This window comes from Deinococcus hopiensis KR-140 (assembly GCF_900176165.1).
GTDB lineage: Bacteria > Deinococcota > Deinococci > Deinococcales > Deinococcaceae > Deinococcus > Deinococcus hopiensis.
Window position 1 is genome coordinate 113,607 of sequence record NZ_FWWU01000008.1, and the last position, 52,308, is coordinate 165,914.

A 52,308-nucleotide genomic window follows, 5' to 3' on the forward strand; every position below is an offset into this window, starting at 1 on the left:
TCGAGCAGCTCCTGGACGAAGCGGGATTTGACCTCTACCCCTGAAGCCAGGCAAGACACGCTTCCAGCGCCCTTCAAGGGCGCTTTGTCGTCTCCAGACAGCGCCCGCCTCAGCTCAGTCCAGGGCCCAGGGTCGCGCGCGACTCCAGATTCACGCCTGCATCCCCCCAAGGTGCGGGAGGAGCACCACCTCCGCATCCCCCTCGCACACCCGCACGCCCACACGGTCCCCAGCCAGAACCTCCCAAGGCAGCGAAGACAACGGCAAGTCTTCCTCGCCCGTGTCTGGCAGAAGGACCCGGACACTTCCGCCTTGCACATCCAGGACGGTGACCACTTCGGTATCCCCATCCAACATGCGCCGCCGCCGAGCGCGCCGCTCAGTCCGATCAAGGCTCGATAAACTCCACGTCCAACCAGTACTCAATGTCCGCGCTCACCGCGTACTCCGGCTCGTCGGGGAACAGTTCCTGCCAGACCTCCCAGGCCGCCGCACGGGCGTCCTCATGGGAGCCCAGATAGGCCGCAAGCGCTTGACGGTCCTCCGGCTCCAGGCCTTCCCCTTCCAGTCCCCGGTCGTCCCGGTACGCAGCATCCAACAACTCAGCCATCTCGGTCGGGGTCAGGTCAGCAGGACGCATCCTCCCAAGCTACTCTCTCACCCTCTTGATGCACACACCCTACGCGGCACAATAAAGGTCTGATATCCCCGTCGCTCCGCCTCCGCTGGCTCCCTCCCGGACAAAACACCGTCCTCATTTCCTCCCCACCCGTGACGGAACTCCTGCACCTGCATGTCGCGAAACACGGCCAGCTCCACATCACCCTACGCGCAGACATCCTCTACCTTTCCCCCGCATCGCAGGCGATGAGGTCACGCAGGCGGACCGCACCGAAGCCCGGCGCCTCGGTTATTCCGGCCCCCTGCCCATCCGCGCGCCTCAGTCGCCCGCACCACCAGAGCAGGGCTCTGCTGAGTCGCTTCTCTGGCAAGGGTGAGGGCCTCCTTGGGGGTGTGGCCGGACTTCCCCGAGAGACCTACACTCGGGTGGATCATTGGGTTGGGGGTGTTGTTGATGGGGCCTCCTGACGCTCTGGCGTAGCGTGGCCGATGAGATGAAGCGAGACCGCGTGTTTGCGCCGCTCTAGGAGCTGTGGCCCGGTCAGCCAGCGGTACATCACTCAAATGGGGCATGGAGGCGGGGGTTTGCGCTGTTCAGGACCAGCGTGGTCAACTCTTCGCCGGAGGTGTGCCGCTGCGCCGCAGGGTGCCTTGAATCCGTGACCTGGTGGATTCACCCGACGACCATTTTTGCTAGGCGTAGACATCCTTCTCAGCGCTGCGCAGACTGTTCTCGATGGCGCACCAGCAGGCTCCTACATCAAACCTCATCCCAATGACTGTGATGCATGACGGCGCACGCCTATTTGTCGCGTCCTACCTGGTCCAGAAGACTGAACTGGACCGGGTATGGCGCTGCGGCTTCCATGCCCTGCTCTGGCTGAACGGTGGACAAGCCGCCCTTCAGTGTGACGGCGAGCACTTTGACGTGCATCCTCCCTCGCTTATCTGTCTCTCGCCAGGACAGGTATACCGTTGGAGCGCTGCTGACAAGGCGGCACGCGCGACGCTCATCGGCTTCGAGGCTGACCTCTTCACTGCAGGTCGTGCCCAGAGTGGCCTGCTGGACGTGCAACTCCTCCACGATCTTCCGCTTTTTCAGCCCGAGGGTGGCGCTATTCTGGCCGCGGACAAGAACGCTGGCAACCTCGACTCCTTGTTCATCATGTGCCGGCAACGGTACCAGCAACTTAGTGAGCGACAGGGCAGCAAGTCGTGGCGGGTGCTCCCTTCTGAACACGAGAGCGTATTGCTCGCGTATCTGCACGTCATCCTGGTGGAGGCGGCGAGCCTCGCCCCAGTGCAAGAGCAGCCCCGGCCCGCTCCAAGCACCGACTTGCGCCTGTCCCGACTATTTCGGCTACACGCCGGGCAGCGCGTTGTGGAGCGACTTCCTGTCGCTTACTATGCTGAGTTGCTGCATGTCACGCCGGACCACCTGACGCGCGCTGTGCGGCGCTCTACTGGGCAGACGCCCAGCGTCTGGCTACAGAAACAGCTCCTCATCGAGGCGCGTCGGCGGCTTATCCTCACGGATCAACCTGTCGAGCGGGTGGCCGAAGCGCTGAACTTCGGCTCGGCCTCGCAGTTCAGCCAGTGGGTCCGGGTGCACACGGGGCAGAGCCCGAGGCAACTCCGGCAGCAGGGCCGCGGAAAATCAACAGTTCTGAGCGGAAATTGATCTCCCGCCTGGAAGGCGTGGAATTTAAATTCATAGGCATAAGCAGCTTCGGTCCATTCCCCCGGAGCCCCTCTGAAGGAGGATTCTTATGCCTAAAGCAGTCCAACTCCACCAGTATGGCGGCCTTGAAGTTCTGAACGTCGAAGAGGTGCTGCAGCCCACTCCAGCGGCAGGTCAGGTTCTCGTGCGCGTCAAAGCCGCCGGGATCAACCCTGGCGAAGCCTCCATCCGCAAAGGTGTATTCAAGGACACCTGGCCGTCCAGCTTTCCCTCTGGTCAGGGGAGCGACTTTGCCGGTGTGGTCGAAGCGGTCGGTGAGGGCGTGTCCAGCACCCAACCTGGTGCAGAAGTCATCGGCTTCACCCACAACCGGGCCAGCCAAGCTCAATTCGTGGTGGTACCCCAAGCGCAGGTAATCCCCAAGCCCACCAACATCCCGTGGGAAGTGGCAGGTGCACTGTTTGTGGCCGGAACGACGGCCTACGCTGCTGTACGGGCTGTGGATGTGAAAGAAGGGGACACCGTGGTGGTCTCCGGGGCCAGCGGTGGTGTAGGAACACTGGCGGTCCAGCTCGCCAAGCTTAAGGGAGCGCGCGTACTGGGGATTGCCAGCCCAGCGCGGGCCGAGTGGCTCGCGGCCCACGGCGTCGAACTGGTGCCTTACGGAGAAGATCTGAAGGAGCGCCTGCAAACCGCAGCAAACGGTGCATTGGACGCGTTCATTGATACCCACGGCCAGGGGTACGTCAAGCTCGCTGTGGAGCTGGGCATCTCAAGGGAGCGCATCAATACCATCATCGACTTCGCTGCGGCAGAGCAGTACGGCATCAAGGCCGAGGGCAACGCCGTGGGAGGCCGTGCGGACGTGCTTGCTGAACTGGTGGGGCTGATTGCAGACGGGCAACTGGACGTGCCTATCGCCCACACTTACCCGCTCGATAAGGTGCAGGAGGCTTACCGCGAACTCGCAACGGGTCACACGCTCGGCAAGATCGTGCTGATCCCCGGGGAGGGGTGAAGATGACGAGTTCTCCCAGAGCCATCCCAGCAGACGACTTCACCCGCCAGTTGACGGTGGCCCGTCCCGAAACCGATGAAACGCTCTTACACCTTGCAGTCCTGGGCGGCACCTCTACCGTTCTGGTGAGCGGGGCTCAAACCGCAGGACGCTACACGCTCATCGACATGCCCATTCCGCCGGGCGGCGGTCCGCCCCTGCACCGCCACGATTACGAGGAGATGTTCACGTTGCTTGAGGGGGAGGTTGAACTGGCGTTCCGGGACCAGGTCCTGACTGCTCGCGCTGGTGAGACGATTAACATCCCAGCCAACGCACCACACAGGTTTAAGAACGTGTCCGCGCAGCCCGCACGGCTGCTGTGCCTGTGCACTCCAGCGGGTCAGGAGGAGTACTTCGCTGAGATCGGAGTCGTCGTGCCGACGCGCACCTCGCCCGCACCAGGGCAGAGTCCTGAGCAGCAGGCTGAATCCCGCCAGAAGGCAATGGCGTTGGCGGCCAAGTACCGCTCCGAATTCCTGCTGTCGTAACGGCTCAATGGCCGACAAGCTCACGCTGAGCGCCTCCACAGCCCCCATCAGTGACTGCACGGGACCCGGAACAGGCTTGGTCTTCGCGCTTGGGCACCTGCCCGCCAACAAGCAATAGGGGCTCCTTCAGAGGCCATTCATCACTCCACAATGATCTTGGCAACCATGTTGGTATGCGGCAAGCAGTAATACTCGAAGGTACCCTTTTTCGTAAAGGTGTAGGTCCACGCTTCTCCCTGGGCAATCATGGTCGGCGTCCCCTTCGCTTCGTTCGAGGAGTCGAAGGCTCGAGCTTTCGGATCGCCGCCTGGTAGACCAGCTGTCACGCTGTGTCCAACCGCATCTCGGTTGACCCAGGCGACCTTGGTTCCCGCCTTCACGTGCAGTTCCTTTTGATCAAAGCCAAAGTTAACGATGTTCACCACTTTGATGGGTGAGCCCTGAGGAAGATGGTCGTAAATATGGTTATGTGCGGGGCTGTCGTCGGCATACTTTTCTGTAGGCGCCTTGGCCGTTTCAGCCGCTGCTCCATGACTGTGCGCGTGCTCGCCGACGTTCTGCAGAGGCGTTCCAGCCGCACTCAGCGCCGGACCACCCTTGATCATGACGTGAATGCCCCCGGGATAGATGCCGTTGTTGGTGACGTCCTTGACGATGTGGTCATGGAAGGGAAAGTCCCCATCGCGTCCCTTGACCAGAACGTCAACGCGTTCCCCAGGTCCAATCAGCAGCGTGTCTTGCTGTACCGGCTCAGGCAGTGAGAAGCCGTCTTTGTCGAGAATCAGAAAACTGTTGCCGTGCATATGCAGGCTGTGCACCTCCTCGCCGAAGTTGGCAATCCGAATCAGATCCGTCTGACCATCCGGAATGGTGATGTCTGGAATCAGAGGGAACGACTTGCCATTCACCAGGAAGTAGTTGGGCTCGCTCTTATGCACGGGGGCAGTGGGGTTCTGGCGGCTGTCCCACTCGTCGAGGATCATGGCGTGCTCGTCCGTCCACAACTTCTCCTTCGGATTCCTGGGCTCGACCACGATGGCGCCATACATGCCCATGTCGGCGTGCAAGTACGTCTGAAAGTGACAGTGGTACCCGAAGGTCCCCGCTTCCGTGGCCACGAACTCGTATGTGGTCTCCTGCCCAGGCAGTACCTCGGTCAGGCCGTCCATCTCCTGAGAAAGACGGTCAATGCCGTGCAGGTGGAGGGTATGAGGCTGGTCATGCGTATTCTTGAAGTGGATAACGACGTGGTCACCCTGTTGTACAACCAAGGCGGGTCCGGGGACTGTGGGCTGCTGACCTGGGAGGCCAAAGGCCCACTGCTCGACTTTCACACCAGGCGCGATCTCTGCCTGTATCTTGTGGACTTCGATGGTGAATTCACGCCGTTCGCCGGTGGCCCGCTGCACAGGCAGGGTGTGGTTGTCCGCCAGTTTGAAGCGCGACACGATGGAATTCGACTCCGTCAGGCCCTGGCTCCCTGCAGTTCCCTGGGTGCTCGCGTGAGCAGAAACGAGAAGTCCAGTGGTCAGGGCAGCAGTGACGGCAGCAACAGTGAAGGTGGCGATTTTGACGCGTTGGTTGATGGTTTGAAGATTCATAAACTCCCTCCAGGGTGGGAGCACTGAAGCGCTCCGAAGACACCTGGAGTTTCGAGCGGGACAGTTACCAAAGCGTTACCACGAACGCTTCAGGCCGCCACTTGGTCCCCGCTGGACGTGCGTACTGGTGAAATGACAGCGTCGAGGAGCGCCTTTTCAGGTCCTGACTCCAGAAGGGTAATGCCCTGGTAATGCCCTAAATCCAGGATGGCCACATGGCGGAATCGCCGTAGAAGTGATGGCAGTCCATCCTCTCTTCATGCAGCAGGCCCACGTCAGGGTGAAACAGGACCCCTTGAGGCCTCATATTTCACCGTCTCCACCCACAGAGTAGGAAAGCTATGAATATCAACATCATCGGCGCAGGCATCGGCGGCCTCGCTTTAGCTCGCGCCCTGCACCTGCGGGGGCTGCGCCCCCGCGTTTTCGAAGCAAACCCACACATGGTCTCCCTGGGCGGTGGGCTCCTCATCCCGCCCAACTCCGCTCGTATTCTGGACCACCTCGGGCTCAGCAATGTGCTCCAGGAGGGCGTCGCCCTCCAGGACATGCAGATCCTGGATGCGAGCGGGAGACTGCTCTACCACCGTGATCAACGGGAAGGACAACAACGGTACGGCCGCCCCCTTATTGGCCTGGCCAGAACCGCTTTACACCGGGCCCTTGCCGAAAGTCTTCCTGCAGGGACCATCCTGCCAGGGCACCGCCTGGAACGCATCCACATCACTTTGATGGCGTCTCATGAGGTTGCGTCCGACCTGCTCATCGGCGCAGATGGCCGCGCGTCAAAAGCTCGGCAACTGATGTGGTCTGGAACGCAACTCGTGCCGAACCAGCAGACCGCCTACCGCGGGGTTGCTCGGACGCGGCCACTCCGGGAATGGAGTGAAACGTTTGGGGAATACTGGGGGAGTGGGCGCCGCTTTACCTTCTTCCGAATTGGGGAAGAGTTGACGTACTGGCACGCTTCTATTCAGCAGAAGCCCGGCATGGTCTTCGAGCGTAAGAAGACGGAGTTGCTCCGCCTGTACCGCGATTTTCCAGTACAAGTGTACGGACTTGCTGGCCAATACGGATGAAGCGCAGATCAGTGCTGTGGAACCGGGTGACCTCTCCACTCCCAACCTGGTGGAAGGGGCGGGTGGCACTTCTGGGGGACGCTGCGCACGCCACCAGTCCAAATCGAGGACAAGGCGCAGCGCAAGCGCTGGAAGATGCAGAGGCCCTCGCAGAAGCGCTGATGGCCCATCCCAACTGGGAAGAGGCGCTCTCCGTGGATCAATGCTCGAGGGAAATCCAAGCCAATGCCGCGGTGGTGCAATCGAGACGAATCGGGGAAGTGGGTCGGGCGGGGGGAGCCTTACGGTTCCTCCTTAACGCCACGCTGAGCATCAATCTCAACTTGGCACGCAGCCGGACCGAGTCCTTCTACGGTGAAACAATGGCTTAAACATGCGTAGGTACAGGCATGCCAAGAGCCACACGACCAACGGTGGAAGGTGTGGTTCGTCACTTGCCCTCATGTCCATCAGACCTTTGCCGTTGATGGCTTGAATCAGAAAGGAAAAAATGTTCCGGCATATTGTTGTTCTTGCTGACCGTCATCCCGCCAGTGTTCACGCGGCGCGGCATGCGTATGAATTGACCCGCGCGCTGGGTGGGCGCGTGACGCTTTTACACGTCCTTGAAGGCAATACGTCTCGTGACCGGGAGGCTGCCGAGCAACATGTAAAAGCGCTTTCTGTTGGAGCTCGCCGTCCCCCTCACGAGGTAATCCTTCCTCTCGGCAATCACGATGTTCGGCATAAAATCGCTACATTTGCCGCTCAACATCAAGTGGATCTGATCGTCATTGGACTCAGCGGTGATGGCAGCCTGCTTGACGAAGCGTTAGGGCGACTTGGGGTCAGCCTGACGCAAGTGAGTGGGGTTCCCGTTCACCTTGCAGGGTGTGCTGGCGGTTTCGGCGCGCCACGCTCGTCTCGTTGGAATCAGGTGGCAGAGACGGCTTCTGTCCGACAGAAAACGCTCTAGTGAGGCACTTGCCATAGGTGAGGGGTTTCCCGAGCTCGGGGATGCAGAGGAGAGCCCCAACCAGGACAGTTTTCTACTCTCTCATCATTCAGGAGTCTGAAAGCCTCCACGCGTGGCGCGTGACCCATGAGTGCTCGGAAATAAGGGCACAGAGATCGTGTTGCTGTAAGGGCACATTAAGAAGCCTTTACGTAGATTAAAGCGAGTTGGCTCCTGGTCACACGCGTTCACTCACCCTGTTGAGGCTTCCATGCTTGCCCTAAATCTTCACTCCCTCGGCCGTACGGAAGTCCTCCTCGACGGTCAGCCCATCTCCTGGCGTGCTGAGAGCGCCCGCGACCTTGTGTTGTTCCTCCTGAGCTGTCCTGAAGGTCAGTCCAGAGATGAAATTATCGACGCCCTCTGGCATGAAGATCCCTCTGCCGCGACTGGCAACCGTTTCCGCGTGACCCTTCACCGCGCGCGCACCGCCTTGGGCTCTCCCAGCACCATTGTGGAAGAGCACGGAATGTACCGCCTGTCGGATGACGTCCTGCGCTCCAGCGACGTCTTCAAACTGTACGCGGCGTTGAGGGATGCCGAACATGCCGACGGTGACGCCCGTTACTCCGCACTCAGTCGTGCGGTGGACGCCTATGCTGGCGACTTCCTTCCTCACATTCGGACAGACTGGGCACACCGTGCGCGGGAAGAACACCGGTCAGCCTATACCCGTGCCCGCATTGAACGCTCCCTCTTAAACTGCGAACACCTGCACTGTGACCTCGCAGTTCAGGATTTGGTGGCGGCACTGCGCTCCGACCCATTCCTGGGGGAGAACTACCACCAGAAATTGATGACCTGCCTTTCTATGGTAGAAGGCAAGTATGCAGCCACTGAGCATTACCGGCGCTTCGTGCGGTTTCTGCAAGATGACCTGAGTGATACCCCTATGCCTGAAACGGTGGCATTGGCCCAACAGGTGAAAGCTGGCGAGCGGTTGTGCACCCGGAAGCCCGGGGATCCTCCACGAGGGGACACACCCCTGACCCACAACTGCCCCCTTACCAGCGATGGCCACTGTCCAGGCCAGTACGCTGCGCTGCTTCAGCTCGCCTGAACCCACTCACCGCTCCAATACAGTAAAGACAAAAGGGGGCAGAACCAAACTGGTTCTGCCCCCTTTGCTACTCCTGCTGAGTGGCTCGTGGGAGGAGCGTGACGCATCAGACGCCTGACGCTCTCTGTCCCCTGAAGACGCAGTGACGTGCTTGATGGAGACGGCCCACAATCGTACGAGGCGGCGGGGTTGGGGGGCGCGCCCTTCCAGCCTGTTTCTCTTACCTAGAGCATTTGTCTGAATTGGGCTGCGTACGCGAGGAAGGGCACCCCTCACAGATCCATCCTCCCCATGCGCATTCAAGCCCGTTCTGTTCGATCAAAAAGAAGCCATCTTTCTGACAAATGCTCTAAGGCCTCTTAGATCAGAGAAAGCCCATCGAGTAACCCCCGGGTAAAAAGATACCCAGCGCACCCTGGAGAAGACCCTCGAAAAACCACCACCCCACCCCGCCATTTCTTACCCGTCCACACGCCTCACGCCCATGCTGCTTAAGCGCTTGCACCTCCTCGTCCTTCTGTAGCGCGAGACAATTTCCACCCCCTCCTTGCACCCCTCAAATATTTTTCGAGGCCCCTTCCTGGCCCTCCCAGCATCTCACCAAACCCTCACCTACTGAACCGGCCCCCACACCCTAAACCATGCCGGCCCTCTCGCCATCGCCCCTCCGAACGGCCCACCCTGCCCTCGCAGCCCTGTACCACCACCTGCGCAAGTCACTCCACGCGGTGCGCCACCACCATACTGACGCCCTCACTGACCACTGCCTCCACCACCCAGGCAGCGTCCTCGCTTACGACCTCAGCACCCGCTCCCTCAGCGCGTCCGTCCAGGGCAACCTGATCGGTATCCGCTCACGAGAAGGCCGTGCGGACACCCCTGCTCAACCCAGCGGTTAAGAGTGTCTTCCCCACCCCCACAACCCTCGCCAACTCTGGACCACTCAGCGTGCCAGTTGGCCGCTTGTGAAATTGCACGGACCGTTTATCAGCCTCGCGGCGCAGGTCCGCGGGGTTGTTACGCCCTTCCCGACAATCTGACGAACTTCCACGCTGATACTGCCCCGATCAGCTTGTAGATATCCCCGTTCTTGCCCAGTCGGACGTGCTGGGCAACCCTTGCCCGCTGGATCACGTCCTCCACCAAACTGGCCTGCACGTCCGACTGGGCCGCGGGCGCCAAGATACACCTGTGTGATTCGAACTCGGCGTGTACCTCTTCCAGCAGCTGCAGCTCGTCCTTGTTGGCCCCGTGCGCCCCACGCATCCGCGTCAACGTTGCCAGACGGTCAGGGAGGGCGTCACGGGGCACCGCCTTTGAGGTGCAAGAATTCACCGTGCCGTACTCGAGCGAAATTTTCGAACTTGTCAAAACGCTGCAAGAGGAGCACGGTGATGCCCCTGTCTCTTCCCTTGAAATCATGCGAGAGATGCAGCAGAGATACCCTGGCGGTACCCATAACCGCTTTCGCAAATGCCTGACGGTGTTGATACGGAACAAGATGCTTGAGCGCGTGGAGTAGGGATGGTATCGCCTGCCGCCCTCCTAAGCGGGCATCACAGCGCGCCGCCTTCCCCATGGTGCCTGAAAGCCTGTGACGGAGGTGTCAGGGGTCCCACTGTCAACTGATATGGCTGATGCTGTACGCACCCGAAATCGTAAAACTCATGCGTGACCTCGAAGGGCAGCACCCGGAACGGATTGTCGAGGTCGGCGACATTGTGGAAGTGATGCAGCGTCGCTACCCCAAAGGCACCCGCAGCCGCTTCCGTTACGCCATGGTCACCATGGCGCGCCGGGGTATGGTTGAGCGGGTCGGCAAGGGCCTGTACCGCATTCGGTAAGTTGACGAGCAACAAGAACGAAAGGTTGCATCCCTATGCTAGGAGCGTGCAGCAACCGTCCAACAAATACGGCACTGAGATCCTGACCCTGTTTCAGGAATTGCAGAGCCGACGTCCCGACGCCACCGTACTGCTTGGGGATGTGCTGGACCTGATGCGTCGACGTCATCCCGAAATAACGGAAGCCACTGTCCGGAGAGCCGTCGCTCAGCTAAAACAACAAGGCCTGATTGAACATCGTGGCCCCAGCCTTTACCGCTTGCTCTACCGCTTGTCCCCTCAATAAACCGGGGCTCACAGGGCATGACCTGCCGACTTCAGCGCGCCTTCCAGGTCTCCCAGCACCACGGCCTGCGGTTCGGTTTGGGCGAGCGTGGCGCGGTCCCTATTCGGCACGCCATACACCATGCGCGTCTCCGCTTCCACGTCGATCAACCGTTCGGCTGCCTCTACGTGGTCGTCTTCGCTGCTGTACTCCGCGTCCTCATCACCCGCTGCATGTAACCGGTGGGCTCCCTCGTCCTGAGTATTGAGTGCCTCGTCATGGTTGCTCAGCAGTTGACCCACAACCGTCTGAAGCTGGGAACGGCGTCGATGATGCGGGGGAGCTGTCACAGCAGAATGGTGCGGTTCCTGATGAATGGGGACCTCCAGAAATGAAGTGAGCCCTATCCGGAGTCGCGCCGGACATCAGCGGCTCGCAGGGCCAGAAGGACGCCCTGGTCGCGAGGGCCAGGGCGGAAAGCGTTCAGGTAAGGGGACGTCAAGCAGAGGTTCTTAAGGCGTACCCCACTCCACGAACAGTACGGATGCAGCTTCGCCCAGCAACCTCGCGCAGCTTGCTCCGCAAGTTGCCAAAATGAACATCCACAACGTTGGAGTTGCTGGAACGTTCTCCCTTCCAGATGTCACGGATGATTTCCTCCCGGGAGTACACCGGGCCCGGGTGCCGTGAGAGCAACAGCAACAACTCAAACTCCTTGGGGGAAAGGAGTACTTCCTTGCCGTCATAGAGGACCTGACGCCGTTCTGGATGGATCTGCAGGGCTCCAAAGGAAAGAAAGTCGTCCTTCTTCTGCCGAAGTTGGACTTTGACTCGGGCGAGCAGTTCTTCCGGGTGGAACGGCTTGGTGACGTAATCGTTCGCTCCAGCCTCCAGCAGCTCTACCTTGCGGTCCACCGCATCGATGGCCGTCAGGACGATGATGGGGACATCCATGGTTTTGCGTAGGCGGCGTGCCACTTCCACACCGTCGAAGTCGGGGAGACCCAAATCGTGAGGGTGAGCCGGTTTTGCACAGATGGAGATAAGCCTCGAAGATAGGGGGCACGATCATGACGAATCGCAGAATCCATACCGCCAAGTTCAAGCGAGATGCAAGCCAACTCGCCCGAACCAGCGGCAACCTCTCGGGCACGGCCCGCGACCTGGGCATCCATGTCTCCCTGCTGCGCAAGTGGATGAACGCCGAGCAGGAGAAGGGCGAGTCGGCTTTTCCTGGTCAGGGGAAACAGGTTCTGACCCCAGAACAGCAGGAGATCCAACGGCTTGGCAAAGAGAACGAAATCCTGCGTCAGGAGCGTGAGATCCTGAAAAAAGCGGCGGCCTTCTTCGCCAAAGAGACCACGCGCTGAGGTATCAGTTCATCCAGGCTCACCGCGAGCAGTACCGCCTGGACGCCTTGGTGCCGGGTCCTGGAGGTCTCCGTGCGCGGGTACCACAGTTGGCGAAGAAGGCCGATCTCGAACCACAAGCAGCAGGATGCGCTGCTTCAGCAGCGCAGCAAAGGACGCGACGTGGCACCACGCATTCATGCCGAATTGCGAGCCGAGGGCGTGGGAGTATCTCGGAAGCGGGTCTCGCGTCTGATGCGTGTCAATGGTCTCCGGGCCAAGGGAAAGCGCCGCTGGGTGCGAACCACCGACAGCTCCCACACCCTCCCGGTCTGCCCAAATCTGCTGGACCGTCCGTTTGAGGTCCAGCAACCCAAGCAGGTCTGGGCGTCCGACCTGACGTAGCTGCCGACGAAAGAAGGCTGGCTCGACCTGGCTGTCACGCTCGACCTGCACTCCCGAGCGGTGGTCGGCGACGCAATGGACGCTCAGATGCCCGCTCCCCTGCCGCTGACAGCTCTTCAGATGGCTGCCAGGCGCCGTCTTCCCCCACCGGGTCTGCTGCATCACAGCGACCGGGGCAGTCAATACGCCAGCCGAATCTTTCAGGAGGAACTGGCCCGCTTGCGGGCCAGGGGCAGTATGAGCCGCAAGGGGGATTGCTGGGATCATGCCGTCGTAGAGAGCTTTTTCAGCTCCCTGAAACGAGAGCTGTTCGAGGAGGCCATCTTTGAGACTCGGGCAGTCGCCAGGCAAGCCGTGTTCGAGTTCATTGAGGTCTTCTACAACCGTCAGCGCCGCCTCTCTACCCTCGGGTACTTGACGCCCTGGGAGTTCGAACGCCAAGCTACAGCCGCTTAACTCCAGCTACGCACAATCGGGGCAGGCCCAGACTGGTGACAGAAAGCCCTTGAACAACAGGTTCCTGGAGCAACTGCAACTGTAGTATTAGATAAGGGCAGGATTGCCTGACCCAGGAGCCTGGAATCGGCTTCTACACTGCCGTGTGCCTTCCGCTTGGACGATGCGACCTACGACCTTCGCTGATGCATCTACGGTTGCTCAGCACCGCTACCCTGAAACTGATGTCCATGCTGAGCCCGTCAGGGTTTATGCCACCTGGGTCGCAGAAGCAATGGAACGAGGCACATACCTCGGATGGTTCGTTGAGGAGAGTGGGAGGGTCGCTGCTGGACTTGGTCTCACGCTTCTGGAGTGGGGACCGACGAAAACGGACCCGTCACCTACCCGCGCCCGCGTGGTCAACGTGTTCACTGTCCTGGATTACAGGCAGCGCGGGTTTGCTGCGGCTCTCTTGAAGAGAGCGATTTCAGAAGCAAGAGCGAGAGGGATTGGGACCCTGAGTCTGGGCACGACAGACCAGGCACGCAGCCTGTACACCCGGCTTGGGTTTAGACCCTACGAAGCTGAAATGGTGTGCAAATTGCACGCGTCAACGGGTGAGCCAGCGCCGGCCTCTCTGATCTAACTGGGCTTAGGCAAACGGCAAAGGCGACCCGGAGGCCGCCCTTGATGTTGAGAGCACTTGGGGACCACCCCCGAATTTGAGCTTAGGGTTGGGTCCCAGTGGGGTCCTTGGAGGGGGCGTCGGTGAGGGTACAAGCGACCTTCATTTTGCCCACGTAGCAGAACTCGGGTGCGGTGAAGTGGGCGGTTGCTTCGGGCGGCTTGACTTCGTTTGACCTGAGCATTGGGATGACGAAGCGGGCGCGGGCGGTGCTGGGTTGGTCTTGGGCGATAGGCATCGGGGCACTGGTGGCCAGAACGGAGGAGCCACTGAGGAGGAAGAAGGCGGCGAGCTTGAGAATGTTCTTCATGGTGTTCTCCTTGGGGTGATCAGTGCGAAAGAGGCTTTCGTTCCGCTCGGGGCTGCGCCCTTTGCTTGAGAAAACTGTAGAAAAGCAGTCGTGAACGACCGATGAACGGCGGTGAATCTGCGGGTGCTGCACATCCACGGGCAGGCGACTGGAAGAGCCGCGACGGTAGGTTTTCTCTCGCCCAATTGGGTTTAAGCCAGAGCAGGCTGCGGGGCATGGATCGCTCGGCCATAGGGTTGTACAGAGAGGGGAGGCCAAGGGCGCGCTGCCTGGGCCTCCCCTCGTCTTGTCCTCCGGCTCAGCCGTTGACGCTTTCCTTCAAGGTGCTGGCGACCTTGTAACTGACCTTCCTGCCGGCGGGGATCTGGATCTTCTCGGAGGTGCCAGGGCGCACGCCGGTGCGCGCGGCGGTGGCCTTCACGCTGAAGGTCCCCAGTCCGGGGAGCGTCACGTTCTGCCCCCCCTGCAGGGCCGTGAGCACCCGGTCCAGCATCGCGCTGACAGCCTGCTCACTCTGCTTCTTGGTCAGGCCGGTCTTGTCGGCCACCGTCTCCACAAGTTGAGCCTTGCCGATCTTGCCCCCCGTGCTGGCAGTAGGAGCGGCTGCGACGGCGTTTTTCGGGCTCTTTTTTCGTCATGCCTGCATCCTGCGACGTCCAGCACGCGAAAAACAAGAGCAATTGCAAGAAACTGGGCCATTGGTGGCGTTAGGAAGCGTGTGCGCCCTGCTGCTCCTGCGCTTCCAGATAAGCGTCGATCCTCGCCGCCTGCGGCTCCAGGTACTCGTACAGCGCCCACCGGAAATGCAGGGACTGATGCCCGCCCACCCGCTCCACCATCGCCACGAACTGTTCGCGCTGGGTCTTTTCCTGCCGGAAAGCCGTCTTGACCAGGCCCTCCAGTTTCTGATGCCGGTCCGCGAGGTACGTCCGAGGGTCAGGACTGTAGACGTCTCGCTCCAGATAGCCGTCAATCGCTCGCCGGACGTGATCCGTCAGCGTCCCACCACCAAGGGCGACGATGGCGTCCAGGCGTTGCCGCTCCGCTGCGTCTTGCCGGAAGGAGACCAGGACTGATCCTTCTTCCAGCAGGACCCGTGGGAGCACGCCGGGAGGCCGTTTTCTGCCCGAGGGGGAGCGAGAGTCCGTCGTCATTGCGCCGATTATTGTGCCCCGAGGGGGGGCGGGACAAACGCCCGCATGCTAGGGGGGGTCTGACGGGGGCAACTTACTCCCACTTCCATGTCTGATTAGCTGACAAAGCATAGGATACGATCTAGACTATGTTTGTCCTTAGGGACGCGCCGCATGACAACCGGGGAGTAGCACGAGAGGACCCAAAACGAGCGCAAAAGAAGCGCCCGGACTGGAACTCCGGGCGCTTCGGAAAGGGGGATTGGTACTTGTGGCTCAACAACGCAAGAATACCAAGAAACCCCGCCGGAAGCCACTGACTCCCGCACAAGTTGCTGTGATTCTCACGGCAGCGGGCGGGTTCTTTAGTGGTCTGGCGGCCCTGATTCAAGCCCTGAAGTAACGCCTCTCGCCCCCGGTTGAAAGGCGGTGTCCCTCAAGAAAGGCAGGCGAAGAACATGGGCGTAGGCACGGGCACAGGCAGAGGTGGACGGCGAGAGAATCAGACGGGACGGCCCGTCAAAGTCCCCAGCGGCGAGGGTGAAAAGACCAAAGTCACGGTGGCCGTCGGAGCCGAACTGCTGGAGCTGCTCCGCGCCCAGTATCCGGGTCTGAGCGATCAGGACACCCTGCGCGCTGGGCTCTGGGCCGCCGTCGGCCGTCCGGTCCCCCATGCTTGAGGAACACCTCGTCTCGCCCACGCCTGACGCCCTCACCACCTTCCTCCAACGTCAGATTCACAGCGGCTGCCTCGTCCAGGTGGCCGGGGAGATGGAAGTCCAGTACATGGGCCGCGCGATGAGCATGGCCGAGGCCGGACAGTACCTCGTCCTGCTCAAGGGTGACGGCAGCCTCCAGGTGCATGGGCCCAAGGGCGTGAAGCCTATGAACTGGCAGCCCAAGACGGACAGCGTGCAAGTGACCGTGGAGCGCGGGTACTGCGTGCTGCGGGCGCACCGCCGGAAGCCGGACGAGCTGGTCACGATCACGATGCTGCTCCCCACACTCGCGCAGGCCATCCGGTTGCAGGAGGCTGCCTTCGAGCTTTCCGGCTCTGAAGCGCAGATGCAGGAGACGCTCGCGCGGCATCCTGAACTGATCGAGCCAGGCTTGACGGTCCTAAACCGGGAGCTGGTCACCGCGGCGGGTGGCATTGACCTGTACGCGCGGGATCGGGAGGGACGGTTTGTGGTCGTGGAACTCAAGCGGGGGCGGGCGACGCAGGATGCGGTCTCGCAGCTCGCGCGGTATGTGGACGCGGCGCAGCGGCTGACGGGGGGCGTGGTGCGGGGGATTTTGGCGGCGCCGGAGATGACGGGGCCTGCGCGGTTGGAGTTGGAGCGGCGGGTGCTGGAGTTCGTGCAGGTGACGGCGTTGCCCGCGCTGGAGCAACAGGCGGTGCAACCGGGCTTGTTCGACTGAGGGCTCTACTTTGCCAGCCAGGCGTGCATCTCCCGCCAGCTTCCGCGTCCGTACCCGTCGTCTCCGCCGCCACGCAGCTGTCGCCATTGCCAGGCGCTCTCCTCGCGGCTCATGGTGCACCACTCGCCGCTGACGCGCTGGATGTGGTACAGCAGGCGCTCTTGCGTGCTGCGTTCCTCGCTAGGCAGGGGTCGGCCGGGGCGAAATTCGTCGGTCACGCCCGGCAAGTTACTCCGGGCAGGGGGGAGCGAACTCCACGTCGAGCCAGTACTCAGCGTCTTCGAGGTCGTGGCCCTCTGCCTCCAGCACGGTCCGCCACGCCTCCCACGCTTCGTCCCTGGCTTCTTTGTGGCAGCCGAGGTAATCAGCGAGGGCCTGACGTTCAGGAGTGCTGTCTGGCACGATCCCCAGGCGACGATCCCTCGTGTAGGCGTCGTGCAGGTGGTCGGCAATCTCCCCAGGCGTTAGGTCGGCGTAACGCATGGCAGCCAGGATACTCAAACGCAAAAAGCCCCCTCCCTGCGCCGCTTTGGTCGGTGGCGGGGAGGGGGCAAACAAGACGTCCGTGTCGTACTGCGGCAACCTAAGACGGGGAAGCGTCATCCGGTACGAGAAGTGTAAGTGAAATTTTCTACACTGTCTTATGCTCCCTGCGCCGGTCCCGCCTGATGAAGCCGAACGTCTGCTGGATCTCGCGCACTACCACATCCTCGACACCGGCCGTGAAGAAGTCTTTGACCGCGTTACCCGCCTCGCGGCCCGACTCCTCCACGTTCCCCTGGCTGCCATCAATTTTGTTGACGTCGACCGCCATTGGAGCAAATCCATGGTGGGCTACGACGCCCCTGAAGTCCCCCGCAATGCCACCTTCTGCGCCTGGACCATCCTGCAAGACACCCCCCTGGTCGTTCCGGACCTGACCCAGGATGTCCGCTTCGCTCACCACCCTGGCGTCGTCCACGAACCGCATGTACGGATGTACGCCGGTGCCCCCCTCAAAACGCCAGCCGGGCAGCGCATCGGCACCCTCTGCGTTTTGGATACCGAGGCCCGAACGCTGGGTGACGAGGACTTGAAGGCGCTCCAAGACCTCGCAGCCACGGCGATGAGTGAACTGGAGTTGCGAAACCACGTGCAGCGGTTGCAACAGCAGGTGAGCGCTCAGGCCGAACACAGCCTGGACCTTCAGCGCAGCCTGGCCCATGCACACACCCTAGAAGCCGTGCATGAACTGATGGACCTTCCCCTTTCACCCGAAGACGCGGCCCGTCAGGCAGCAGGGCTCATCGGGCAAGCGATCCATGCGGATTGGACCGGGCTCGTCATCTTCGAGGATGGTCGGCCCCACACCCAACGGGTCTACGGGGAGTCAGCGCTTCATCCCGTGTTGTTCGATCTCGCGGCGCATCTCAACGCCAGCCATACCAGCGTTACACATAGGATGGAGGGCTTAACTGAGCCGTACTACCTGGACACTTACCGGGAGCATTCCGAAGCCCTCCCCGCGGTCATCGAAGCGGGACTTCAGGCGGCAGCTTGGGTACCCCTGGGACAGTGGCAGGGAAAGACATTCCTGCTGCTCACCCTACGTGTGGGTCAGGAGCGGGAACTCCCCTGGCGTGGAAGTGACCGGACCCTGTTGGAAGCGGCGGGGCGAAGTGTCCGAGCAGCTTTTCACGCGAGGGCAGGCGTAGAGGCCGCGATACACACTGCCCGTCAGGATGCCTTAACTGGAGCATTGAACCGGCGGGCATTCGATGAGGACCTGGAACAGCATCAGGTGTTGGGAAGTGCCTTCACGCTGGCCTTGATGGATCTGGACGGCTTTAAGGCACTCAACGATACGGAAGGGCACGCACAGGGGGACAAGGTGCTGCAGCTGTTCGCGGGGGCCTTAAAAGCGGAATTGCAGGGGCAGGGCGAGGTGTACCGCCTTGGTGGTGACGAGTTCGTGTTGCTGCTGCCTGAGGCGTGGACGGCAGATGACGTGGACGAGGTCTTGGATGTGGCCGTGCCGATCGCGCAGCAGGGTTGTCTTGGCCGGATAGGGGCGAGTGTAGGCGTGGCTCGGAGTGCGGAAGTGGACGAGCGTGTGTCCCTGCCTGAACTGGCCGACGCGCGGATGTATGAGGCCAAGCGGCGACGGAAAGCGCTTAGGGCAGGCCAGGGAAGTTAGGGACGCGTTCGTTCCCTCAACGAAAAAAGCCCTCAGCGCCTCTGTCGAAACCAATGGCAGAGAAGCGCTGCAGGCCTTACGGCTCGGAACGGTTCAGGCGGAGGTGATCCTGCTGGACATCAACATGCCCGTGATGAATGGTTTCGACGTTCTTCGGGAGCTCAAACGCGACCCGCAGTTGATGACGCTCCCGGTGGTGATGCTCTCCACGTCCAGCAACAAGGGTGACGTGGACATGGCGTACACCCTACATGCCAGTTCGTACTTCGAGAAGTCGACAGATTTTGACGGGTTCATCGCGCAGATCGACGCCTTTCTGGCGTACTGGCGCCAGGCCCAGCTCGCTCCCAAGCCCGTTTAGCAAAACCCCTCCTCTTCCAGCTCCAGCACGGTGCTGCCAGGCTTCCCACGCCTCTGCCCCGGCCTCCTCGTAGCAGCCCAGGTCATCCGCGAGGGCCAGGCGTTCCTCCTCGTCCGGGCCAGCGGGGGCGAGGCGGCGGTCCTCCTGGTACGCGGCGTGCACCTGGTCAGCGATCTCCACAGCGGTCAGGTTGGCAGGGTGCATGGCGGCAGGGTAGCGTGGACACAGCGGCAGTCCGCAGAACAGGAAGCCGCATAAGCCGACGACCGCCCCCTGGCTCACGCGCTTGCTGATCCAGGCGCTGGAGCGGGAGTAGACGAAACGCGAAAAGGCCCCACCCGCCGCCAGGCAAGGTGGGGCTTGTGTCCTCTGAGATCAGGGGAGGCTCGGCATGGTGGCAGTCGCACTTTGAGCAGGCCCCTTCATGGTCTTGCCGTCCCACTGGTAGCTCACGTTGTTGCTGGAGGTGGAGTACCCGACCGTACCGTTGGCGTTCTGCTGAATCTGGCAGGCGGTCACGCTGGCGGGCAGGGCCGTCAGGTTCAGGACGTTGGCGTCCTTACACTCGGTAGAGGCGGTCAGGGTGGTTCCGCTGGCCGAGCGGTAGGCTTCGGCTGCCGTGACCGCGTTGCGCAGCATGCTGCTCGCGGCGGTGTTGTTCGCCGCCTTACGGGCGTTCAGCAGGTTGGGGATCAGCACGGCCGCCAGGATTCCGATGATGGCGATAACGATCAGCAGCTCGATGAGGGTAAAGCCCTGGGTGGTGTTCTTCATGGTGTTCTCCTGGGTGGCGCTGCGGGATAAGGGCGAGAAAGATGGTCCCTCAGGCCTTTTTATGGCTTGCAAGGCGGAGGGTCTCCCGTCCTTGCGATGCCCAAGAGAGTAAGAAGGGAATCATGTCGATTTCCTTACTGTGCTACCCCAATTCGGGGGTAGTGAACGATTTCCAGGCGTGACACGAGAAGGCCCCGCCGACTGGCAAGGGTGGGGCCTGAAAAACCCTGCGAAGCAGGGCTGTGTCTCCGACTTGACGTCGACGCAAACTCGCGCTCAACTGATCCTCCAGAGTGCAAAGCGCGGATTGCCAGTTGAATCGGAAGACCATGCCGCGCGAGGAGGGTAGGCGGTCAACAATGACCCCTCAGTCGAGGTTGCGCGACCTGAACTCCCGGGATGTCATCACCTCAAGAGATGTGTGCGGTACTCACGCTGGCACGAGTCACCTGAGCTCGGTAAATACCATAAACACTGCACATTTAGTGCGCACCCTACCATGACTGTATGCACTCCTCCACACCTGTTCAATCACTTCTATTGGTGGAGGACAACTCGGCCGACTTCCTGCTGATTAAGGAAGTCTTGAAAGACATAGATCTCGATCTCCAGTTGGATGTTCTTTCTGACGGGAAGAAAGTGCTGCCGTACCTCGACACTCACGCTTGTCCCAACCTCATGCTGATGGATATGCACATGCCGGGCATGACGGGTCTAGAAGTCCTGCACGCCCTGGCTGGCCGGCACGAAGGGCGGATCATAATGTGGAGCACGGGGTGCTCGGCAGCAGAGGTGCAGCGTGTCCTTGATGCGGGTGCGGACGGCTTCGTTCAGAAGCCAGGTACGTAGGACGCCCTGGTGGCGCTGCTCCGTACCCTCCTCAATGTTGCCGATGCGCCCGTGCTCCGGGATGAAAGCCAGGGCTAAACTCCATGCAGTACTGGGACTCCACTGTACCGAAGGGAGCAGGCACGCCTACGAGTGGATGCGGGAAGCATTCGTAGGGTCCACGTCCTCCAGCATCTTCTTGATCACTCGACTCAGTTCCATCAACGCCTGGGTCTGCTCATCGGTTGTGATCAGGTTGGGTAACTGTGCCTCCAGCTCCTCCACATACGCCAGCACTTTGGCATGGTTCAGCTGGTAAGCCAGAGTCCGAGCCTGCCGGATCGCCAGTGTCAGGAGGTCGTTCTGCGTCATGAGCGGGACGCATATGACCACGCTTTTATAGCCCTTCGGTATGAGCTGTCTATAGATGAACGCAGCGATTTTTCATCCCAGTTTCTGCCCACTGGTGGTGGCTCCCGCCGAAGAAGCCGGTGGCCAACGTATCGCCCATTGGGTTGACCTTCACGTTGCTGAGCCCGCTCGCGCTAATGGTCTGATCCAAAGGTCCTTTGACCGTTTTGTCAGGTGAGATGCGTGTCAGCTGCCCGCTTCATCTATTCTGCAACTGTCAACGTTTTTCTGGAACAAACCACTACCGCTTCTTCACCACAGCCCGGTACAGCGCCTCGAGTCCAGCCACGGAAAGGTCCTCCCCCGCCGAGAGGCAAGGTGGGCTTTTGGTCATCCCTGGAGGTGGCCTCCAAGAGGCAAGGTCTGCCACATCAGCAAAACACCTGTGAGGAGAAGGAGGGCCAGGAGCCATTTGGAGAAGGGACGGGGCACCCCTGAAGCGTAAGGAGCTCTCTCTTACACTTCTGGCACATTCTCCACTCAGAAAGGCCCCATTGCCGAGTAAGGCAAGACCTCTTTAGAGGAAGGTTGTTGGAGGGTTAGTAATAGGTATGTACCGCATCTTGTCCAGTTACGTGTACCTGGCTCTGATTCTTTAGGAAAGCACGGACCTCGGCGCGTCGTGCCTTCCCCGCCTCTGAGATGGCGTAGCATCCCAGGAGTCCTGGCGCACGGGTGATCAGACGTTCCGCGAGAAGGTACACGGGTTCCTTCGACGCAGTCCCCCGATGAACACCCTCAGGCAGGAGCAAGAGCCAGTCTTTGAGACGAATGGGACCATCTGGCATGATGGCGATCATGTAGTCCTTAGCTCGGAGTTCGCCTGGGAGTTTGCGAGTCATGCCAGAAGTTTAAGACCACCTGTTGTCCAGACACTTCACAGCCAGACGACTCAACCGGCTCTTCAGGAAGATCAGTCTCAGCCATAAATAAGACTCCAATCCACCGACTGGCAGGGGTGGGGTTCTATTTCAGGGGCTGTGGACCTGAAGTTGTGCACAGGCTGTGGATAAGGTTATAGGCAAAAAATATACCCTTGATTATGTCTTAACTGAAGGCAGTAAAACAAGCCTCACCCGCTGCGAAGCAAGGTGGGGCCGCCTCATATTGTTCGTCAGCCACGGGGCGCGAGCGAGGTAATCGGCTTCTGGGAAGCGTCGACAAGGGGAGCAGGCACGCTGTCAGGCCCAGGACGCGGCCCGTGGAACTTGGGGAGAGATGTGGCAAGCTAAGTGATGAAGCGTTTTTTTGATCTTCGCCGAAGTGGCTTACGTTGACGTCTCAATCACTTCTGGAGAGGCTCTCCCTATCAGAGCTAACGCAACTTGTCCTCGCTTGTGAAACGCGACTGCAGCGTCTCAAGTTGAAAGAGTTGGAGGAGACAAAGTGGCACCGCGACCAGGATGGACGCTCGCCACATTACGCTGCTTTGCAACGGGCAGAAGCGCTCGCGGACCTCGTTGGTGCGGTCTTTGATGACCGTTTGGCCCTGATGCTCCCTGGCACGCCCTAGAACTTTAAGCCTGGTTCCACCCCACCGAAAAAGGCCCCACCCGCCGCAAGGCAAGGTAGGGCTTTTTTCTTTACGCCGCTGTACGTGGGGCGCCCGGCACTCAAGTCCGGGGAGTGATAGGCGTAATAGGCCTTGTGGAGTTGTCGACGAGCGGTGCCAGGGGAAGAGGATTGGCCAGGGCGGTGGTGACTGCAGAGGCGATGGCGGCCGCGGCTGATGGTACAGCTGCACCTACAGCGCTCGAAATTGCCGCAGCGGACGTGGGTACCGCCTGAACGACAGCGGCAGCGATAGAAGCCGCGGCGGCAGGAACTTGTGTGGCGACCGCAGCTGCAATGGCAGCTGCAGCTGCAGGAGCAGCTTGAGCGACTTTTTGAGCGATCAGGGCAGCGGCTGCAGGGACCTGCTGAGCCACCGAGGCAGCGATCGCCGCTGCGCTCCCAGGAACAGCAAGCGCAACCTGCCCAGCAATGGCCGCTGCTGCTGTAGGGCTCGCCTTGGCCGCTGCAGTTGCAATGGCCGCGGCTTGTGCGGGAACAACCCTCGCGATGGAGCCGGCAATGGCAGCGGCAGCGTCAGGAACAGCGAGAACAGCGACTCGCGTAATTTCTGCCGCGAGTGCAGGACGTATCTGTGCGGCGCTCGCAGCGATTGCCGCAACGAGCGTGGGGTTCCGCTGAAGCAGCGAACGTAACGCGGCCTCAAATCCGGGCGTATTGGCTTGGCTGAGCAGCACCTGAATTTGTGCTCTGACGTTTGTGGGAATCGTGCTGCTCTGCTGCTGGGCAGCGGCTGGGGAGGCAAGGAGCGCTGCGGCCAGGACGAGTTTCAAAACGCTTGAGTGACTGGACATGCGGTACTTCCTCTCTCCCTTTAGGGGAGATGAGGGACATTTACTGTCCCAGACATAAGCATTGTCACGGCAGCATGATTAAAATCACGCCCTGCTCAAGTAGTATTTGACAGCATACACTAAATAAGGCCGCACTTAATCTAGTGGGATTACATTTCAACGGCATTTCTAACTTAAATTCAAATCCCTTTTATTTTAAATGCTAAGCAGGACGAATCTGATGACGTCCTCTCTCGGAAGTCCTACCGCAAAAGGCCCCACCACGCTGACTGGCAAGGGTGCGGCCGTTCTTTTGGCGCAAGTTGTCCGCGCCTCAGGACGGAACTGGAGTTCCGTAGGGGAGAGGCTACGGAACTCCAGTTCCTTTCACTCTACTTTCGCTTCACGACCGCCCGGTACAGGGCCTCTAGCCCAGCCACGGCACCAGCCTTGAGCACCGGTGCGAATGGCCGAACCCAGACGGGCAGCAGCGGCACACCGTACCGGTCGAACACCACGCCCAAGATCAGGACCACCAGGGCGTCGGCGCTCTTGCCTTTGACCAGTGGCGCCCCGTCGCCTACAGCCAGGCTCACGACTCCAGCCACCATCGTCTTGAGGGACAGGGCTTCGGGGAAGCTCAGCCGTCTGTCCCCGAGTGCGGCTTTGATCTGATCAATGCCGCCCAGCACCTGGGGAAGCAGGGGGGTGAGCAGCGCGGCCAGGGCCACGTCATCCAGTGGCGCGGGCGGTAAAGGTGGGGGTGGGGGCACGAGGTCCGGCATGCCCACGGGACGACTGGAGGGCATTGGACCTGTGGGCATGGGTACAGGCCGGCCAACAGGCATGGGGCCTGTAGGGAGCGGCACAGGCCACAGCGTGGCCGTGGGGTGACGGTTCCCGCTTTGTGGCGGGCTTCGAGGATGGCCTTCACGAGGTCAGAACCGGGGGAAGGGGTCATGGGTGCTCCTGAAAAAGGCACGGCCCCCGCGCTGGACAGGGGCCGGGGGTATTGCGGAGTGGTGGGGAATAGGAGGGAATCAAGCAGGCCTTACTTCATGCGCTCCAGCACCAGGTCCCCGTTCTGCCGACGCCAGACCTTCAGGCCCTCATAGGTCCACGGTCCACCGGGCGCGGGATATACGAGGCGCAGCTGCTCGACCAGTTCTTTATTCAGGTCTACCCCGCCGTACTTCGTGGCTTGTCCGTTCCACAGCACTTCCTTCCCGCCCCCGTCAATCAGGAGCACGCGGCCTGCCTGAGTGGATTGGGAGGCCAGGAACATGCTGGCGAGGCCGTAATACCGCTCCCGGTCGGCCAGGCCGTTGTACCCGCCGTTGATCCGTCGCGTGACCTCCCGGAAGTCGCCCTGATCGGCGTAAGCGTTCAGGCCCCGGTCCGTCCAGTAGGCTGCCGCGATCTGCAAAGCTGATGAAAAACCACATGAATGTAAGCCTAAGGTGATCTCCACATCTACTTCATTGAGGGCCGTCACCTTGGTGTTTGGAGAATGAAATGAAAACTATTCTAGCCTTCGTTACCCTTCTTACCCCAGACTATCAATCCGCACGGTCGTACTTTACTGAGGTGTTGGGATTTGAACCCACCGAAGAGCGACCAAATGCGAATGCCTTTGTCAATGCCAGCGGTGCCGGCTTAGCAATCCGTGAAGATCGTGCCCTCAACTCACCAGTCGGCTCTGGAATCACAACTTACTTTATTGTTCCAGATGTGGCGCGATACTATGATGAAGTGTCCGCACGCGGAGCAAAGATTGTAGAGCCTTTACATGACATGCCATTCGGCCGCACCTTTAGCGTGGCCACTCCAGATGGCCATCAACTGGGTTTCTACGAAGCCTGATAACAAAATATTAAAGCCTCCTCGGCCGAATCTTGTGCCAAGGAGGCGAAAGTATAGAACCAAGGTGAAATTACTGCCGCGCTAAGGACAAAAGGCTTGGCGCGGTAGTGAAGAGGTCGGCTTTGGTTGTCCGTAGTGATGTTAAGACCTACAACCCGCATAGGGTTGTGCGTGTCGTAATCGGTACAGGTTCAGACGGAGCCACTTCTCAGGACTCGTCCCCCCGACCGTTGCTGGGGGTGATGACCACGGCACCATGGGCTTCGAGCGGCGCGCCGTCCTTGCCGGTCACCTCCAGGCGGTTCTTGCCCCAGCGTTCGGGGGAGGAACGTTCGAGGTACCAGATGTCGGCCTTGAGGTTGCCCTTTGACCCGGCGAGGCGGATGCGGGCGACGGATTCGATCTCAGCGGTGCGGTTGTCGGCGATCAGGATACGCACCGCCGCCTGATCGTCCACGTTCACCCAGAAAACAGGGACCTGCGGCAGCCCCAGATGGCGGGCGGCCTGCTGGTGGGTCACTTGCCATGGGTGAGTGGTTTCCCGAGATTGGGGATATAGAAAGGAACTTTGACTGGGACAGGTTTTCGCTCTCTCATCATTCAGGGGTCTGAACGCCTACGCCCGTAACAAGTGACCCACCAGGTGTGGTTGCCCTTCAGGATGTAGCCAGTGGACTTCTGCACGACCAGGGCCCCATAGAAGCCGTTGACCTTGATGCTCTCGGCGATCACGTCCACGTTGCCGACGTTTGGATTCCGAGGATGCGGCTTGAGGTCAGAGACGGGGACGAGGACGGCCATCCCGTTCAGGATGCGCACGGCGGATGCAGTCAAGGCAAGTCACCTCCTGCTCAGGGCAAAAGAAAGCTGCCCTCCAAGTGTGGAGAGCAGGAGAGAAACGCCTATCATCGCAGCGTTTTTAGAGTTCGGCCAGATTATTCACAGATTAGGCGAACTGCGAGCGAGCGTTAATAGCCAAGCCTCTGCGCAAGTTCCTATTGAGATGTTGAACGGTCCAGCCGCACCGTGAAGCGCTGTGACTGCCCTCCTCGCAGAACTTCGAGCGTCACCGTCGAACCTATCTCCTTCCTGGCAATCGTTTGCTGAAATTCCTCAAAATGCTGGATTGAACGCCCATCTACAGCAACAATGACGTCCCCACCTCCATTCAATGAGGCCTCCGATGCACCCTGGGGCTTCAAACTGGCCTGTACCCCCGCTTGATCTGCCGGGCTCCCCGAAATCACCTCCTCAACCAGCAGGCCACGGGCGGGCAGATTCATCCGACGACGCTGCTCAGCCGTCACTTGGGTAAGGTCAACAACGCGTACACCCAGCCGCACTGGGCTCGATACAGACGGCGTCACGCCTGCGGTGAACGGCTGCTGCATACCCGCCCGCAATTCAGTGAGACTGGCAGTGGCGGCGTTGATGGGAACGGCAGCCCCTTGAGCACCGCTCGGAAATGCGACGTTCAAACGCGAACCAAACCGACCACTGACCAGGCCCACCACCTCACCAGAAGTGTTGACGAGCGGGCCCCCGCGGATTGTGGCGTTAAGGGCTGTATCTATTGTGAACTCGTCCGAGGCAGCCGCATTGCGAACGGTCACCTCTTGCGCCGTGAACCCACCCGATGGGCTTAACCCTACGGCGATGAGCTTTTGCCCAGAGGTCACCCGGGCACTGTTGCCGAGTTGCGCCGGGCGGAGCGCGCCTGAAGGTCGGCGTTCCAGCCGCAAGAGGGCCACATCGCGCTCTGCATGCAGGCCAACCACGATGGCGGGAACAGCCTCTCCGCTTCTGGTGGTCACCGTCACCCTGGCGTTCCCTTGGACCAATCGAGCGCTGGTGAGTACTTCCCGCTCGCTCAACAGAACCCCAGTTCCAGTACCGAGCCAGGGCAAGAGTGCTCCTGGGAAGGGACTCCAACCCCGGGAGCTTGGACCGGCCGTTCCAGAAGGTTGCGCCGTGGAAATGCTGACGACCGAGTTCAGCACACGGTCGAGGGCAGACTCGGTTCGTGTCGTGGAGGCGGAGGGTGCCTGCGTGGGGAGTGGGGTGGATTGCGCGTGAACTGGCCCCAGCAGGAGTGCAAACAGCAAGGAGGGCAAGACCAGGCGAAGCATAGTCATCACCTTTATCAATGCGTTCAGGCTGCTGGAGTGGAGGAACCAGCCCGTTTAATCTCAATCTTCCGCCTACGGGCTTCTGGAACCTTGGGAAGGTGCAGGTGCAGGAGGCCGCTCTCCAACTTGGCTTCAATCGCGTCGCCTGCGACTTTGACAGGGAGCGTCAGACGGTAAAAGAACTCACCGTCAGGAAGTGCCTTATACCAGTAGCGCGTACTCGCGTCCTCTGGTCCCGAGTACCGACCCCGGATCAAGATGGTGAGGTCCTCCACCTGGACGTCAAGTTCTTCTGGTTTGACGCCGGGTAAGGCGAGATCCACCATCACATGCGTCGAGGTTTCGTACATGTTCAGGAGCAAACGGGAGTGGCCTGGCAGCGAGGGGTCCGGACCCGCATTCGAGAGGTTCAAAGCGGGCCAGGGGGAGCTGATGGTGGGCATGACGTCCGGGCTCCAGGGAGTGAGGCTGTGGCTTCGGTCGGGTACAACGGTCATGATTCACCTCCAGGTGGTGTGCGTGTGGGAGGGCGTTTTGTACGCACTCCTCAAAACACCCATATAAAATATGCGCCTGGTCTTGTCAAGATCTTGCTTCTCGGGATCAATGGTTCGTGAACCAGACCTTGAAGCAACGCCCTGATCCTGTGGAAGCGTAGCCCTCAGAGGGCAGAACTTGAGTTCCGACACAGCGGTCCTGGGACAAACCAGGTGTATTACCCTGCACCCTTACGGCTGATCTGATCCCAGCAGGGCGTGCACCCAGTCCGGCTCGTCAGAAAGTTCAAACACATGGCCGCGCACCTGCTTCAACGTCTGCACTTGGGCCTTAGAGCATTTGTCATAAAGATACGGAGGGATAAGCATGTCGGAACCAGGCGTTGATGTCCTGTGCACGAACCGCCTGTAAAGCGGCTCCAATGGCAGAGATGAGGCCGTCGACTGTTCGACAAGCCTTCGCTCTGACGGCCGCCTTGACCTGAGAGAACATCAGCTCGATAGGATTAAAGTCTGGACTATAAGGCGGAAGGAACAGGATCCGACAACCCTGTGCTTCAATAAGTGTTGGAACAGACGCTCGATGATGAGACGACAGGTTATCCATAACAACGACCTGTCCTGGTTGCAGGATAGGACAAACCAAATGGCGGATGTACCATTCAAACGATGGACCGTTGACAGCACCAGTCAAAACGAATGGGACCGATGGTCCCGTAAGTTGTAGAGCACAAATCAAGGTCTGGTTGCGTCCGTGATTCCTGGGAACATAGCCATGAGCTCGCTCAGTCCTGTGCGCACGCGCGTATCCTCGTGTCATGGCGGTGTGAAAGCCACTTTCATCCAGGAACACCAGCTGTTCCGGATGAGTGAGATACGGAGCTAAGTCATTGAGAAACTGCTGTCGCCTTTCTTCACTTCGCTCGAACGCGACCAAAGTTTTTTTACGGGTGATGTGATGCTTGCGGAACACTCGATCCACAGTTTTGAAGCTGACCTTCAACCCTGTCGCTTCTTCGAGCATGCGAGCATGCTCGATCAATGTCGCGTCGTCATGCGCCTTGAGTTGTTGCAGCAGTTGCTCTTCGTGTAGGGGTGTGACCCGTGGGGGACGGCCAGAAGACCGACCCACCTCGTGCAACGTTCCCAGGCGCTGCTTTTCCAGGTAGGTATCTACGGTTTCGATGCGCATTCGGTACAACCGGGCGACCTCTTTCCGAGTCTGACCGCCTTCGACCGCCGCGACCACCCGTTCCCGCAGATCCAGACTGTACCCTCGCCCCCCAACAGCTTTCATGCTCTCATTATGACAAGTGCTCTAAGGTGCGTCGAAGCGCCTCCAGCGCAAGCGCTGCACGTGGGAATGGATCACGGATGTGCCGGCGCAACACCAGGGAATCCCGCACCCACTCATAGATCAGGGTCTGCGCGTCCGCCTTCGTCCCCGGCTTGTTCTCAAAGCGCGTCAAGAGCGCGATCAGCTGCCGCCATCCGTCTGTCCCCACCATCACGCCGGACATCCGCTCAATCTTCTCCGCGTTCGCCATGACGTGCGTGCCCCCCGTCTCGTCGTACACGGCCACAAAGTCGAACACGAAACGGTGCGTGACGGACTGGCCTTCCAGCTGTCCATCCCGGCGAGGCTGCACCTCCTGCTCGATGTAGAAGCGGCCCGCGTTCTTCCAGCGTCCCTCGCGGACTTTTTCCTTGTGCTGACGGCGCGAGGCCCTCGCGTGCAACTGGTACGCGTAGTCCGCAGTGTTCGCCTGCTCGGCCATGTCCAGTGCCGCCTGGAGGTGCCCCTGGAGGAGCAGCGTCCACACCTGTCTCCCCAGGTGGTAGCTCGCTTGACCCGCCTGCAGCATCCGCGACTCGGTGGGGTCCGCTGACGTGTCCAGCCGCGCGTGATACACCCGGTCCTCTTTCGCCTGCCCCATGACCAGCGCGTGCATGATCTGGTTGATCTCCTGCCGGGCGTCCTGATCCGGCACGTACTCGCGCAGCGTCCAGCTCTTCCTGCCCGTGCGCCCGACGACGAGCAGGGCGCGTCGCTCGCACGGGCAGACGTACGGCTGGTCCGCCCGGCTGGGGTCAATCGGCAACTCGCGGGGCTGGCAGGCCGTGGCCCCTCCCTCACGCACTGTGGTGGCGCAGCCCTTCACGGGGCAGGCTGCCGTGCGGAGGTCCATGGGGCGGGGAGCGCGCACACGCTGGGCGATCTGGAGCCGAGCCTGCCCGAGCAGGGCCTCTGGTGTCTGCCCCATGGTGCTGGCGAGGTCGCGCGCGCGGGCCTCCATCTCAGAGGTCTGGAGGGTTGGCCGGGCCCGCAGATTCGCGGCCTGCACTTCCCATTGCTGGCGGACTTCGTCCTCTTCATCCACCTCCTTCCAGTCCGCCAGGACGCCCTGAACCTGCTCCAATTCCTGCTGGGTACGCGCTTCGGCTCGCGCGTAGTTCAGGCGGACGCCGTGCTGCTCGTCGGTGAGGAGATCAGGGCTCAAGTTCGAACCCCAGGAGGCGGGCGGCGAGGTTCTTCAAGGCATCGAGTCGCCACGCCCGACTTCGAGGCTCGTCATACGCCTCGTGTCCTGTCTGGAGGTCCGCGCGCACGAGTTCGAGCAGCACGGCCTGGTGGATGGGCAGACGGGAGGCGGGAGCACGAACCCGGCGGGGGAGGAGGAGGGGAACGCGCTGGCCGGGGCCTCATGGGGTTCAGGGGCTGGCAGGTACTTCTCTCACAACAGGCCGGGCAGGTCTACGTTGGGGACTGGGGAAACAGGGGGCGAAGAAGCGTCCCCAGGGCCTGGAGGCACGTCTTGCACGATGTTCGTCCTGCTGCTGAGCGTCGCTTTCGATTCCCGGCGCTGGTGTCCAGTGGGTTTGGGCATGGGGTGCCCTCGGGGTGGGGGAAGGGGACGAGTTGACGGTCAGGCAGGAAGACGGTGGCCTGTTTGCAGTGGATGCAGCGTGCTGGCGTGTCGACGGGAAAGCTGGAGGACACGGTGAGGTCCTCGCCACAGTGCGGGCAGGGCAAGGTGAGGGGAAGGTTCACGGCACGCTCCGGCAGGGACCGACGTGCCAGGTGATAGCCGCGTGGGCTTTGCAGGACGTCCTAGCAGCCCTTCACGTGCAGGCGACGCAGGGCGCTGTGCAGCAGGGAGCGCTCTGCGGCCTCGTTCTTCACCCAGCGCTCGCGCTGGAGTTCGACGTACCAGACCTGCAGGTGTTCGGGCAATGGGTACCGAGGGTCAGGATTCCGAACGTTCTGCTCCACCCACGGCAGCAGAGCCTTCGACCGCTGCCGCGTGATGGCCAGCTCCCGGGTGCGGAACACCTGCCCACGTTGGTTGACTGAGATTTTTCAGTTTTGAAAAAGGACGTTCAGGACGGTTCCCCACCTCATATTGAGGGTATGTTCAAGGGAAATGGCCGTGCTGGACGGCTGTATTCTGCCATGCTCACCTCCCGTTGCCGCAAGCAGCATCGGGACAACCTTCAGGTTGTCCTGAGCTGCTTCCTGGAGGCGTTGGGGATCTCCCGTTTCCATGCGTCCACCGCGAGATCACCTGGGGCCATCAGCCGTTTTCTCAACCACCAGCGCTGGAGTTTGCGTCCCCTTCTTCGAGTGCTGCGTCAGCACGCCCTGGATACGTTCCACTCGTACCTGCGTGGACGCCGAGGGCGTCCACCGTTGATCGAGGTCATCGTGGATACGACATCCCTTGCGAAAGAAGGCGTGTTTGCTGAATTGGACGGTTGGATGCATACCTTGAACGGGTCCGTGGCCTGCATGTCGTGCTGCTCTACCTCTGCTGTGAAGATCTCCGCTTCCCCTGGGGGTTCAAGATCCGGCGTGACAAAGCCACATCATCTCCCTCTGACCTGTCCTTACGGCTGGTTCAGCAAGTCCCTCTCACCATCCGCTCGCGAGCCAAACAGCTGCACCTTCTTGCGGATGCCGGGTTTGGCAGTGCAACCTTCATGTCTGGAGTTCCGGAGTTGGGATTGGACTTCATCGTGGGGATGCGAGCGGATCGGCTGACTGTGGGGGGTCAGCATCTCAAAGACATCACCGCACGGCAGCGTCGCGTCTTTCTCCTGGGTCTCTCTGATCTTCCACTGTGGTTGTACTGGATATGGCTTCCCACCAGGCAAGGGGAACGGCAGGAATAACGCTTTCTTGTGTCCTCCAGGCGCAGGACTCCCAGGACAGCAAAACAAACAGGTCGACGCAGGTGGACGATCGAGGTCCTCTTCAAAACCTTGAAGAGCCGCTTTGCTTTCGGCAAATTCGGCTGGAAGACCAAACTGGGCATTCTGCGCTACCTCTGTCTGAGCCTCGGCTGTTTTCTGCTCTGTCACTTTGAGTACTTGGACCAAATCGGGTCAGGCCAAGCGGATTCCGCTTGGCCTGACTGGGGCGCTCTCGCTCGACAGGTCCGCATGAAATATGTCAGCTGGGTGCCGCTTTTCGAGTTGGAAAGGACGCGAGAACGAATTTTGGCTGTTTGGGACGAGAACCAGCGCCAGGCAGCTTAAAGTGAAACACCTCAGCGGACCTACTTCAAGATGCCGCCTGGATCGTACTTCACGATGAAAGCATCAAAGGTACCAAGGCTCCCAACCTTCTGACTGTTCGGCAAGGTGCCACCCGTGTAACCAACAGCGTAGATATTATTATTCAAGTCCACGGAAATACCGAAGCCGTCGTCGAGGCTGCTGGAGCCGAATTGTTTTAACCATTGTTGAGTTCCGCTTTGATTATATCTGGCAATAAACACATCTTCGATCTGATTGCTTACATAGCCAGGAAAATCCCCCTTCGTAAATCCAGTAATATAGGCGTTGTTGTTGGAATCAGTTGCAATCCCCATGCCATAATCAGCATACGCTGTTCCTAACTGCTTTATCCATACAGGACTGCCATTTGAGTCGTACTTAGATATGAAAATATCCTCAAGAAGTCCGGGGTTTGTGCTGCCGGGAAACGCACCATACGTATTCCCAACTGTATGGATATTGCCTGTCGAATCAATAGCGATTCCACTAGCAGATTCGGAGCGATTCGTACCATACTGCTTTACCCACAACTGGCTTCCAGATGAAGTGTATTTTGCCAGGAAAACATCACTAGATCCACTGGATGTATTATTGGGAAAAGTTCCTTCTGTATCGCCGGCCACATATATATTTTCACTTGAATCTATAGCAATATCACGAGCAGTTTCGCTCCCGGCAGCGCCAAACTGCTTCACCCAGACCTGATTCCCACTGGGGTCGTATTTCATGATAAAGGCATTTTCAGAAGTATTTCCATTGCCTGGAAAAACGCCGTTTGTATAACCAGATGTATAGATGTTTCCACCCTGATCCACCGCAACGCCAGACGTCCGTTCAGTCCCAGTTGTTCCATAATACTTAATCCACTGCTGATTACCACTCGAATCAAACTTTGCAATAAAGCACTCTGTACCCTGCCCTATGTTGCCAACGATATATACGTTTCCACCTGAATCGAGGGCAACACCGGTAGGTTCGTCATCACCAGAATGATCAAATACCTGTAAGCCAAACTGCTTTACCCATATCAGATTACCGCTCGGGCTAAACTTAGCAATAAAGGCATCTCGAGAGTACGAACCGAATGTGTTTGCAAAATTGCCATCCGTAAAGCCAGCTACATAGATGAAGCCGTTCGAATCTGTGGCGACACTTGATGCAGCATCAAAATTCATTGTACCGAACTGCCTTATCCCAAAAGGAATGGGAATGTTGACATCTACGGGTACTGTGCTCGATAAAGCGATATTTCCGCGGCCGTCTCTCGCCTCCGCCGTAAAGTTCCGGATGCCGTTATCTGTACCACTAAGGGAAACGGCAGCCGTGTAAGGTACTGTAGTGCTTGTCGTGATGCTTACTCCATCTTTCTTAAAATTAACACCAAACATCGGTGCATAACTCTGCTCAAGCTTGGATGTCAAAGTGATATTCCCAGCAGCCGTTACGCTTGAACTCGAACTGGAAAGCTCCAAACCCTGGGGAACTTTCGTAAGGATCAATCCTCGAGGGAAGTCAGTGACGGGAAGTGCCGTACGGATCGACGGGTACGATGCCGTGGCATACGGTAGGCCATTAACCATATTCGCCCTGGTGCTGCCGGGCAGCTTCCGCAGTTCAACCGCGGTCCTGTTCGTTTGAGCAACCAGCGCGGCGTCCAGTTGAACCTCCGTTTCACTTTGCTGCTCAAGGCTCTCAGTGAAACTCAATACATCGTCCGTTACCACGGCAAACGTGAGGGTCACTGACTTTACCTGACTCGATGGCGCTGTACTGTATGACAGTGCCATCGTGCCAGTCTCCCCCGCCCCAAGGGTTCCTGGTGTGGCCGTATTGACCTTACGAACGGTGAACCCGTAATCCAATACCGTGTTCGTGGATCCGAGTCGTCCAGAAGCACGGCCATCTGAGGTCAGGGTATTTGCGAGGTTCGTAGGAATCGCTTGCAGGCTGGCGAGGGAAGGATTTACCAGCGTCGTCGTTCCGTTGCTCTGCGTGCCGTGCGCAGGCAGGATGGAGCGGGCGAGCTTGGCGTCTGTGGTTTTGGTGCCGTCGTTCAGGGTGATTGCAGAGAAGGCCGTGCCGCCCAGATTGGTGGGACGATTCACGGCCACGAGCATCAGGTTATTGACCGCAACGTTGGAGTTGTTTTTTACCGAGTAGACGGTCGTGATGAAGCGTCGCGCGCGCGCGGCATCGTTCAGTGTGGTCGGACCGCTGGTGGCCGTGAAGGTGAAGTTGCTGAGCAGGTCGATGGCGGCCTGAGAGGTCAACCCATCATTGAGAGGTTGGATTTTGGTCAGTTGGCCATCACTGCTGATCGTGGCTTCCACCAGTCCAACGAGCTTCGCTTCGCTTCTGGGACCCATGGATGATGGCGTTGTGGAACAGGCGGTCAGGAGTGCGAGGTGCAGGAGGAAAAGGGGAGTCCGTCTCATGAATTCTCCTCCGTTAGCCGTTCATTAAGCGCTTGAAGGGATTGGTCAAACCGAGGTCGCCTTCGCCGGGACCAATCGGAACGGAGGGAACGGAAAGCATCAGGGTGACGCTACTCCAGGCGCCAAGGGGAATGACCTGAGGCGTGAGGTAAGGAGCCCGGACTGGGAGGTCCTGTGGCTGAGGACGAGGATCAGAGGTATGCATCCTAAAATCTTAATGTTAAGGGTTTACAAATTTCCTACGCACAAGGTGCGGCAGACTTGCTGAGCGAATATTGATCAGACCGCTCCCGACCGCATCAACGATGCATAGGGCTCGGCGGTGGTCTGCCGCGTCATTCGGCAATGAACGAGCTGCCAGAACGCAGGTAAGGTTCCCAGGCTGCTTGTCATTCGGAACGTTCAGTCCCGCCATCTGGTAGGCCCGCACGGCCCCTGCCACGTCTTCCAGGCCGAACAGAGAAGGGGCGTGCAGGGTCTCGCAAAGCGCACGGCCAGAGACACGGTCGCGCCCGTGCGCACGCATGAGGCCTCCGCCTCCCAGCGCTGCCGTTCCGACAACCCTGCGAGGAGCAACTCGTTTCTAAAGTTCAAGGGAAATCTCCTCTACAAATGCCAGCACCGCCCGCGCGTCCGGCACTGTGGCCACCCCCAGTTCGGTGAGTCACCGGCGAGGAACGGCAGGGCGGGCTGGATCATTCCTGGACCCGCCGCTTGTCGCTTGCGGCTGCACGACTCCTTCCGCATCCACGGGAACTGGGCGCTGCTCGTCGAACGTCTCCGCTTCCACCTTCCCGTCCTGCAGGAATTCGATACTGATGCGCACGCAGCCGTATAGATGTGTTTCGCGGTGGCGACGCCCTCCAGATTCGTGTGGACGTTGCGGTAGTTGCCGAGGACGATGCCTTGGGGAACAGTCATAGAGGACCTCCTGAGGAACGAAAGCAAGGTTGTAAACATGGTCACTGGTGGGACTTCGCCCGCTTCCGGATGGGGGGCACAGGCGCCCTGTACTCGGGGTTGCGTCGCTAACTGGGGGATTTCGGGATGCTTGGTGGCGGCAACTCCAGTGGGCTGAGGGCCACGACCACCAGGTGGGCCCGCCCATTGTGCTCAAAGGCCGTCGCGTAAGCGGTCACTCTGGGATCAGCGCCCCCTCGCGCAGCCGGCTGTGCGTCACCCGACTGAGCACGGTGTGTGGCCAGCGCTGGAGCAGCCGTACGACATATACGGGGAGATCCAGCGCCACGCGCCGCAGCAGCGCCAGGCCCGCTTTCGGTGGGTGATCCGGGTCACTCGGGTGGTACAGCAGAGGTCGGGGCTGCCCGCGCAGGGCCGCCTCCAGCCCGAGGGGGCGAATGGCCGTGGGCACCTCCTTGTCTTATTTATCGCAAAATGCTATATTCCAGGCATGCGCGTCATATCCTGGTCCACCCTGCGGGCGTTTGCGGCTGCGCATCCCGACGCCCAGAACCCTCTCAACACGTGGCATAACCTCGCCAAGAAAGGCACCTACCGCAACTTCGCAGAACTCAAAGCGACGTTTGCCAGCGCCGATCAGGTGAAAGGACATGACCTTGTGGTGTTCAATATCGGTGGCAACAAGTACCGCTTGATCGTGAACGTCACCTACGCGCAGGTGACCGAAGCAGGCCAGATGCTTGACGGCATCTTCTGGATCAAACACGTGTTCACGCACAAGCAATACGACGACTGGAAGCCCTGATATTCGCGGCGTGGGAGGTGTGACAGCCTCCCGCCCCGCAAACACAATCCACCTCGGCATTTCGTCTCACTCTTTGGAGGAAGTGTGCAAATAACCGCCATCCACACCTGGAAAGCGCTTGATCCCATTGTGCAAAGTGCGATCACCCGCATCCAGGACGAAGCGCAGTACAAGCGCGCCCTGAAGCTCGTCGAGGAACTCTGGCCGCTCGCCCAGGGCGATGACGCCGCAGCCACCCTGCTCGACCTGGTGGCCGAGCGCATCGAGGCCTACGAAGCGCAGCAGGACCCCGTCCCCGCCACCACGCCTGCCGAGGCCCTGGCGTTCCTGATGGAGCAGCACGGCCTGAAGCAGAAGGACCTCGCGCAGTTCGCGCCGCAGAGCGTGATCAGCGAGATCCTGAACGGGAAGCGCAAGGTCAGCAAGGCCATTGCCAAAGGGCTGGCCGAACGGTTTAAGGTCAGCATCGACGTTTTTCTGTGACGCTAATGGTGTTCTTTGATTCCCGCATTCTGGCGAGCAGGACGCGCAGGCGCGCTGGCTGAGAAAAGAGAACATCCCGGGCCTGAGAGGAAGGAAGTGGGATCATAGGGTCTCCTGATTGTGGGCTTCTGCTTCCGCCCTGATCGGGCCGTCTGTTCTGGATCTGGAGCGTTTCACGCTCTTGGACGGCCCAAAGTTGCACCTTCGGCTGTGTAGGCGAAAGTAAACTCCTGGTCATGTCTGCGCTTCACGCCTCGGTGGTCGGTCTTCATATCCTTGGTGCAGTTCTTGCCCTGGTAACGGGCGGCCTGGCATTGGTGTATTCGAACGGTTCTCCGGCCCACCGCCTGGTCGGAAAGCTCTACCTCCTGGGGTGGGTGTTGCTCGCCGGGCTGGGGTACGTCATTGACGCCTGGACGCCGGGACTTTCGGTCTTTAGCGGCTTTAATACACTGGGTCTGTTTCTGGTGGGCGGCGCCTTTTATGCGGTTCGCCATCGTCAACGAATCGGGCGCAACTGGCTCAGGCGCCACATGCTGTGGATGATTACCTCGTGGGTTTTGGCGTGGATCGCGATGCTGGTGCAAATGCTTCCCCGGTTCGGGGTTCCGGCCACCTCGTCTGTCTTTTACCTGGTTATCCAGCTGCCCGCGACCCTGGGCGCTTTCCTGATGCTGCGTCTGTTGCAGCGCTATACCCGTAGCCCGGCAAAATCGGCCACCTCCTGAGTGAAGAGCGAGGCCATCAAAGCATTTGCCGAACAATGTTCTCGGGACTCTACCTCCAGAGGCCACGCCAGGGTGGAGAGGGAAGCGCAGCCAGAACCCCCGTTCAAAAGACGCGGGGAGCAGTCAGAGACGCTTTGATGGCCTCGCTCTTTCTCATAACGTTTGTCTGTATGTACAGGACCTGGAGGGCACGCTGGCAGCAACGCGCGTGGTGCTGTGAAGTGCCGGGGTCCGACCTGAGGAGGTAGCGGCCGTCCTGGCAGCTGGCGCTGAGGCGTACCTAGAGCCTCTCGGCAACGCAGCCTTGCTCAGCACACTGCAGACGCTCCTGGAACAGATTGACCGCCAGGCTTTCTGATTGAATCGACATCCCCCTGCAACAGCGCGGTGACGCTTCAAGGCCGCCTGTAAGCCTTCCGGAGCAGCCTTTGATTCGGACGTTACCGGCCCTCAAGCGGTGGAGTCAGAAGTTGACGCCTTGAGAACGGGTGGCCTGGCTGCCCGTGAAATGGACGGGTGGTATTGCCACCGCATGAACGTAAGGTAAAGTCTTTTATGAGACGTTACATCCACTACACCTATGCCTCCAAAGTGAGAGACACCCTGCGCCAGGAGGCCGAAGAAGAGGTACGCGACTTCGGGAGCGCATCAGAATTCCTTTCTTATTGTGAAGCGATGGAGCACCTGAAGCAGGATGAACGTGACCCATTGGTCGAGTTTCATACGGAGGAGACGGTGGAAGCGCCTTACGAGTTGAGGGCGGCGCGCCTAAGGGCGGTGAACTGGGAAGATGTAGCAACGGAAGGGACCGCCTGAGGTGAATTGGGCCCTTGCCCGGACGTTTCGCTGCTCGCGGGGCCAGAAGAACGCCTCAGCCGCGATGGGCCAGGGCGGGGATGAGGGCTCGGGGACAGCTCAGGGCTTGAGATAGAACTTCACATGGTTTTGTTGTGCGGGGTCTTCCTCGAGACTTAGCGATCCCGAGCGGCCTGTTCAACGGTAGGCAGCACTCAAGGCGTCGAAGCTTGCTTTAGGGGCCCAGCGCTGAGCTCCAGCCTGGATAGCCTCAGGAGCACTCACCCGCACGATCCCGAAACTGCCCAAATCCAGGTCTGGCCGTCCATCCACCTGATGCGGAAGGTAGAAGCACGCGAACGTACAGACAAACGCCGTGTCGATGCCCTCCTCTTTGAAGAGTTCTGCCAGTTCCACAATGCACTGGGCCTGCGCCTCCTCATCTCGTTCGTATTCTCCCTTCAGCCCGACAGCGTGACCATCCTGGTACTCAATGATGTCCATTGCGGCGGCGCCAAGGTCATCGGCACCTCGGTAGGTTGCGCACCCAAACTCTGTGATGGCCACCGGTTTTCCCAGGCGCGTGAGCGACTGGACGGCTGCCCGGAAGTGAGGGGCGTTTGCTTTTGTTCGGTAGAGATCCATGGCCACGAAGTCAAAGGGTGTCCAGTCCACCCCTTCAAAATGGATAGCAGCGTAAGTGATGGGACCAGCAAAGCGCGTCCTAACGGCTTGTACGGCCCGCTGCAGGAAAGCGTTCATGCGGGCGGGAAGGGTTCCCAGAGCAGTCAAGGTGTCCGGGTGACGCGTGAGGAGGTCGCGCAAACGGTCATCTGCAGTTTTGCCCGGCAGGAAGCCCTTGGTGAACAGGCTCAGCTCTGCCCCGGTGACGAGCACCACCTGAGCTCCCTGTTGACGGAGACGTTCTGCACGTTCGGCGCAGTCAAGAAGGAGCGCAAGCAGGGCGTCCTGCTCAAGCTCATACGTGAAGGGTGAGAACCACACCTCAAGTCCAAGGTCAGCGGCGTGGCGCGCAGCGAGGTCCAGGCGCTCCGGGTCGCCGCCGGTGAGCCGAACAGCGGTGCAGTGAAGCTCATCCCGGATGACTTGCAGGTCGCTGCGAACAGCTGTGGAGTCGAAGGGTTCGTGGGTGCTGGTGAAGCCGTTGAGGAATCCAGTGTCGTACGTGATGCCTGAGCAGCGCATGAACATTCCCTCCCTATAGGGTACTGGTAGTACCTTATTTGGGAGCATACACCTCCGCTTCCGAAGCGTACAGTGCGGTGAGCAGCGTGATGCCACCTCCTTCCCCTACCCGACGACGCGGAATCGCCCTTGAACAGGCCATCCTCCGCGCAGCTGCCGATGAACTCCTTGCTGAGGGATACGCCGGTTTCACCATGGAAGAGGTGGCCCGGCGGGCAGGCACCAACAAAAACACGTTGTACCGCCGCTGGCCGAACCGGACGGCCCTCGCGTTCGCCGCCTACCAGCACCTCACGGTGAAGCACTTCACGCTGCCGGATACGGGGGATCTACGCGAGGACATTCTCGCCATCCTGCGGGGGGCCAACCAGCATTGGGGGTCCCCCTTGGGTGCAGTCATCCGGAGCCTGCTCGCGGATGCAGCGGACAATCCAGACCTGTTGCGTCAAGTGATTGCCCACGCGGCAGCGAGTGGAGCGGATTTATTTGTGCCCCTGCTGAAGCGGGCTGTTACGCGCGGTGAAGCGCGGCCCGAAGCACTCCAGCCACGCATAGCGGGGGTGGCCATTGCGCTCTTACGTCATGAGTACATCACCTCTGGGATATCCGAAGTGCCGGACGCCGTGCTCACTGAAATTGTGGATCAGGTGTACCTCCCCCTTGTTCAAGCCGTTGGTTAGAGGGCCGGAACAAGGACGCTTGGAGTGGGAAGGGCGTGAGGGAGAAGGTGCCGCACGGAAGACCGTTCCCCGTATGCGGCAGTCAGGAACACCTTTTCCCTGGGGAAGGAGGGCTGGTGGTAAGGTTCGTGGACCTCCAGGTCTGAAGTTGGCCCTGTCCGGAGGTGCGCCGGACTTTGAGCTGCTCGCGGGGCCGGAGTAACGCCCCAGCCGTTACGGCCAGGGCGAGAGGGAATGCGCTTGTCCAGTTGTTGCTCTTGGCTGCTGGAAACCTCACCAGGGCGGGCGCTCGTCCGAAGCCTTCCCGCCTCGTACGCCTTGTGCGCGTGTACTGCAGACGCACTTTGCCTGAGGTGGCCGCGACGATGGGTCTGATGGTCCTGTTGCTCGGCCTGTATGGCCTGACGACGGCGAGCGGGGCCTGGAACCTGTGGGCGCTCGCGATGCTGCTACCCGCTGAACTGACGTTTTGGTGGGGCGTGAAGCGGGTGCCGAGAGGCATTGGTGAGTGGTTCCGGGAAAATTATATTAGGGCTGTGAGATGAGCCCGTAGCCAAGTACGTCGCATTTGGTAGACCTCTTGCGAAAGTCATGATTGGCAGGCTCGTATCAGGTTGCACAGCGCCGCGATGAGCTGAACCCGGAGGGCAAAGCGACGCCACCGATGTCGGTACACGCCCTTCAACACGCGGAAGATCTTCATGCGCCGGATCATATGCAGGGTCCCCTGCCGGGTATGTGCCAGGACATGGTTGTCCTGGCGCTGCTCAGCCCACAGAGGCGGGCGCAAGCGTCGCCTTATGAGGGGTGATGGCGTGCCTGTGGCTTCTCCACAAGCCCTGATACCCAGCATCTGTGCTGCCTGGACGAGTGGACAGCCCCAGGACCTGCATGGCGTATCGGTGGAGGTCAGCTGAGGCTAAGGCGCGGGGCCCATCCGCTTACCCTTCAGGTGGCTCCTGCATAACGGTTTGGCTGGCCGAATCGTTACTCGGCTTGAAGGAAGAAGGCGATGTCCGTCTCATAGGCATTGGAATCGGGTATATCTGGAACGCTCTTCACATAGATCTCGGCGGTACTCCCCGTGATGTTCAGTCCCCGTCGCAGGGCCTCCTCCACCACAGCGGTGTACGCTTCCCCCGTTTTGTCATACGGTCCCACAAAGCGCCCGATGAACGCAGGACGGCCCTCAAAGGTACGCACCTCGATTCGGCCCTGAGGCTCAACTCCGCCTGTCACGGGAAGGCAGATCTCCACCACGCCCTGCTCGCCTTCAGCTTCATTGTGGTGCACGAAAAAGCTGGGGGCAGCGAGTTCGTAGCTCTGGCTCTTCTTGTAGGCCATCAACTCCTGAAGTGCTTCTGGAATGACCTCATAGTGCGGTGGGTGAAGCAGGGTGCGGATGCTCAGCGTCTGAAGGGTCGGGAGGTGTTCAAGGCGGTATTCCATAGTGTTCTCCTGGAGTGACGTGCGGAGGTGGAGCAGAGCACGCTCGCGGGCAGCAATCTCATGCCGGAGGCGTTGCTCGTGTTGCCTCAATACGTCATTTGCATGTGCGGGCGACTGAAGCATTTGACGAATGTCCTCCAGGGGCAGGTCCATCTGCCGCCATTGCCGGATGCGAACGCCCAGACTGATCTGAGCGGCGCTGTAATACCGGTACCCGGTGTTCTCCTCCACCCATCGGGGATGGAGAAGACCAATCTCGTCGTAGTACCTCAGTGTCTTCGGCGGAAGGCCAGTGAGGAGGGCAAAACGGGAGATGATCAGTCGTCCTTGCATGCCCCTGCACGCTAAGCGTTCCTGCTGCTGGAAGGTCAAGGGGCAAGCAAGCTTTAACGGCAGTCCGCCGTCCTCTTTTTACTGGGGAACTGAATTTCACAACGCCTCAGATACGCTTCCCGTACAGAATCAACACACCAGCCGGGCGCGCAATAGAGCAAACCTGCAGCCATGAACGAAGTGAACACCGCCCAGCCCGTTGCCCTCGCCGATTGCCCCCCTCTTGAAGGCCTGCTCTGGGATGTCCTGCAGCACGCGCTCAAGCTGCTGCCCGGCGCGCCGGTCCAAATCCAGATCAACGCGATCGGCTGGGACCTGATGAAGCCCGTCCGCCTGCTCGCTGGAGGCTGGCCCGACCGGTAGCCTGGAGCTGGGCGGTTTCGCAGACGGGGAGGAGGACGTCCACCTCGGCCTCCAGGGGCGATCAATTTGCTCAGGTGCCAGGCCAGGCGCTCCTCCGCCGGACTTTCGTAGGGCGTGGGCCTTGACGGAACACCGGTGACGGGTGCAGCGCCAGAAATCGAGAGGATGTTCAGCGTGATGATGGCCTCTCCTCAGCCCAGTCAGGGAAGAGAAGACGACCGTCTGAGTGGCTGGCCCATGGATGTTCAGCAGCTGCAGATTCACCCTCGTTCATCGGTCGTTCACCGGTGCTTTTCTACTGTTCTCTCAAGCAAAGGGCACCGGCCCAAGCGGAACGAAAGCCTCCCCACACGGACCACCCCAGGAGAACACCATGAACACCAAAATGCTGATCGCTACCCTCGCCGCCAGTGTCGCCCTCTCCTTCTCCGCTTCCGCAACCACCACACCCAGCACCACTGCCCCGACGCCGATCGCCCAGAACCAACCCAGCGCGGCTCCGTTGCTCCTGCCAAGCATTCAGAAGGTACGCGAAGCAGCTGCCCGCTTCACTCCACCCGAGTTCTGCTACGTCGGCAAAATGAAGGTCGCTTGTACCTTTACGGACGCTCCTTCCCAGGACCCCACCCAAACAGCAACCGCCCGCTTCCCCGCACCCGAGTTCTGCTACGTCGGCAAAATGAAAGTCGCTTGCACCCTCACGGGCGCCCCTTCCCAGGACCCCACTGGAACCCGACCCTAAACTCAATTTCTCAGGGTGATCCCCTGGCGCTTGTTCAAGTCAACACCGCATGCTCCCACCAGGAAGTTGGTGAGGTCATTGCACGGTGGTTTGAGGGTGGCCGCCAGATGGGTATGTGCGGCGCACTGGCTCTCGTAACACTCACGTCGCGTAATGGAGGATTTTTGTATGAAACAAAAGTTGAACGTAAGGGGATTCATCGGCTTAAGCTTCTTACTGCCTGCTCTGGTGGTCTCCTGCGGGCAACCCGCACCAGTGCCTACAGTCGTCGGTACCTGGAGTGGAACTTACAGCACGCCGCCAGGCAGCGGATCCAGTCCTTACGGCATGATCATCAACACGGACGGTACCTTGAAGGTGTACGACGGACCGGTCGGTTCCGCTGACGTTGCGACCGGGACGTGGACGTTGACCGGACAGAACTTTAAGGCGACCTACCATTACGTTGAGGGAAGCGACGTGATGGTCAATGCTGTCCTCAACCCATCCAATCTCCTCACAGGGACGTGGGGGTTCGCGCCAAGCAACACCTCAGGCGGGTCGTTCACGTTGACGAAGCAGTAGAGGGCGTTTTGGAATTCATTGAAGTGGCGGAAGTGGACATCACCGCTGTGCGAGACGATGGAGAACCAAGCGACTCATGGCGAGATAGCACCAGGTTTCTGTCGTTTCGGGTAATACCTCAAAGTCTTTTGATAAACGGCGGTTCCGGCCCATGCATGCAAATGATCGTTCGACAACCCAACGTCTCGGAAGAACATGGAAGGCCTTCGGGTCAATCCCCTGTGCCTCGAGGATGTCGGGAGCATAGCGCTTCAACTGTCGCCACCAGGGATACACGACTTCAAAATCCACTTGTAGCTCCTGACTGGCCCAACGCTTAAACTCACCAGTGTATCCCTGATCTGACCAGATCTTCTTCAAACCAGGGAATTGACCTTTCACCGCCTCTACCAATAAACGTCCACCCTGCCGATCTGCAAGATCGGCAGGGTGGACGACGACTTTCAACAGGAGTCCAAGCGTATCCACCAGGATATGGCGTTTCCGACCCTTGATCTTTTTATTGCCGTCGAATCCTCTGACACCGCCGTTTTCCGTGGTTTTGCTGCTCTGGCTGTCAATGATCGCAGCATGCACCTCAGCAGTTCGTCCAATATGTTCGCGGTATATGCGTCTGAGTTGGTCATTGGTCCGTTCCCAGACGCCTGTCAGACGCATCGTACGAAAGTGGTAATACACGGTTTCCCAAGGCGGGAAGTCATGCGGAAGGGCTCTCCAGGCAATCCCTCCTCGTAGAACGTATAAGATTGCATCCAGAATAAGCCGAGGGTGCCATATGGGAGGTGCGCCTCGCTTTGGACGAGAGGGCCAGACCTCTTCAAGGAGTTCCCATTCGGCATCCGTTACGTCGGAGTCGTAGGTTCCAAAGGGCATGCCTCAAGGTAATGAGGCACCATGAGAACTAATCCATTTCCAAAACGCCCTCTAATACTACAGTTGCAGTTGGCGATTCCGTCTCTAAAACACGGGAATTCTCGGGAGGTGACTGGTGACAGAAAGCCCTTGAACAACAGGTTCCTGGAGCAACTGCAACTGTGGTACTAACGATGACGGCACAGCTGTTTCCGTGGTGACGACGACAACCTACGACACGTCTCCTGTACCTCTTCCAGGAAAGACGAGAGCAAACAGGCTTCTGCGTTAGAGGCAACCTGCGGGTCGCCTTTTTCTTTGTTCTAAGTCAGTTGAAGCAGAGTTCACTACTCTCTCAGTGGCTGCCTAAATGGAGGCGCCTGGGCGTGGGGGAGAGAAGGCAGATGCACGCGCAGCTCCCGACCTTAGCGGCGCGCACGAGTACAGCGTTTTTCAATTTGTCATAGTTGGGTATAAGCCGACCTCTCCGGTACCCGGTGCAGTTGAGTGCTGAGCAGGAACAGAGCCTGAAAGGCATCACGAGCAAAGGCAGCAGTAAGGCGCGGGTCATGACCCGCGCCCGGATTCTGCTGATGGCCCATCGGCAGATGTCGGACGCGGACATCCGTGGTGCGCTTGGAATAAGCGTGCAGATGGTTCAGGCGACTCGAAAGCGCTTTGTCTTGGGTCGTCTGGATGATGCGCTCTTCGACGCACCCACACCGGCCGACCCGCGAAATTCGATGGCAAGGACCGAGCAGCCATCACGGCGCTCGCCTGCAGTGAGGTACCCGAAGGGCATGCGCAATGGAGTATCCGTTTGCTCGCTGAAAAAGCCGTTGAACAGGGCGTGGTTGACGGTATCGCACCTTCGACGGTGTACATCCTGAAAAAAACGCGGTCCAGCCGCACCGCAAAAGGCAGTGGTGCATCGCGCAACTGACCGCCAAGTTCCTCTGCGAGATGGCGCGTGTCCTCGACGTCTACACCCGGCCTTACGATGACCGTTTCCCTGTGCTGTGTTTCGATGAGCAGCCCTGCTTCCTCATTGGTGATGTCCTGGCCCCGGTTCCCATGGAACCGGGGCGCGTCGCCAAAGAAGATGATGAATACCAGCGATTCGGCACTTGTGCGTTGCTGCTCGCGGTCGAGCCCTGCACGGGTCGGCGGTTCGTGAAGGTCTGTGCCCGACGAACCGCCGAGGAGTACACCGCATTCATGCAGGACCTGGAACGCGCCTACCCGGCAGCCGTACAGATCACCCTGGTCCAGGACAACCTCACACCCATCATGGCGGCAGTTTCTACAAGTGGATGAACCCACAGCAGGCCCACCAGTTGGTGGGCCGATTCGAGTGGATCTACACGCCCAAACACGCCTCTTGGCTGAATATGGCGGAGTTGGAATTTCGTGCCCTTCAAAGGCAGTGCTTGAATCGGCGTATTTCCTCGCTGGAACGCCTTCGCTCCGAAGTCGAGGCTTGGGTGGCAGCGCGTTCACGCGCTGGCGTCACACTCAATTGGCAGTTCTCAACCCAAGTCGCCCGCCGCACCCTCCGATCTCACTACGAAGCCATTCGTATTCATTGAACGCTGCACTAGCCTTTCACACTCGTACAAAGTTAAGAATTGGAAAGACTTCCTTACTTCATCAAGCTGATCAAGGTCACGGTCACATGCCAGCACGTGTGGGCCAGCATGGCTGTTTCGAGATTCCGTCGCCAATACAGGTAACCGAACGCCATCCCGCCGATCATGTTCAGGAGGACGGTCCGAGAGACGACGGCCGGAGTCAGGTCCACAAGTGTGGCTACTGCCCCAAGATGCCCGACGCCGAACAGGACTGCTGCAACCGTGATGGCTCCCCACATGACGGCTGCCCTGGGTGGTTGCCCATCCCGCTGGAGGAACCGCCACCCCAACCAGGTGAGGAGGGTCATCACGCCCCACCGCAGCAGCAGCTCCTCGGTGATTCCCCCATACAACATGCCTCCCAGAGTGTCGGTCAGTGAACGCGGTGCATCCAGACTCAACTTTGCACCGGCCTCCCCAAGGAGTGGACGCGTGAGGAGATCGAGCCCGGCCAAGAGGACGGCCGTCGTGACGCCCGTCAGGAGTCCTGCTCCTGCATCCCGCCGGGTAAAGCGTGCTCCTGATTGACCACTGAGCACCGAATGCAGGCCTACTTTGGGCGCAAGGACAGCTCCCAATGCGGTGCTGCCGAGCGTCAGAAGTGCAGGATTGATCAGCGCCAGGGCAGTGAGGGTCTCCGTGGACACGCCTTGTGGGACTTTGGAAGCAGCATCTGGGTTCTGCAGGGCTTTTTCCACGAACTTGTGAATCAAGGGATAACTGCTGACCACACCAATGAGCCCAAGGCTGACGAGGCGCGTGATCGCAGGAAGTAGACGGGGGCGTTTCAGCGTCAAAGTCATGGTGTTCCCTCGGCTATATCCGTCGGAGTCCTCGTGCCTGGAAGGGCAACGAGGGCGATAGTGACGGCACGTGGAATTCCTTGGGACGTTTGCGAGTTTTGGTAGCGTTCCAACAGCGCGTTGATTTCGCTCAACAAGGTGCGTTGCTGCTCGTCGGTCAGGTTCAGGAGACCGTGATGTGCTTGGTTACGATCGTTGATCGCATCAGGATCGATCGCAGGGGGTTGTTCGGGTGCAAGGGCAGAAGGGTCGGCCTCATCACTAAAGCGGAGGTCCGGAGCCACACCCACGTTGAGGAAGGTAGCGCGGTAATACTTGCCTTCGTCGTCATGCCGGACCGTCTGCACCAGCTCGATTGCGAGCAGTTTTTTGAGGTGATAGTGAACGAGATTGGGCTTAAGACCCAGGGCCCGTGCGAGTTGGGTAAGGGTCGCTTCTCGAGAAATCAACAGCCGGAAGAGCATGAGGCGCACGGGGTCGGCGAATATCCGCAGCTCTTCGTGGGTGGTCAGAATGCGCTGAAACTTCATGCGTTCGCCCCTTTCCTCTTGCAGGCGCTCGCTGGGACCTGTACTGGCCAATCAGGAAGGGAGAGCCTCGCGAATGCGTAAGAGATCTGCTTGAAGATCGTCCGTCTGAAAGATGAGTTGGTCGTAACTCTCGTGATGGAGTTCAAGCACGAGAGCTGGCTGCCCTTCCCGAATGTCGGCAAAGACTTTCCGCCCATGCGTATAGAACGTTCCTGCGGCGAGAACGCCGGGAAGGTGGGTTCCCGGTGCGCGGAGGCCCTCCTTCCAGGGGATGGCCGCCTGTTCTTCTACCCTGACTTGTTGGATGTGGGAGAGAGGAAGTTCGAGATGACTTTTCAGACTCCAGAGCCGGTCGAGTCCCATAACGTCGAGGATGAGGGTGTTTGGACCGAAGGTCAGGGTGATCATGACTGCTCCTGACAGGTGAGTCTCGCCTGTTTCAATAATATTGATTACATTCAATTCAATTGAATGTGGTCTACACACCTTACTATCATGAGCTTCAGCAATGGTGGGGCGAGTGGCCTTTGGGACACCGGAATTCCTGGTGGATTCTCTTCTCTAATTGTCCTTAGAGAAGAGAAAAAGTAGGAGTTTTATACGGGTAAAATCTCCTTCATTCAGGAGCAAAATAATCCTGATAAGTTCAACTATGAAGTCATTTCTGGGTGCGCTTAGAGCAGTTGTTCGAGAAATTTTCTTGGCTTTGATCGGTCAGCCAAGTTATCCTGGTCCGACGCCTGAAGAGCGCCGCACCGCTGAAGTTCAGCGACGACTTATGGAACGGCGTAGGAACGAACCCGCTTCGGTGGGAGAAGTGGCTAGCTCGGTAGGAGCAGAAGTGGCGAAGGTTATCATTGGTCAACCGACACCCTCGCCTATGCTGGAGAAAGAGTCGAAGCCCAAGAGAGGGTAGATCTTCAAACTCTTCTAGCAACGCGAATTTCCGATAGAGCGTGTCAGGCTAGGCTGAGAAGTCCGAAGGTGAGGTTTCGTTGAGAGTGGTTGTGGCAAGTTGTCGACCTCAAAGAAGCAGAGGGGAGCCGAGCACGCAGGCGGCCTGAAGTTCAGGCCGCCTGTTGCACGACCTGCTGCCACGTCTTGAAGGCCTCTTCTTTGTGAGAACGGCGCTGGGAAGCAGGGATGGCGGAGCGAGCGGAATGGTGAAGGTTCGAGACTCGGGTGTGCAGGTCGAGGAAGCCCTGCGCTCGTTGTCGTGACCTGAACCCCCACTGCTGACGTTCCTGCCGTCGTGTGGGGCGGTGGGATTGCTCGATCAGATTGTTGCAACGGGCAGAGGAGATCACCTGGACGTGCTCCACAGCGTGGAGCACGGGGAGTTCACGCAGGGCCGCACCAGAGCTCCAGAGCTTGTCGGTGTGAATGATCTCCGGCACGTCGTACTCACTCAGCAGCCGGGAGAAGAACGATTTGGCGGCTTCCGTGTCTCGGTGTTGCTGCAACAAGACGTCCAACACGGCTCCGTGTTCGTCGACCGCCCGCCACAGCCAGTGTTTGACACCGCCGACGTCCACGCACATTTCATCAAGGTGCCACTGGGAACCACGACGTGGTTCCCGGTGACGGAGGCCCTGGGCGAAGAGATGGCTGAAGTTGATGCACCACGTGCGGATGGATTCACGCGTCACGCAGATACCCCGCTCCAGCAGAAGTTCTTCGACATCGCGGTCGCTCAGGGGAAATCGGTGGTAGAGCCATACGGCGTAGCCGATGACCGCGAGGGGGAACCGGTCGCCGGGGAGCTTCTGACCGCTCAACACCGCGTCACCCTACCCCAACAACTTGCCACAACCGGCCGGAGTCATACGCCCTCGCTGGCGTGAACCCACGATGCGAGTTCACCCGTTGAGCGACCTGAATTTCTAATGCGTTCTGGCAGTCTCACAAATTTAGATTCTTCCATACTTGTACTCGTCTAGTTTTTGGGGTAGGATCAGCGTGTGGACGAGACAGGACCCATCGGACGACGAGAACGCAAGAAGCTCGATACCTGGCGGGCCATCCGCCAGACCGCGCTGCGCCTCATCACCGAACGTGGATACAGCAACGTCAGCCTCGACGACATCGCCGAAGCGGCAGATGTCTCTCGCGCCACCCTGTTCAACTACTTCCGGTCGAAGGAAGCCATGCTGTTCGACGCTGACCCTGAAGAACAGATCCACTGGGAACACTTCATGGCCGGCCGTCCCGCCGACGAACACCCCTGGGCCTCCCTCGAAGCCTTCTTTCTCGATTACACCGGCGGGTACGAAGCCAAACTCAGGCTGCAAAAGCAATTGCAGAATGAGGCACCGACCCTGGACCAAGCCAAGCAAGGCGTCAGCGTGCGCTTGCACACCTTTCTTTCCACCTGGCTGCAGTCCCGACTGACCGACCAGGGCAAGAATCCCGACGAAGCCGAGTTTCTGTTGGGCGTCGCCTTTGTTGCAATGGGAACCGCCTTCGGCCGGTGGAACGCGACTCAGGACTTCAAGGTCTTCCACGACCTGATCCGCAGCGCCTTCCACTGGGCTGGCCAGGGCTTGCTGTCTTCCTGATCACCCTTTTCTATTAAAACATTCCGTCTTTTGCGGCCTTGTCTTTGGACACGGGTCATCGTCTCTCATGGCCCCGTTCGGGGAAAGGTTGGTCCATCATGTCAAAAGTCTGGTTCATTACAGGAGTGTCCCGTGGGTTTGGAGAAGAGTTCGCCCGTGCCGCGCTGGAACGCGGCGATAAGGTTGCCGGAACGGCGCGGCGTCTGGAGACGGTGGAAGGCCTGAAGGCCTACGGTGACGCCTTCCTGCCAATCCAGCTGGACGTGACGGACCGTGCCGCGGACATGGCCGCCGTCCAGCAGGCCAAGGTCCACTTCGGCCAGTTGGACGTGGTGGTGAACAACGCCGGGTACGGGCATTTCGGCTTCTTCGAGGAGATCACCGAAGAGGAGGCGCGTGCCCAGATGGAGACCAACCTGTTCGGCGCGATGTGGGTCACGCAGGCAGCGGTGCCGATCATGCGTGAGCAGGGCCACGGACACATCATTCAGATTTCCAGCATCGGGGGTGTGGCCGCCTTCCCGAGCCTGGGCATCTACCACGCCTCAAAGTGGGCGCTGGAAGGGATGAGCGAAGCGCTGGCGCAGGAAGTCGCGGGGCAGGGCATCAAGGTGACCCTGGTGGAACCCGGCTCCTACGGAACGGACTGGGGCGGCGACTCGGCCAGCCATTCAGCGTCAAACCCACAGTACGACGGGTTCCGGCAGGCGATGGCTCAAAACAGAGGACAGTCTCAGACAGGCGATCCAAAAGCGGCCGCCCAGGCCCTCCTGAAGGTCGTGGACAGTGAAACCCCCCCGTTGCGGATCATGTTCGGTGGGCAGGCCTTCGACATCGCCCAGGGCCTCTACGCCAAGCGGGTCCAGACCTGGAAGGACTGGGAGACTGTGTCGCGCGAGGCGCAGGGCTGATGCCCCGTATCGGCGTGATCATCGGCAGCACCCGGCCAACACGTTTCGCGGATCAGGTCATCACCTGGCTGGCACCCTTCCTGGCCGAGCGTCAGGATCTCCAGTTCGAAACGCTCGACCTGCGCGACTTCGATCTGCCGTTCTTCAACGAACGCGCCTCCAATGCCTACGCTCCTACGCAGAACGCTGAGGGTGTTCGTTGGCAAGAGACGCTCGCGGGCTATGACGGCTTCATCTTCCTGGTCGCCGAGTACAACCATGCGCCGACCGCCGTGCTGAAGAACGCGCTTGACTATGCCTATCCGGAGTGGCGGCGCAAACCGGCCGCTCTCGTGGGCTACGGCGGTGTCGGCGGAGCACGCGCCATTGAGCAACTGCGGCTCATCCTGGTGGAGTTGCAGATGGCTCCGCTGCGGCACGCGGTGCATATTGCTGGATCTGACTTTTACGCCGCATTGAAAGGAGAGCAGCAGCTGGAGGGTATGACCTATCTGAATTCCAGTGTCGAGGCGATGCTCGACGACCTCACCTGGTGGACGAAGGTGCTGGAAGCGGGTCGAGCAACGCACGGCCAGTAAGAACTCAGTGGATACGCTGAAACACGCTGCTTAATTCCACCCTGAACCCCGAGGACGTTCTGAAGAACAGGAGGCCCAGGGCGTGCTGCCTGGGCCTCCCCTCGTCTATTGCGGCTCAGCCGTTGACGCTTTCCTTCAGGCTGCTGGCGACCTTGTAACTGACCTTCCTGCCGGCGGGGATCTGGATCTTCTCGGAGGTGCCAGGGCGCACGCCGGTGGCCTTCACGCTGAAGGTCCCCAGTCCGGGGAGCGTCACGTTCTGCCCCCCCTGCAGGGCCGTGAGCACCCGGTCCAGCATCGCGCTGACAGCCTGCTCACTCTGCTTCTTGGTCAGGCCGGTCTTGTCGGCCACCGTCTCCACAAGTTGAGCCTTGCCGATCTTGCCCCCCGTGCTGGCAGTAGGAGCGGCTGCGACGGCGTTTTTCGGGCTCTTTTTCGTCATGCCTGCATCCTGCGACGTCCAGCACGCGAAAAACAAGAGCAATTGCAAGAAACTGGGCCATTGGTGGCGTTAGGAAGCGTGTGCGCCCTGCTGCTCCTGCGCTTCCAGATAAGCGTCGAT

64 protein-coding genes and 6 pseudogenes (2 of these 70 running past the window's edge) are annotated in these 52,308 nt (G+C 59.8%); 34 read left to right on the forward strand and 36 right to left on the reverse strand.

Going from position 1 to position 52,308, the window contains the following annotated elements; translation table 11 throughout:
* Positions 1-44, forward strand: partial view of a hypothetical protein gene (locus tag B9A95_RS10960; protein WP_084047730.1) — the final stretch only. The gene continues 193 nt to the left of window position 1, outside the view; the window shows 44 of its 237 coding nt (coding positions 194-237); its start codon lies off the left edge, out of view; it ends in the stop codon at positions 42-44.
* Between the two features lie 106 nt (positions 45-150).
* Here the strand turns inward: B9A95_RS10960 and B9A95_RS10965 are convergent, their stop codons facing one another.
* A complete protein-coding gene (locus B9A95_RS10965) occupies positions 151-357 on the reverse strand; it encodes a hypothetical protein (RefSeq protein ID WP_084047322.1) in 207 nt (68 codons plus the stop codon).
* 31 nt (positions 358-388) lie between these two features.
* On the reverse strand, positions 389-640 hold the full coding sequence (locus tag B9A95_RS10970) for a hypothetical protein (protein WP_084046005.1): 252 nt from the start codon (positions 638-640) through the stop codon (positions 389-391).
* A 756-nt stretch (positions 641-1,396) separates the two neighbouring features.
* Here B9A95_RS10970 and B9A95_RS10975 point away from each other — a divergent pair.
* From B9A95_RS10975 to B9A95_RS10985, 3 genes are all read left to right on the forward strand, one after another.
* The gene (locus B9A95_RS10975) at positions 1,397-2,302 is read left to right on the forward strand and encodes a helix-turn-helix domain-containing protein (RefSeq protein ID WP_170928592.1); all 906 of its coding nucleotides are present in this window, start codon (positions 1,397-1,399) and stop codon (positions 2,300-2,302) included.
* An 88-nt stretch (positions 2,303-2,390) separates the two neighbouring features.
* Positions 2,391-3,320 (forward strand): NADP-dependent oxidoreductase, encoded by a 930-nt coding sequence (locus B9A95_RS10980; protein WP_084047325.1) that lies wholly within the window; start codon positions 2,391-2,393, stop codon positions 3,318-3,320.
* A gap of 2 nt (positions 3,321-3,322) precedes the next feature.
* Positions 3,323-3,850 (forward strand): cupin domain-containing protein, encoded by a 528-nt coding sequence (locus B9A95_RS10985; protein WP_084047327.1) that lies wholly within the window; start codon positions 3,323-3,325, stop codon positions 3,848-3,850.
* Between the two features lie 140 nt (positions 3,851-3,990).
* On the opposite strand, the gene B9A95_RS10990 is transcribed toward B9A95_RS10985, so the two are convergent.
* Entirely contained in the window at positions 3,991-5,451 is a 1,461-nt protein-coding gene (locus B9A95_RS10990; RefSeq protein WP_084047329.1) for a multicopper oxidase domain-containing protein, read from the reverse strand.
* Positions 5,452-5,792: 341 nt separating this feature from the next.
* Here B9A95_RS10990 and B9A95_RS10995 point away from each other — a divergent pair, with 341 nt between their 5' ends.
* From B9A95_RS10995 to B9A95_RS32090, 5 genes are all read left to right on the forward strand, one after another.
* Entirely contained in the window at positions 5,793-6,530 is a 738-nt protein-coding gene (locus B9A95_RS10995) for an FAD-dependent oxidoreductase (protein WP_139806683.1), read from the forward strand.
* Positions 6,527-6,901 (forward strand): FAD-dependent monooxygenase, encoded by a 375-nt coding sequence (locus B9A95_RS36215; protein WP_139806684.1) that lies wholly within the window; start codon positions 6,527-6,529, stop codon positions 6,899-6,901. Before B9A95_RS10995 ends, B9A95_RS36215 begins: the two co-directional genes overlap by 4 nt.
* A gap of 119 nt (positions 6,902-7,020) precedes the next feature.
* Positions 7,021-7,485, forward strand: coding sequence for a universal stress protein (locus B9A95_RS11000; RefSeq protein WP_084047331.1), 465 nt, complete (start codon positions 7,021-7,023; stop codon positions 7,483-7,485).
* A 250-nt stretch (positions 7,486-7,735) separates the two neighbouring features.
* Positions 7,736-8,584, forward strand: coding sequence for an AfsR/SARP family transcriptional regulator (locus B9A95_RS11005; RefSeq protein ID WP_084047333.1), 849 nt, complete (start codon positions 7,736-7,738; stop codon positions 8,582-8,584).
* Positions 8,585-9,225: 641 nt separating this feature from the next.
* Positions 9,226-9,483, forward strand: a complete 258-nt coding sequence (locus B9A95_RS32090; RefSeq protein WP_139806685.1) for a hypothetical protein — start codon at positions 9,226-9,228, stop codon at positions 9,481-9,483.
* 118 nt (positions 9,484-9,601) lie between these two features.
* Here the strand turns inward: B9A95_RS32090 and B9A95_RS11010 are convergent, their stop codons facing one another.
* Positions 9,602-9,955, reverse strand: coding sequence for a hypothetical protein (locus B9A95_RS11010; protein WP_139806686.1), 354 nt, complete (start codon positions 9,953-9,955; stop codon positions 9,602-9,604).
* A 296-nt stretch (positions 9,956-10,251) separates the two neighbouring features.
* Here B9A95_RS11010 and B9A95_RS33590 point away from each other — a divergent pair, with 296 nt between their 5' ends.
* Positions 10,252-10,428 (forward strand): hypothetical protein, encoded by a 177-nt coding sequence (locus tag B9A95_RS33590; RefSeq protein WP_212648309.1) that lies wholly within the window; start codon positions 10,252-10,254, stop codon positions 10,426-10,428.
* Positions 10,429-10,474: 46 nt separating this feature from the next.
* On the forward strand, positions 10,475-10,714 hold the full coding sequence (locus B9A95_RS32095; RefSeq protein WP_139806687.1) for a hypothetical protein: 240 nt from the start codon (positions 10,475-10,477) through the stop codon (positions 10,712-10,714).
* Between the two features lie 8 nt (positions 10,715-10,722).
* Here B9A95_RS32095 and B9A95_RS11025 read toward each other — a convergent pair whose 3' ends face one another.
* Both B9A95_RS11025 and B9A95_RS11030 read right to left on the reverse strand, forming a co-directional pair.
* Positions 10,723-11,043 carry a hypothetical protein gene (locus tag B9A95_RS11025; protein WP_139806688.1) on the reverse strand — a complete coding sequence of 107 codons (321 nt, stop codon included), beginning with the start codon at positions 11,041-11,043 and terminating at the stop codon, positions 10,723-10,725.
* A gap of 148 nt (positions 11,044-11,191) precedes the next feature.
* A pseudogene (locus tag B9A95_RS11030) lies at positions 11,192-11,704 on the reverse strand (response regulator transcription factor); the annotation flags it as partial.
* A 59-nt stretch (positions 11,705-11,763) separates the two neighbouring features.
* Here B9A95_RS11030 and B9A95_RS11040 point away from each other — a divergent pair.
* Together B9A95_RS11040 and B9A95_RS11045 are read left to right on the forward strand one after the other, a co-directional pair.
* A pseudogene (locus B9A95_RS11040) lies at positions 11,764-12,903 on the forward strand (IS3 family transposase).
* Positions 12,904-13,066: 163 nt separating this feature from the next.
* Complete coding sequence (locus B9A95_RS11045; RefSeq protein WP_084047731.1) at positions 13,067-13,531, forward strand: GNAT family N-acetyltransferase; 465 nt, start codon at positions 13,067-13,069, stop codon at positions 13,529-13,531.
* 82 nt (positions 13,532-13,613) lie between these two features.
* Here B9A95_RS11045 and B9A95_RS11050 read toward each other — a convergent pair whose 3' ends face one another.
* The 3 genes and pseudogenes from B9A95_RS11050 to B9A95_RS11060 form a co-directional block, all read right to left on the reverse strand.
* On the reverse strand, positions 13,614-13,880 hold the full coding sequence (locus B9A95_RS11050; RefSeq protein ID WP_084047344.1) for a hypothetical protein: 267 nt from the start codon (positions 13,878-13,880) through the stop codon (positions 13,614-13,616).
* A 298-nt stretch (positions 13,881-14,178) separates the two neighbouring features.
* A pseudogene (locus tag B9A95_RS11055) lies at positions 14,179-14,469 on the reverse strand (HU family DNA-binding protein); the annotation flags it as partial.
* A 118-nt stretch (positions 14,470-14,587) separates the two neighbouring features.
* Entirely contained in the window at positions 14,588-15,034 is a 447-nt protein-coding gene (locus B9A95_RS11060) for a hypothetical protein (protein ID WP_139806689.1), read from the reverse strand.
* Between the two features lie 437 nt (positions 15,035-15,471).
* On the opposite strand from B9A95_RS11060, the gene B9A95_RS11065 reads away from it, so the two are divergent.
* Both B9A95_RS11065 and nucS read left to right on the forward strand, forming a co-directional pair.
* Complete coding sequence (locus B9A95_RS11065) at positions 15,472-15,693, forward strand: hypothetical protein (RefSeq protein ID WP_084047348.1); 222 nt, start codon at positions 15,472-15,474, stop codon at positions 15,691-15,693.
* On the forward strand, positions 15,686-16,435 hold the full coding sequence (gene nucS / locus B9A95_RS11070) for an endonuclease NucS (RefSeq protein ID WP_084047349.1): 750 nt from the start codon (positions 15,686-15,688) through the stop codon (positions 16,433-16,435). The genes B9A95_RS11065 and nucS overlap by 8 nt, the downstream gene beginning before the upstream one ends.
* 5 nt (positions 16,436-16,440) lie before the next feature.
* Here the strand turns inward: nucS and B9A95_RS11075 are convergent, their stop codons facing one another.
* A complete protein-coding gene (locus B9A95_RS11075; RefSeq protein ID WP_139806690.1) occupies positions 16,441-16,653 on the reverse strand; it encodes a hypothetical protein in 213 nt (70 codons plus the stop codon).
* 10 nt (positions 16,654-16,663) lie between these two features.
* Entirely contained in the window at positions 16,664-16,918 is a 255-nt protein-coding gene (locus B9A95_RS11080) for a hypothetical protein (protein ID WP_084047732.1), read from the reverse strand.
* Positions 16,919-17,078: 160 nt separating this feature from the next.
* On the opposite strand from B9A95_RS11080, the gene B9A95_RS11085 reads away from it, so the two are divergent.
* On the forward strand, positions 17,079-18,611 hold the full coding sequence (locus B9A95_RS11085) for a sensor domain-containing diguanylate cyclase (RefSeq protein ID WP_084047351.1): 1,533 nt from the start codon (positions 17,079-17,081) through the stop codon (positions 18,609-18,611).
* Positions 18,562-18,972, forward strand: a complete 411-nt coding sequence (locus B9A95_RS36220; protein WP_084047352.1) for a response regulator — start codon at positions 18,562-18,564, stop codon at positions 18,970-18,972. The genes B9A95_RS11085 and B9A95_RS36220 overlap by 50 nt, the downstream gene beginning before the upstream one ends.
* Before the next feature lie 375 nt (positions 18,973-19,347).
* Here the strand turns inward: B9A95_RS36220 and B9A95_RS11100 are convergent, their stop codons facing one another.
* Positions 19,348-19,746 carry a type II secretion system protein gene (locus B9A95_RS11100; protein ID WP_084047353.1) on the reverse strand — a complete coding sequence of 133 codons (399 nt, stop codon included), beginning with the start codon at positions 19,744-19,746 and terminating at the stop codon, positions 19,348-19,350.
* A gap of 507 nt (positions 19,747-20,253) precedes the next feature.
* On the opposite strand from B9A95_RS11100, the gene B9A95_RS11105 reads away from it, so the two are divergent.
* The gene (locus B9A95_RS11105) at positions 20,254-20,595 is read left to right on the forward strand and encodes a response regulator (RefSeq protein ID WP_084047354.1); all 342 of its coding nucleotides are present in this window, start codon (positions 20,254-20,256) and stop codon (positions 20,593-20,595) included.
* Between the two features lie 126 nt (positions 20,596-20,721).
* Here B9A95_RS11105 and B9A95_RS11110 read toward each other — a convergent pair whose 3' ends face one another.
* The 5 genes from B9A95_RS11110 to B9A95_RS34570 form a co-directional block, all read right to left on the reverse strand.
* Positions 20,722-20,946 carry a hypothetical protein gene (locus B9A95_RS11110; protein ID WP_139806691.1) on the reverse strand — a complete coding sequence of 75 codons (225 nt, stop codon included), beginning with the start codon at positions 20,944-20,946 and terminating at the stop codon, positions 20,722-20,724.
* 578 nt (positions 20,947-21,524) lie between these two features.
* Positions 21,525-21,827: a hypothetical protein gene (locus tag B9A95_RS33595; protein WP_170928593.1), complete on the reverse strand. Its 303-nt coding sequence runs from the start codon at positions 21,825-21,827 to the stop codon at positions 21,525-21,527.
* A 771-nt stretch (positions 21,828-22,598) separates the two neighbouring features.
* Positions 22,599-23,351 (reverse strand): hypothetical protein, encoded by a 753-nt coding sequence (locus B9A95_RS32100; RefSeq protein ID WP_139806692.1) that lies wholly within the window; start codon positions 23,349-23,351, stop codon positions 22,599-22,601.
* Between the two features lie 371 nt (positions 23,352-23,722).
* The gene (locus B9A95_RS11115; protein WP_139806693.1) at positions 23,723-24,154 is read right to left on the reverse strand and encodes a hypothetical protein; all 432 of its coding nucleotides are present in this window, start codon (positions 24,152-24,154) and stop codon (positions 23,723-23,725) included.
* A gap of 227 nt (positions 24,155-24,381) precedes the next feature.
* Positions 24,382-24,756, reverse strand: coding sequence for a hypothetical protein (locus B9A95_RS34570; protein ID WP_212648310.1), 375 nt, complete (start codon positions 24,754-24,756; stop codon positions 24,382-24,384).
* An 89-nt stretch (positions 24,757-24,845) separates the two neighbouring features.
* On the opposite strand from B9A95_RS34570, the gene B9A95_RS11125 reads away from it, so the two are divergent.
* Positions 24,846-25,193, forward strand: coding sequence for a VOC family protein (locus B9A95_RS11125; protein ID WP_084047357.1), 348 nt, complete (start codon positions 24,846-24,848; stop codon positions 25,191-25,193).
* Positions 25,194-25,401: 208 nt separating this feature from the next.
* On the opposite strand, the gene B9A95_RS11130 is transcribed toward B9A95_RS11125, so the two are convergent.
* From B9A95_RS11130 to B9A95_RS11160, 8 genes are all read right to left on the reverse strand, one after another.
* The gene (locus B9A95_RS11130) at positions 25,402-25,713 is read right to left on the reverse strand and encodes a ParB N-terminal domain-containing protein (RefSeq protein WP_084047358.1); all 312 of its coding nucleotides are present in this window, start codon (positions 25,711-25,713) and stop codon (positions 25,402-25,404) included.
* A gap of 80 nt (positions 25,714-25,793) precedes the next feature.
* A complete protein-coding gene (locus B9A95_RS11135) occupies positions 25,794-26,027 on the reverse strand; it encodes a ParB N-terminal domain-containing protein (RefSeq protein ID WP_139806694.1) in 234 nt (77 codons plus the stop codon).
* 161 nt (positions 26,028-26,188) lie between these two features.
* Positions 26,189-27,328: a S1C family serine protease gene (locus B9A95_RS11140; RefSeq protein ID WP_342744584.1), complete on the reverse strand. Its 1,140-nt coding sequence runs from the start codon at positions 27,326-27,328 to the stop codon at positions 26,189-26,191.
* 17 nt (positions 27,329-27,345) lie between these two features.
* Complete coding sequence (locus B9A95_RS11145; RefSeq protein ID WP_245808257.1) at positions 27,346-27,819, reverse strand: Hsp20/alpha crystallin family protein; 474 nt, start codon at positions 27,817-27,819, stop codon at positions 27,346-27,348.
* Between the two features lie 343 nt (positions 27,820-28,162).
* Positions 28,163-29,116, reverse strand: coding sequence for an IS630 family transposase (locus B9A95_RS11150; RefSeq protein WP_084047360.1), 954 nt, complete (start codon positions 29,114-29,116; stop codon positions 28,163-28,165).
* A gap of 7 nt (positions 29,117-29,123) precedes the next feature.
* The gene (locus tag B9A95_RS11155) at positions 29,124-30,320 is read right to left on the reverse strand and encodes a hypothetical protein (RefSeq protein WP_084047361.1); all 1,197 of its coding nucleotides are present in this window, start codon (positions 30,318-30,320) and stop codon (positions 29,124-29,126) included.
* Positions 30,310-30,444 (reverse strand): hypothetical protein, encoded by a 135-nt coding sequence (locus B9A95_RS36225; protein WP_281255848.1) that lies wholly within the window; start codon positions 30,442-30,444, stop codon positions 30,310-30,312. The genes B9A95_RS11155 and B9A95_RS36225 overlap by 11 nt, the downstream gene beginning before the upstream one ends.
* 487 nt (positions 30,445-30,931) lie before the next feature.
* On the reverse strand, positions 30,932-31,153 hold the full coding sequence (locus tag B9A95_RS11160; RefSeq protein ID WP_084047362.1) for a hypothetical protein: 222 nt from the start codon (positions 31,151-31,153) through the stop codon (positions 30,932-30,934).
* Positions 31,154-32,001: 848 nt separating this feature from the next.
* Here B9A95_RS11160 and B9A95_RS37070 point away from each other — a divergent pair.
* On the forward strand, positions 32,002-32,358 hold the full coding sequence (locus B9A95_RS37070) for a transposase (protein WP_084047364.1): 357 nt from the start codon (positions 32,002-32,004) through the stop codon (positions 32,356-32,358).
* A 20-nt stretch (positions 32,359-32,378) separates the two neighbouring features.
* Here B9A95_RS37070 and B9A95_RS11175 read toward each other — a convergent pair whose 3' ends face one another.
* Both B9A95_RS11175 and B9A95_RS11190 read right to left on the reverse strand, forming a co-directional pair.
* Entirely contained in the window at positions 32,379-34,709 is a 2,331-nt protein-coding gene (locus tag B9A95_RS11175; protein WP_170928594.1) for an SBBP repeat-containing protein, read from the reverse strand.
* Positions 34,710-35,949: 1,240 nt separating this feature from the next.
* The gene (locus B9A95_RS11190) at positions 35,950-36,186 is read right to left on the reverse strand and encodes a hypothetical protein (RefSeq protein WP_084047368.1); all 237 of its coding nucleotides are present in this window, start codon (positions 36,184-36,186) and stop codon (positions 35,950-35,952) included.
* A gap of 39 nt (positions 36,187-36,225) precedes the next feature.
* On the opposite strand from B9A95_RS11190, the gene B9A95_RS11195 reads away from it, so the two are divergent.
* The 4 genes from B9A95_RS11195 to B9A95_RS11210 all read left to right on the forward strand — a co-directional run bounded on the left by B9A95_RS11195 (position 36,226) and on the right by B9A95_RS11210 (position 38,567).
* Entirely contained in the window at positions 36,226-36,540 is a 315-nt protein-coding gene (locus tag B9A95_RS11195) for a type II toxin-antitoxin system HigB family toxin (protein WP_084047369.1), read from the forward strand.
* Positions 36,541-36,624: 84 nt separating this feature from the next.
* The gene (locus B9A95_RS11200) at positions 36,625-37,023 is read left to right on the forward strand and encodes a helix-turn-helix domain-containing protein (RefSeq protein ID WP_084047370.1); all 399 of its coding nucleotides are present in this window, start codon (positions 36,625-36,627) and stop codon (positions 37,021-37,023) included.
* A 236-nt stretch (positions 37,024-37,259) separates the two neighbouring features.
* Positions 37,260-37,751: a DUF2306 domain-containing protein gene (locus B9A95_RS11205; RefSeq protein WP_084047371.1), complete on the forward strand. Its 492-nt coding sequence runs from the start codon at positions 37,260-37,262 to the stop codon at positions 37,749-37,751.
* A gap of 555 nt (positions 37,752-38,306) precedes the next feature.
* On the forward strand, positions 38,307-38,567 hold the full coding sequence (locus tag B9A95_RS11210; protein ID WP_084047372.1) for a hypothetical protein: 261 nt from the start codon (positions 38,307-38,309) through the stop codon (positions 38,565-38,567).
* Positions 38,568-38,744: 177 nt separating this feature from the next.
* Here the strand turns inward: B9A95_RS11210 and B9A95_RS11215 are convergent, their stop codons facing one another.
* Positions 38,745-39,752 (reverse strand): glycoside hydrolase family 113 protein, encoded by a 1,008-nt coding sequence (locus B9A95_RS11215; protein WP_084047735.1) that lies wholly within the window; start codon positions 39,750-39,752, stop codon positions 38,745-38,747.
* Positions 39,753-39,841: 89 nt separating this feature from the next.
* Here B9A95_RS11215 and B9A95_RS11220 point away from each other — a divergent pair, with 89 nt between their 5' ends.
* The gene (locus tag B9A95_RS11220) at positions 39,842-40,432 is read left to right on the forward strand and encodes a TetR/AcrR family transcriptional regulator (protein ID WP_084047736.1); all 591 of its coding nucleotides are present in this window, start codon (positions 39,842-39,844) and stop codon (positions 40,430-40,432) included.
* 987 nt (positions 40,433-41,419) lie between these two features.
* Here the strand turns inward: B9A95_RS11220 and B9A95_RS11235 are convergent.
* Positions 41,420-42,214: a MerR family transcriptional regulator gene (locus B9A95_RS11235; protein WP_084047374.1), complete on the reverse strand. Its 795-nt coding sequence runs from the start codon at positions 42,212-42,214 to the stop codon at positions 41,420-41,422.
* 171 nt (positions 42,215-42,385) lie between these two features.
* On the opposite strand from B9A95_RS11235, the gene B9A95_RS11240 reads away from it, so the two are divergent.
* The 3 genes from B9A95_RS11240 (at position 42,386) to B9A95_RS11250 (ending at position 43,883) form a co-directional block, all read left to right on the forward strand.
* Positions 42,386-42,577 carry a hypothetical protein gene (locus B9A95_RS11240; RefSeq protein ID WP_084047375.1) on the forward strand — a complete coding sequence of 64 codons (192 nt, stop codon included), beginning with the start codon at positions 42,386-42,388 and terminating at the stop codon, positions 42,575-42,577.
* Between the two features lie 373 nt (positions 42,578-42,950).
* The gene (locus tag B9A95_RS11245; protein WP_084047376.1) at positions 42,951-43,319 is read left to right on the forward strand and encodes a hypothetical protein; all 369 of its coding nucleotides are present in this window, start codon (positions 42,951-42,953) and stop codon (positions 43,317-43,319) included.
* Positions 43,320-43,646: 327 nt separating this feature from the next.
* Complete coding sequence (locus B9A95_RS11250) at positions 43,647-43,883, forward strand: hypothetical protein (protein ID WP_084047377.1); 237 nt, start codon at positions 43,647-43,649, stop codon at positions 43,881-43,883.
* Between the two features lie 39 nt (positions 43,884-43,922).
* On the opposite strand, the gene B9A95_RS11255 is transcribed toward B9A95_RS11250, so the two are convergent.
* Positions 43,923-44,756 (reverse strand): IS5 family transposase, encoded by an 834-nt coding sequence (locus tag B9A95_RS11255; protein ID WP_084047378.1) that lies wholly within the window; start codon positions 44,754-44,756, stop codon positions 43,923-43,925.
* A 548-nt stretch (positions 44,757-45,304) separates the two neighbouring features.
* On the opposite strand from B9A95_RS11255, the pseudogene B9A95_RS37075 reads away from it, so the two are divergent.
* The 3 pseudogenes from B9A95_RS37075 to B9A95_RS37080 all read left to right on the forward strand — a co-directional run.
* A pseudogene (locus tag B9A95_RS37075) lies at positions 45,305-45,424 on the forward strand (helix-turn-helix domain-containing protein); the annotation flags it as partial.
* Between the two features lie 32 nt (positions 45,425-45,456).
* Positions 45,457-45,678: pseudogene (locus B9A95_RS35380) on the forward strand (helix-turn-helix domain-containing protein); the annotation flags it as partial.
* Positions 45,679-45,698: 20 nt separating this feature from the next.
* A pseudogene (locus B9A95_RS37080) lies at positions 45,699-46,324 on the forward strand (IS630 family transposase).
* Positions 46,325-46,377: 53 nt separating this feature from the next.
* Here the strand turns inward: B9A95_RS37080 and B9A95_RS11275 are convergent.
* From B9A95_RS11275 to B9A95_RS11290, 4 genes are all read right to left on the reverse strand, one after another.
* Positions 46,378-47,169 carry a CPBP family intramembrane glutamic endopeptidase gene (locus tag B9A95_RS11275; protein ID WP_084047382.1) on the reverse strand — a complete coding sequence of 264 codons (792 nt, stop codon included), beginning with the start codon at positions 47,167-47,169 and terminating at the stop codon, positions 46,378-46,380.
* Complete coding sequence (locus B9A95_RS11280) at positions 47,166-47,699, reverse strand: ArsR family transcriptional regulator (protein WP_084047383.1); 534 nt, start codon at positions 47,697-47,699, stop codon at positions 47,166-47,168. The genes B9A95_RS11275 and B9A95_RS11280 overlap by 4 nt, the downstream gene beginning before the upstream one ends.
* Before the next feature lie 51 nt (positions 47,700-47,750).
* On the reverse strand, positions 47,751-48,107 hold the full coding sequence (locus B9A95_RS32105; protein WP_139806696.1) for a hypothetical protein: 357 nt from the start codon (positions 48,105-48,107) through the stop codon (positions 47,751-47,753).
* Positions 48,108-48,766: 659 nt separating this feature from the next.
* Complete coding sequence (locus B9A95_RS11290) at positions 48,767-49,477, reverse strand: IS6 family transposase (protein WP_084047737.1); 711 nt, start codon at positions 49,475-49,477, stop codon at positions 48,767-48,769.
* 183 nt (positions 49,478-49,660) lie between these two features.
* Here B9A95_RS11290 and B9A95_RS11295 point away from each other — a divergent pair, with 183 nt between their 5' ends.
* From B9A95_RS11295 to B9A95_RS11305, 3 genes are all read left to right on the forward strand, one after another.
* Positions 49,661-50,257: a TetR/AcrR family transcriptional regulator gene (locus B9A95_RS11295; protein ID WP_084047385.1), complete on the forward strand. Its 597-nt coding sequence runs from the start codon at positions 49,661-49,663 to the stop codon at positions 50,255-50,257.
* 98 nt (positions 50,258-50,355) lie between these two features.
* Positions 50,356-51,168, forward strand: coding sequence for an SDR family oxidoreductase (locus B9A95_RS11300; protein ID WP_084047386.1), 813 nt, complete (start codon positions 50,356-50,358; stop codon positions 51,166-51,168).
* On the forward strand, positions 51,168-51,746 hold the full coding sequence (locus B9A95_RS11305; protein WP_084047387.1) for an NADPH-dependent FMN reductase: 579 nt from the start codon (positions 51,168-51,170) through the stop codon (positions 51,744-51,746). Before B9A95_RS11300 ends, B9A95_RS11305 begins: the two co-directional genes overlap by 1 nt.
* Positions 51,747-51,861: 115 nt before the next feature.
* On the opposite strand, the gene B9A95_RS11310 is transcribed toward B9A95_RS11305, so the two are convergent.
* Together B9A95_RS11310 and B9A95_RS11315 are read right to left on the reverse strand one after the other, a co-directional pair.
* Positions 51,862-52,188 carry an HU family DNA-binding protein gene (locus B9A95_RS11310; RefSeq protein ID WP_084047388.1) on the reverse strand — a complete coding sequence of 109 codons (327 nt, stop codon included), beginning with the start codon at positions 52,186-52,188 and terminating at the stop codon, positions 51,862-51,864.
* 69 nt (positions 52,189-52,257) lie between these two features.
* Positions 52,258-52,308 carry the end of a hypothetical protein gene (locus B9A95_RS11315; RefSeq protein ID WP_084047389.1) on the reverse strand. The gene runs 348 nt beyond the window's last position, so only the last 51 of its 399 coding nucleotides appear in the window; the start codon falls outside the window, past its right edge; its stop codon occupies positions 52,258-52,260.

What these genes read in the sequence shown, in the direction of transcription:
- B9A95_RS11085 (WP_084047351.1), top strand. Translation starts at nt 17,079, where the DNA reads ATGCTCCCTGCGCCGGTCCCGCCTGATGAAGCCGAACGTCTGCTGGAT.
- B9A95_RS11235 (WP_084047374.1), bottom strand. Translation starts at nt 42,214, where the DNA reads ATGCAAGGACGACTGATCATCTCCCGTTTTGCCCTCCTCACTGGCCTT.
- B9A95_RS11060 (WP_139806689.1), bottom strand. Translation starts at nt 15,034, where the DNA reads ATGACGACGGACTCTCGCTCCCCCTCGGGCAGAAAACGGCCTCCCGGC.
- B9A95_RS11045 (WP_084047731.1), top strand. Translation starts at nt 13,067, where the DNA reads ATGCGACCTACGACCTTCGCTGATGCATCTACGGTTGCTCAGCACCGC.
- B9A95_RS11110 (WP_139806691.1), bottom strand. Translation starts at nt 20,946, where the DNA reads ATGACGCAGAACGACCTCCTGACACTGGCGATCCGGCAGGCTCGGACT.
- B9A95_RS11310 (WP_084047388.1), bottom strand. Translation starts at nt 52,188, where the DNA reads ATGACGAAAAAGAGCCCGAAAAACGCCGTCGCAGCCGCTCCTACTGCC.
- nucS (WP_084047349.1), top strand. Translation starts at nt 15,686, where the DNA reads ATGCTTGAGGAACACCTCGTCTCGCCCACGCCTGACGCCCTCACCACC.
- B9A95_RS11050 (WP_084047344.1), bottom strand. Translation starts at nt 13,880, where the DNA reads ATGAAGAACATTCTCAAGCTCGCCGCCTTCTTCCTCCTCAGTGGCTCC.
- B9A95_RS11275 (WP_084047382.1), bottom strand. Translation starts at nt 47,169, where the DNA reads ATGACTTTGACGCTGAAACGCCCCCGTCTACTTCCTGCGATCACGCGC.
- B9A95_RS10980 (WP_084047325.1), top strand. Translation starts at nt 2,391, where the DNA reads ATGCCTAAAGCAGTCCAACTCCACCAGTATGGCGGCCTTGAAGTTCTG.
- B9A95_RS36220 (WP_084047352.1), top strand. Translation starts at nt 18,562, where the DNA reads ATGAGGCCAAGCGGCGACGGAAAGCGCTTAGGGCAGGCCAGGGAAGTT.
- B9A95_RS11210 (WP_084047372.1), top strand. Translation starts at nt 38,307, where the DNA reads ATGAGACGTTACATCCACTACACCTATGCCTCCAAAGTGAGAGACACC.
- B9A95_RS11125 (WP_084047357.1), top strand. Translation starts at nt 24,846, where the DNA reads ATGAAAACTATTCTAGCCTTCGTTACCCTTCTTACCCCAGACTATCAA.
- B9A95_RS10990 (WP_084047329.1), bottom strand. Translation starts at nt 5,451, where the DNA reads ATGAATCTTCAAACCATCAACCAACGCGTCAAAATCGCCACCTTCACT.
- B9A95_RS11205 (WP_084047371.1), top strand. Translation starts at nt 37,260, where the DNA reads ATGTCTGCGCTTCACGCCTCGGTGGTCGGTCTTCATATCCTTGGTGCA.
- B9A95_RS11255 (WP_084047378.1), bottom strand. Translation starts at nt 44,756, where the DNA reads ATGCCCTTTGGAACCTACGACTCCGACGTAACGGATGCCGAATGGGAA.
- B9A95_RS36215 (WP_139806684.1), top strand. Translation starts at nt 6,527, where the DNA reads ATGAAGCGCAGATCAGTGCTGTGGAACCGGGTGACCTCTCCACTCCCA.
- B9A95_RS11065 (WP_084047348.1), top strand. Translation starts at nt 15,472, where the DNA reads ATGGGCGTAGGCACGGGCACAGGCAGAGGTGGACGGCGAGAGAATCAG.
- B9A95_RS11100 (WP_084047353.1), bottom strand. Translation starts at nt 19,746, where the DNA reads ATGAAGAACACCACCCAGGGCTTTACCCTCATCGAGCTGCTGATCGTT.
- B9A95_RS11240 (WP_084047375.1), top strand. Translation starts at nt 42,386, where the DNA reads ATGAACGAAGTGAACACCGCCCAGCCCGTTGCCCTCGCCGATTGCCCC.
- B9A95_RS11220 (WP_084047736.1), top strand. Translation starts at nt 39,842, where the DNA reads ATGCCACCTCCTTCCCCTACCCGACGACGCGGAATCGCCCTTGAACAG.
- B9A95_RS32090 (WP_139806685.1), top strand. Translation starts at nt 9,226, where the DNA reads ATGCCGGCCCTCTCGCCATCGCCCCTCCGAACGGCCCACCCTGCCCTC.
- B9A95_RS11105 (WP_084047354.1), top strand. Translation starts at nt 20,254, where the DNA reads ATGCACTCCTCCACACCTGTTCAATCACTTCTATTGGTGGAGGACAAC.
- B9A95_RS11305 (WP_084047387.1), top strand. Translation starts at nt 51,168, where the DNA reads ATGCCCCGTATCGGCGTGATCATCGGCAGCACCCGGCCAACACGTTTC.
- B9A95_RS33595 (WP_170928593.1), bottom strand. Translation starts at nt 21,827, where the DNA reads ATGACTCGCAAACTCCCAGGCGAACTCCGAGCTAAGGACTACATGATC.
- B9A95_RS11250 (WP_084047377.1), top strand. Translation starts at nt 43,647, where the DNA reads ATGATCATCAACACGGACGGTACCTTGAAGGTGTACGACGGACCGGTC.
- B9A95_RS10995 (WP_139806683.1), top strand. Translation starts at nt 5,793, where the DNA reads ATGAATATCAACATCATCGGCGCAGGCATCGGCGGCCTCGCTTTAGCT.
- B9A95_RS11115 (WP_139806693.1), bottom strand. Translation starts at nt 24,154, where the DNA reads ATGCCCACAGGTCCAATGCCCTCCAGTCGTCCCGTGGGCATGCCGGAC.
- B9A95_RS11005 (WP_084047333.1), top strand. Translation starts at nt 7,736, where the DNA reads ATGCTTGCCCTAAATCTTCACTCCCTCGGCCGTACGGAAGTCCTCCTC.
- B9A95_RS10975 (WP_170928592.1), top strand. Translation starts at nt 1,397, where the DNA reads ATGACTGTGATGCATGACGGCGCACGCCTATTTGTCGCGTCCTACCTG.
- B9A95_RS11195 (WP_084047369.1), top strand. Translation starts at nt 36,226, where the DNA reads ATGCGCGTCATATCCTGGTCCACCCTGCGGGCGTTTGCGGCTGCGCAT.
- B9A95_RS10965 (WP_084047322.1), bottom strand. Translation starts at nt 357, where the DNA reads ATGTTGGATGGGGATACCGAAGTGGTCACCGTCCTGGATGTGCAAGGC.
- B9A95_RS11140 (WP_342744584.1), bottom strand. Translation starts at nt 27,328, where the DNA reads ATGACTATGCTTCGCCTGGTCTTGCCCTCCTTGCTGTTTGCACTCCTG.
- B9A95_RS32100 (WP_139806692.1), bottom strand. Translation starts at nt 23,351, where the DNA reads ATGTCCAGTCACTCAAGCGTTTTGAAACTCGTCCTGGCCGCAGCGCTC.
- B9A95_RS11000 (WP_084047331.1), top strand. Translation starts at nt 7,021, where the DNA reads ATGTTCCGGCATATTGTTGTTCTTGCTGACCGTCATCCCGCCAGTGTT.
- B9A95_RS33590 (WP_212648309.1), top strand. Translation starts at nt 10,252, where the DNA reads ATGCGTGACCTCGAAGGGCAGCACCCGGAACGGATTGTCGAGGTCGGC.
- B9A95_RS11300 (WP_084047386.1), top strand. Translation starts at nt 50,356, where the DNA reads ATGTCAAAAGTCTGGTTCATTACAGGAGTGTCCCGTGGGTTTGGAGAA.
- B9A95_RS11215 (WP_084047735.1), bottom strand. Translation starts at nt 39,752, where the DNA reads ATGCGCTGCTCAGGCATCACGTACGACACTGGATTCCTCAACGGCTTC.
- B9A95_RS11080 (WP_084047732.1), bottom strand. Translation starts at nt 16,918, where the DNA reads ATGCGTTACGCCGACCTAACGCCTGGGGAGATTGCCGACCACCTGCAC.
- B9A95_RS32105 (WP_139806696.1), bottom strand. Translation starts at nt 48,107, where the DNA reads ATGATCACCCTGACCTTCGGTCCAAACACCCTCATCCTCGACGTTATG.
- B9A95_RS11145 (WP_245808257.1), bottom strand. Translation starts at nt 27,819, where the DNA reads ATGACCGTTGTACCCGACCGAAGCCACAGCCTCACTCCCTGGAGCCCG.
- B9A95_RS10985 (WP_084047327.1), top strand. Translation starts at nt 3,323, where the DNA reads ATGACGAGTTCTCCCAGAGCCATCCCAGCAGACGACTTCACCCGCCAG.
- B9A95_RS11280 (WP_084047383.1), bottom strand. Translation starts at nt 47,699, where the DNA reads ATGAAGTTTCAGCGCATTCTGACCACCCACGAAGAGCTGCGGATATTC.
- B9A95_RS10970 (WP_084046005.1), bottom strand. Translation starts at nt 640, where the DNA reads ATGCGTCCTGCTGACCTGACCCCGACCGAGATGGCTGAGTTGTTGGAT.
- B9A95_RS11245 (WP_084047376.1), top strand. Translation starts at nt 42,951, where the DNA reads ATGAACACCAAAATGCTGATCGCTACCCTCGCCGCCAGTGTCGCCCTC.
- B9A95_RS11150 (WP_084047360.1), bottom strand. Translation starts at nt 29,116, where the DNA reads ATGAAAGCTGTTGGGGGGCGAGGGTACAGTCTGGATCTGCGGGAACGG.